At 38.6% G+C, this 43,478-nt stretch carries 34 protein-coding genes and 1 pseudogene; 12 read left to right on the top strand and 23 right to left on the bottom strand.

Going from position 1 to position 43,478, the window contains the following annotated elements:
• The 4 genes from J3U37_RS11715 to rpsL form a co-directional block, all read right to left on the bottom strand.
• On the bottom strand, window positions 1–310 hold a 310-nt coding region (locus tag J3U37_RS11715; protein WP_267337976.1), incomplete at its 3' end, for a GTP-binding protein.
• A 69-nt stretch (window positions 311–379) separates the two neighbouring features.
• Window positions 380–2,482: an elongation factor G gene (gene fusA, locus J3U37_RS11710; protein ID WP_220218323.1), complete on the bottom strand. Its 2,103-nt coding sequence runs from the start codon at window positions 2,480–2,482 to the stop codon at window positions 380–382.
• A gap of 109 nt (window positions 2,483–2,591) precedes the next feature.
• Window positions 2,592–3,062: a 30S ribosomal protein S7 gene (gene rpsG / locus J3U37_RS11705; RefSeq protein ID WP_034883788.1), complete on the bottom strand. Its 471-nt coding sequence runs from the start codon at window positions 3,060–3,062 to the stop codon at window positions 2,592–2,594.
• Window positions 3,063–3,162: 100 nt separating this feature from the next.
• Window positions 3,163–3,537, bottom strand: a complete 375-nt coding sequence (gene rpsL, locus J3U37_RS11700; RefSeq protein ID WP_034883792.1) for a 30S ribosomal protein S12 — start codon at window positions 3,535–3,537, stop codon at window positions 3,163–3,165.
• A gap of 436 nt (window positions 3,538–3,973) precedes the next feature.
• Here rpsL and J3U37_RS11695 point away from each other — a divergent pair, with 436 nt between their 5' ends.
• On the top strand, window positions 3,974–5,167 hold the full coding sequence (locus J3U37_RS11695; protein ID WP_267375048.1) for a XylR family transcriptional regulator: 1,194 nt from the start codon (window positions 3,974–3,976) through the stop codon (window positions 5,165–5,167).
• A 75-nt stretch (window positions 5,168–5,242) separates the two neighbouring features.
• Here the strand turns inward: J3U37_RS11695 and J3U37_RS11690 are convergent, their stop codons facing one another.
• The 10 genes from J3U37_RS11690 to parE form a co-directional block, all read right to left on the bottom strand.
• Complete coding sequence (locus J3U37_RS11690; RefSeq protein ID WP_267375045.1) at window positions 5,243–6,478, bottom strand: MFS transporter; 1,236 nt, start codon at window positions 6,476–6,478, stop codon at window positions 5,243–5,245.
• A gap of 18 nt (window positions 6,479–6,496) precedes the next feature.
• Window positions 6,497–8,143: a family 43 glycosylhydrolase gene (locus J3U37_RS11685; RefSeq protein ID WP_267375043.1), complete on the bottom strand. Its 1,647-nt coding sequence runs from the start codon at window positions 8,141–8,143 to the stop codon at window positions 6,497–6,499.
• Window positions 8,144–8,510: 367 nt separating this feature from the next.
• Window positions 8,511–9,968, bottom strand: coding sequence for a xylulokinase (xylB, locus tag J3U37_RS11680; protein ID WP_267375041.1), 1,458 nt, complete (start codon window positions 9,966–9,968; stop codon window positions 8,511–8,513).
• A 76-nt stretch (window positions 9,969–10,044) separates the two neighbouring features.
• Window positions 10,045–11,364, bottom strand: a complete 1,320-nt coding sequence (gene xylA, locus J3U37_RS11675) for a xylose isomerase (protein ID WP_267375039.1) — start codon at window positions 11,362–11,364, stop codon at window positions 10,045–10,047.
• 331 nt (window positions 11,365–11,695) lie between these two features.
• Window positions 11,696–13,006, bottom strand: coding sequence for an NCS2 family permease (locus J3U37_RS11670; RefSeq protein WP_267375037.1), 1,311 nt, complete (start codon window positions 13,004–13,006; stop codon window positions 11,696–11,698).
• Between the two features lie 506 nt (window positions 13,007–13,512).
• Window positions 13,513–15,081 carry a TerC family protein gene (locus tag J3U37_RS11665; RefSeq protein ID WP_416380013.1) on the bottom strand — a complete coding sequence of 523 codons (1,569 nt, stop codon included), beginning with the start codon at window positions 15,079–15,081 and terminating at the stop codon, window positions 13,513–13,515.
• 658 nt (window positions 15,082–15,739) lie between these two features.
• On the bottom strand, window positions 15,740–17,182 hold the full coding sequence (locus J3U37_RS11660) for a TrkH family potassium uptake protein (protein WP_220219663.1): 1,443 nt from the start codon (window positions 17,180–17,182) through the stop codon (window positions 15,740–15,742).
• Window positions 17,183–17,196: 14 nt separating this feature from the next.
• Window positions 17,197–18,033, bottom strand: a complete 837-nt coding sequence (djlA, locus tag J3U37_RS11655; protein WP_220218316.1) for a co-chaperone DjlA — start codon at window positions 18,031–18,033, stop codon at window positions 17,197–17,199.
• 1 nt (window position 18,034) lies between these two features.
• On the bottom strand, window positions 18,035–20,263 hold the full coding sequence (parC, locus tag J3U37_RS11650) for a DNA topoisomerase IV subunit A (RefSeq protein ID WP_267375031.1): 2,229 nt from the start codon (window positions 20,261–20,263) through the stop codon (window positions 18,035–18,037).
• Between the two features lie 27 nt (window positions 20,264–20,290).
• The gene (gene parE / locus J3U37_RS11645; RefSeq protein ID WP_220218314.1) at window positions 20,291–22,180 is read right to left on the bottom strand and encodes a DNA topoisomerase IV subunit B; all 1,890 of its coding nucleotides are present in this window, start codon (window positions 22,178–22,180) and stop codon (window positions 20,291–20,293) included.
• 235 nt (window positions 22,181–22,415) lie between these two features.
• Between parE and J3U37_RS11640 the strand changes: the two genes are divergently transcribed.
• The 6 genes from J3U37_RS11640 (at window position 22,416) to J3U37_RS11615 (ending at window position 30,140) form a co-directional block, all read left to right on the top strand.
• The gene (locus tag J3U37_RS11640) at window positions 22,416–24,863 is read left to right on the top strand and encodes a DMSO/selenate family reductase complex A subunit (protein ID WP_267375028.1); all 2,448 of its coding nucleotides are present in this window, start codon (window positions 22,416–22,418) and stop codon (window positions 24,861–24,863) included.
• 21 nt (window positions 24,864–24,884) lie between these two features.
• Window positions 24,885–25,499 (top strand): DMSO/selenate family reductase complex B subunit, encoded by a 615-nt coding sequence (locus tag J3U37_RS11635; protein WP_267338058.1) that lies wholly within the window; start codon window positions 24,885–24,887, stop codon window positions 25,497–25,499.
• A 1-nt stretch (window position 25,500) separates the two neighbouring features.
• Window positions 25,501–26,340, top strand: a complete 840-nt coding sequence (locus tag J3U37_RS11630) for a dimethyl sulfoxide reductase anchor subunit family protein (protein ID WP_267375025.1) — start codon at window positions 25,501–25,503, stop codon at window positions 26,338–26,340.
• 35 nt (window positions 26,341–26,375) lie between these two features.
• The gene (locus tag J3U37_RS11625) at window positions 26,376–26,951 is read left to right on the top strand and encodes a TorD/DmsD family molecular chaperone (protein WP_267375022.1); all 576 of its coding nucleotides are present in this window, start codon (window positions 26,376–26,378) and stop codon (window positions 26,949–26,951) included.
• A gap of 167 nt (window positions 26,952–27,118) precedes the next feature.
• Complete coding sequence (gene ubiA, locus J3U37_RS11620; RefSeq protein ID WP_267375019.1) at window positions 27,119–27,949, top strand: 4-hydroxybenzoate octaprenyltransferase; 831 nt, start codon at window positions 27,119–27,121, stop codon at window positions 27,947–27,949.
• Between the two features lie 700 nt (window positions 27,950–28,649).
• Entirely contained in the window at window positions 28,650–30,140 is a 1,491-nt protein-coding gene (locus J3U37_RS11615; protein WP_267375016.1) for a hypothetical protein, read from the top strand.
• A gap of 197 nt (window positions 30,141–30,337) precedes the next feature.
• Here the strand turns inward: J3U37_RS11615 and folP are convergent, their stop codons facing one another.
• From folP to rlmE, 3 genes are all read right to left on the bottom strand, one after another.
• Entirely contained in the window at window positions 30,338–31,174 is an 837-nt protein-coding gene (gene folP / locus J3U37_RS11610) for a dihydropteroate synthase (protein ID WP_267336033.1), read from the bottom strand.
• Between the two features lie 176 nt (window positions 31,175–31,350).
• Entirely contained in the window at window positions 31,351–33,228 is a 1,878-nt protein-coding gene (gene ftsH / locus J3U37_RS11605; protein ID WP_416379771.1) for an ATP-dependent zinc metalloprotease FtsH, read from the bottom strand.
• A gap of 76 nt (window positions 33,229–33,304) precedes the next feature.
• On the bottom strand, window positions 33,305–33,931 hold the full coding sequence (gene rlmE / locus J3U37_RS11600) for a 23S rRNA (uridine(2552)-2'-O)-methyltransferase RlmE (RefSeq protein ID WP_220218305.1): 627 nt from the start codon (window positions 33,929–33,931) through the stop codon (window positions 33,305–33,307).
• A 97-nt stretch (window positions 33,932–34,028) separates the two neighbouring features.
• Here rlmE and yhbY point away from each other — a divergent pair, with 97 nt between their 5' ends.
• Window positions 34,029–34,322, top strand: a complete 294-nt coding sequence (yhbY, locus tag J3U37_RS11595) for a ribosome assembly RNA-binding protein YhbY (RefSeq protein WP_220218304.1) — start codon at window positions 34,029–34,031, stop codon at window positions 34,320–34,322.
• 65 nt (window positions 34,323–34,387) lie between these two features.
• Here the strand turns inward: yhbY and greA are convergent, their stop codons facing one another.
• Window positions 34,388–34,864 (bottom strand): transcription elongation factor GreA, encoded by a 477-nt coding sequence (gene greA / locus J3U37_RS11590; protein ID WP_220218303.1) that lies wholly within the window; start codon window positions 34,862–34,864, stop codon window positions 34,388–34,390.
• A 244-nt stretch (window positions 34,865–35,108) separates the two neighbouring features.
• On the opposite strand from greA, the gene J3U37_RS11585 reads away from it, so the two are divergent.
• From J3U37_RS11585 to hslO, 3 genes are all read left to right on the top strand, one after another.
• A complete protein-coding gene (locus J3U37_RS11585; RefSeq protein ID WP_267329188.1) occupies window positions 35,109–36,716 on the top strand; it encodes a hypothetical protein in 1,608 nt (535 codons plus the stop codon).
• A gap of 101 nt (window positions 36,717–36,817) precedes the next feature.
• Complete coding sequence (gene hslR, locus J3U37_RS11580) at window positions 36,818–37,216, top strand: ribosome-associated heat shock protein Hsp15 (RefSeq protein ID WP_267336035.1); 399 nt, start codon at window positions 36,818–36,820, stop codon at window positions 37,214–37,216.
• Between the two features lies 1 nt (window position 37,217).
• Window positions 37,218–38,081, top strand: a complete 864-nt coding sequence (gene hslO / locus J3U37_RS11575) for an Hsp33 family molecular chaperone HslO (protein WP_267375014.1) — start codon at window positions 37,218–37,220, stop codon at window positions 38,079–38,081.
• Between the two features lie 191 nt (window positions 38,082–38,272).
• Here hslO and tsaA read toward each other — a convergent pair whose 3' ends face one another.
• From tsaA to metN, 4 genes are all read right to left on the bottom strand, one after another.
• On the bottom strand, window positions 38,273–38,983 hold the full coding sequence (gene tsaA, locus J3U37_RS11570; protein WP_416380014.1) for a tRNA (N6-threonylcarbamoyladenosine(37)-N6)-methyltransferase TrmO: 711 nt from the start codon (window positions 38,981–38,983) through the stop codon (window positions 38,273–38,275).
• 127 nt (window positions 38,984–39,110) lie between these two features.
• Entirely contained in the window at window positions 39,111–40,007 is an 897-nt protein-coding gene (metQ, locus tag J3U37_RS11565) for a methionine ABC transporter substrate-binding lipoprotein MetQ (RefSeq protein WP_220218298.1), read from the bottom strand.
• Window positions 40,008–40,021: 14 nt separating this feature from the next.
• Window positions 40,022–40,663 carry a methionine ABC transporter permease gene (locus J3U37_RS11560; RefSeq protein ID WP_366518728.1) on the bottom strand — a complete coding sequence of 214 codons (642 nt, stop codon included), beginning with the start codon at window positions 40,661–40,663 and terminating at the stop codon, window positions 40,022–40,024.
• A gap of 112 nt (window positions 40,664–40,775) precedes the next feature.
• Window positions 40,776–41,807: a methionine ABC transporter ATP-binding protein MetN gene (metN, locus tag J3U37_RS11555; protein ID WP_220218296.1), complete on the bottom strand. Its 1,032-nt coding sequence runs from the start codon at window positions 41,805–41,807 to the stop codon at window positions 40,776–40,778.
• A gap of 115 nt (window positions 41,808–41,922) precedes the next feature.
• Here metN and gmhB point away from each other — a divergent pair, with 115 nt between their 5' ends.
• On the top strand, window positions 41,923–42,459 hold the full coding sequence (gmhB, locus tag J3U37_RS11550; protein WP_220218295.1) for a D-glycero-beta-D-manno-heptose 1,7-bisphosphate 7-phosphatase: 537 nt from the start codon (window positions 41,923–41,925) through the stop codon (window positions 42,457–42,459).
• 104 nt (window positions 42,460–42,563) lie between these two features.
• On the opposite strand, the pseudogene J3U37_RS12215 reads toward gmhB, so the two are convergent.
• A pseudogene (locus tag J3U37_RS12215) lies at window positions 42,564–43,160 on the bottom strand (DUF4184 family protein).
• Window positions 43,161–43,478: the final 318 nt, after the last annotated feature.

Here is a 43,478-nt window from a genome sequence, read left to right as displayed (position 1 = left end):
GGATAGCGCCGTCCATTTGAGCCGCACCAGTGATCATGTTTTTAACATAGTCAGCATGTCCCGGACAGTCAACGTGTGCATAGTGGCGAGTTGGTGTGTCGTATTCAACGTGTGAAGTGTTGATGGTGATACCACGTGCTTTTTCTTCAGGTGCGTTATCGATTTGATCGAATGCACGAGCTTGACCGCCGAATTTTTTAGCAAGTACAGAAGTAATTGCAGCAGTTAAAGTTGTTTTACCGTGGTCAACGTGGCCGATTGTACCAACGTTAACGTGGGGTTTTGTACGTTCAAATTTTTCTTTAGACATCTTAATGTTCCTTTATTAAATCACTTCCCTTTATCTTAAAAGGGAAGTGTTACTTTATTTATGTAAAAATTATTTCGCTTTACGAGCTTCAATAATTGCTGTTGCAATATTTGTTGGTGCTTCATTGTACTTCAAGAACTCCATTGAGTAAGAAGCACGACCTTGTGTTTGAGAACGTAGGTCTGTTGCATAACCAAACATTTCAGAAAGTGGAACTTGTGCTTTAACTGTTTTACCAGTTGCAGTATCTTCCATACCTTCGATCATACCGCGACGACGGTTTAAGTCACCGATAACATCACCCATATAATCTTCAGGGGTTTCAACTTCTACTTTCATAATCGGTTCTAAAAGCACAGGTTTAGCTTTCATAAAGCCTTCTTTAAATGCCATTGAACCGGCAATTTTAAATGCCATTTCTGATGAGTCAACATCATGGTAAGAACCATCAAAGATAGTGACTTCAACATCAACAATTGGGTAACCAGCAAGAACACCGTTTTTCATTTGTTCTTGACAGCCTTTATCAACTGCCGGGATGTATTCTTTAGGAACTACACCACCAACAATTTCATTGTTGAATTTGTAACCTTCGCCACCAGCTTCCAATGGTTTGATTTTTAACCATACATGACCATATTGACCACGACCACCAGACTGACGAACAAATTTACCTTCTTGTTCAACTTCGTTGCGAATTGTTTCACGGTATGCTACTTGTGGTTTACCAACATTTGCTTCTACTTTAAATTCACGTTTCATACGGTCAACGATGATTTCTAAGTGAAGCTCACCCATACCAGAAATAATAGTTTGTCCAGATTCTTCATCAGTGTGAACACGGAATGAAGGATCTTCTTGTGCTAAACGACCTAAAGCAAGACCCATTTTTTCTTGGTCAGCTTTAGTTTTAGGTTCAACTGCAACAGAGATAACTGGTTCAGGGAACTCCATTCTTTCAAGAATGATTGGTGCGCTTTCAGCACAAAGTGTATCACCAGTCGTTACATCTTTAAGACCGATTGCAGCAGCGATGTCGCCGGCACGAACTTCTTTAATTTCTTCACGTTTATTCGCATGCATCTGAACGATACGACCAAAACGCTCTTTTTTGTCTTTAACAGAGTTAAGAACAGTATCACCAGAATTAACCACACCCGAGTAAACACGGAAGAAGGTTAAGTTACCAACAAATGGGTCAGTGGCGATTTTAAACGCTAATGATGAGAATGGTTCATCATCACTAGAGTGACGCTCAGCTGGTTCACCGTCTGCTAGTTCACCTTTAATTGCTGGTACATCAGTTGGTGCTGGTAAATATTCAATTACCGCATCAAGCATAAATTGAACACCTTTGTTTTTAAAGGCACTACCACAAGTTACTAAGATGATTTCATTAGCAAGTACACGTTCACGTAGTGCTAATTTAACTTCTTCTTCAGTTAACTCTTCACCACCAAGGTATTTTTCCATTAACTCTTCGTTAGCTTCTGCAGCAGCTTCCATTAAGTTTGCACGCCATTCTTCGACTTGCTCAACCATGTCTGCTGGTACATCTTCATAAGTAAATGTTACGCCTTGATCAGCATCATTCCAGTTAATTGCTTTACGTTTAAGTAAATCAACAACACCGGTAAATGCTTCTTCAGCACCGATTGGTAGAACTAAAGGAACTGGCACAGCTGCTAAACGGGTTTTGATTTGATCAACTACACGTAAGAAGTTAGCACCCATACGGTCCATTTTGTTTACAAATGCGATACGTGGAACTTTATATTTGTTTGCTTGACGCCATACTGTTTCTGATTGAGGTTGAACACCACCAACTGCACAGTAAACCATTACTGCACCATCTAAAACACGCATAGAACGTTCAACTTCGATTGTGAAGTCAACGTGTCCCGGGGTGTCGATGATATTGATACGGTGTGGTTCAAATTGTTGTCCCATACCTGACCAGAATGCAGTTGTCGCTGCTGAAGTGATAGTAATACCACGTTCTTGTTCTTGTTCCATCCAGTCCATGGTAGCTGCGCCATCATGAACCTCACCAATTTTGTGACTTACACCAGTATAAAACAAAATACGTTCGGTAGTTGTTGTTTTACCTGCGTCAATATGTGCACTGATACCGATATTACGGTAGCGTGCTATAGGGGTTGTACGAGCCATATTAATCCTCTATTTAGAATCGTTTGCTTAATAAAATATCATTTAGGTTGACTGACAGTAGATATGTGCTGTCAGTCTAATTTCAAGCCACTTAATAGCAGTGGAAAGATTACCAACGATAGTGTGCAAACGCTCTATTAGCTTCAGCCATACGATGAACATCTTCGCGTTTTTTCACAGCGGTACCTTTGTTTTCAAAAGCATCCATAAGTTCATTCGCTAGGCGTAAAGCCATTGATTTATCGCCACGTTTACGTGCTGCATCTACAATCCAACGCATTGCAAGTGCATTACGACGAACTGGACGCACTTCAACAGGAACTTGGTATGTAGAACCACCAACGCGACGAGACTTAACTTCTACAGTTGGTCTTACGTTATCTAGTGCAACTTCGAAAGCTGCTAAGTGGTCTTTTCCACTACGCTCAGCTAATTTATCAAGAGCTGAATATACGATTGATTCTGCGATAGATTTTTTACCATCTATCATTAAAATATTTACAAATTTCGCCAGTAAATCTGAACCGAATTTCGGATCAGGTAAAATTTTTCTTTGACCGACAACATGACGACGTGGCATTGGAATACTCCGTTTATATGTTATAAATTTTCAGGTTTACCCAAAACTCAAATGAGTTAAATGGAATTATTATAGTTTGGCCTTACTTAACGGAGTTCCATTAAGCTTTAGGTCGTTTCACACCGTATTTAGAACGGCTTTGTTTGCGATCTTTAACACCTGCGCAGTCTAATGCACCACGAACAGTGTGATAACGAACACCAGGTAAATCTTTAACACGACCACCGCGGATTAAAATCACGCTATGTTCTTGTAAGTTATGACCTTCACCACCGATATAAGAAGTTACTTCAAAACCGTTGGTTAAACGTACACGGCATACTTTACGTAATGCTGAGTTTGGTTTTTTCGGTGTAGTAGTGTAAACACGTGTACAAACACCGCGTTTTTGCGGGCATGCTTCAAGGGCAGGAACGTTACTTTTCGCTTCCTTTAGCGCTCTTGGTTTGCGTACCAGCTGATTAATTGTTGCCATTAATAAGCTCCTGATTAATTAAAATAAATTTAAAAATTGCTTTTTAGATACGTAATTAATAACTGTAGCCCAAAGCCTATGGATATAAGTTTTGGGTCGCAAGATTCTAGACCTCAACAGGCATAATGTCAAGTATTACCACAAGTTCATTATGTTATTTAATTAAACTATTTTTGGTTATCAAGCATCATCTTATTAAACAAAGTTTATCTTTTATTGATAAGTTATTGCTGAGGTTTTATGTATCACTTTTTAACACAATGAGTATTCAATGCCGTAAATTGCCTAAGCAAATATTGAGTAATAATGTAGCTTAAGCATAGGGTAATGGTCATTAAGATAGGAAGAGACAAACGGTAGAAATTTAAGCTAAATTTTTATCAAAAAAAACGGTAATATGATACTGGTTATTGGATAAATGTTGTGCGTAATTGTGATGAATGTAAAAAATGAACCTTATAAAGTTGTATTGTTATTTAATGCTAATAATATTTACGATCGTCAAATCTTAAAAGGTATTGGTGATTTTTTAAAGTCACATCATATTCATTGGAATATTTATATCTCTGAAACGCTGCGTTATGACACGACCACCTCTTTTCGTTTTGACTGCGATGGGATTATTGCTAATTTTGATGATCCGGATATTGCCGATTTGCTTAAACATGTTCAAATTCCAATAATTGGGGTGGGTAGCTCTTATCATGGTACATCGAGCTATCCTAATGTGCCTTATGTTGCTGCTGATAATTTTGCCATTATTGAAAGTGCATTTAATCACTTGTGCGCTAAGGGGATTAGTCAATTTGCCTTTTACGGTTTGCCTTCTAACCGATATTGTCGTTGGGCTGGGGTGCGAGAAGACATTTTTAAGCAAATTTTAGCCCAAAAGGGGTATGAAGGGTTTATTTATCAAGGCATGTCTACTTCGCTTGATAATTGGCAAGAAGGCTTAGATAAGCTCTCTAAATGGTTGCTCTCTTTGCCGATTAATACCGGTATTATTGCCGTCAATGATGCCAGAGCACACCATATTTTACAGGCGTGTGATAGAGCAGGCATAAAAATACCGGAAGAGTTATGTCTAATTGGTATTGATAATGAGGAAGTCATCAATGATTTATCAATGGTATCGTTATCGACCGTTAAGCAAGGTACGGAAGAGATGGGATTTAATGCGGCAAACTTGCTCCAAAAACGCTTTATGAAAGGTAACGTGCCGGTGAGTCCTTTACTTATAGCTCCTAAAAAAGTGATTGCCAGACGTTCGACAGATTATCGATCGATTCAAGATCCCTATGTTATCCAAGCCATTCACTATATTCGTGATCATGCCTGTAAAGGAATTAAAGTGGAGCAAGTAATTTCACAAATGCAGATATCACGCTCTAATTTGGAAATTCGATTTAAATCGTCATTAGGTAAAACCATTCATGCCGTTATTCATGAAGAAAAATTTAATCAGGCTAAATACCTTCTGCTTGAGTCATCCTTATCCATTCAAGCCATTTCTCAGCAATGTGGTTATCCGTCAGTTCAGTATTTCTATTTTCTGTTTAAGAAACGTTATGGTATGACCCCTAAAGATTTTAGACGGCAATTTACCACACTTAAGTCGGCGCCACTTTAACGTCATGAATAATAGGTAACATAAACAAAAAGGAAAAAGCTTAAATAATATTTTTCCTTTTCCTTTTTGATGCGTTTATTTGTCAACTGAACGAATTAAAAGTATGGCAGTGCCGCCAATCATGGCAAACACAAAAGAGACAATAAAAATAGCTGAAAAGCCCCAAAAAAGGATCACATATGCGGTAATAATTGGTGCAATTGCTTGAGTTATTGTGTTACCGAGATTATAGAACCCTAAAAAAAAGGCTACTTGATTCTTATCGGGGATGACTTGTAAATTCAATAAATTGTCGAGTGAATTCCATATTCCCATGCCGATTCCTGCGGAAAATGCATAAATTAACACGCCTATTTGATTTGGGCATAGCAATAAGCTTAATGCACCAATGCCTAATAAGAGGGTAGATAACCCAACCGGTAGTTTGAGCACTTTTAATTTATCGCAGATTGGACCGGCAATAAATCCCATTAAAATGCCAAAAATTAACATAATTAAATTAAGGAGCTGGATGGCATTTTCTGTTTCAGATGGATTGCATTGTATAAAATCGGTCAAAATAAACAGTATGCAACCGATGATAGTAAAGTTACTGATGCCTTGAAAAAGTTTCCCAATTAATGCCAAATAATAGTCTCGCCCGATTTCCCATTTGGGAAAGATATCCAATGTATCTTGGAATTTTTTATCGCTTTTGGATAATTTGTTTTCCCTCGTTTGGTTAAGGTTTGAAGGCTCTTTTACAATCAATACCGACAGTAATACGCCAATGAATGTAATAATACCAAAAACGATAAAGCCAAATCGAAAGTTGCCTAGAAACATCGCAGCAAGTATTGTAAAACCGTTGTTACCTAACGCCATACCTAGTCCGCCATAAGCGCTCGAGGCCGTGCCTTTTCTCTCTTCAGCGGCAAAGTCTATCCAGGCTACCATAGGAGCAACAATAAAGTTTAAAGCAACTTGGCCGAGTAACCAACTACACAACAAAAAAGGAATACTGTTGGCCATTGAAGCTAATATCATGGATAACATAAAGGCGACAGCGCCGGCTACAATCCAAGGTGAGCGATTACCGAATTTGGAGCGTGTTCGATCCGATAAATAGCCTGCAAGCATATTTGACATCGCCGCAGCTATCATACCACTAGAAGAAAATAGCGCTAATAATTGGAACTTACTGTTTTCATCAATTTGTTGAATTAGCGCCGGTAAAAAGAGACTTGATGCGGCAATATAGGGACCTAACCACGATGCCGGGCCGATAATTAGTCCGGGAATAAGTCGAGTTAATGGAATTGTTGTTTTCATAATACTTTACCTAAAATATTAACCATTGTTGATCACGTAGTAATAATCAAAATCGGCATAAGATTGATGTTGGTAGCTATCGACAGCTGCAATAAAATTAAATAAGCCGGTAAATCCACCTATTTCCCCCGGTTCTCCATTGACGCCTTCATCCGATAAATAAAGGACATCTAGCGCTTGCATAATTGGCATCCATGCGTCATCGAGTCGGTAAAGTAGCGCAACCTTGCCATGTTGGTAGGATAATTTTAGTTCCACAACTCCGTTTGGGATAGCAATACGGTGATTGACATATTCGATTCTGGTACCCAGTTTTGCTTGTAGTAGGGTTAAAACCGGGGTCTTGAAATGTTCACTATAAGTTAAATGTAAATAGAGCCAATTATTGGAGTCATAATAAAGACCAACACCGGCGGTTTGTGAGTAGTGTTCCGGGTGGAATTCAACTTTAGTTTGAACGTAATAGTCAAACGAAGTAGCCCGAGTTGCCATAATCGACGGCGTCACTTGAGAAAATAGCGAGTTTCGCCCATATATTCGCAAATGACTATGGCGTTCATGGGTATTCACCCATTGGCTGGATTGATGTTGATAAGGCGTCATAAACGCTAATTGATAGCCATGATCGAACTCGTCAATCACGTCATGACTTATTTCGTCCTCAAGTGGTAAGGTAGAATCAAATTCCATTTTGGCTAAATTAGAGCCGTCTGCCATGACAAGCCAACCGTCATCAGTCCACTGCATTTTTTGGATTGAAGTTTCTCGACCAAGCGGATTGAGTAGTGTGTCTTTTATTGGTCTGGACATCAGATGAGCAATATACCAATCGCCGTTTTGGCTCTCAACAAGTGAGCCGTGTCCCGCTTTTTGCATCAGTGAATTAGGATTGAACATTTCAAAATGGCCGGCATCGGGATCGCCTAATGAAAATAGATGATTAGGTGAGGAGGTGACAATCGGCTCACCGGACGGGTGGGGCTGATAAGGACCATAAATATCTTTAGCTCGACCGATTTCAATACCGTGCGCATAGCCCGTACCACCGGCGGCTATTATCAAATAATAGTTATCAAGCCTTTTATAAATCTGCGGCGCTTCAGCGCAACCTCGAGTTGTAAAACCTTGCGTTAATCGATGCCACGGGCTGACGAGCTTTCCTTCAGCAAGATCGACTTGAGCAATGACAATATGCCCTGGTGCTTGATAACCTTGTCGGGTTTCCCACTCTAAAATAGTTAAATAATGTTTACCGTCATCATCATGAAACAGCGCCGGATCGAATCCGATAGAGGTAAGATAAATTGGCGCTGACCAAGGCCCTTTAATATCCTCAGCGCAAATGGCATAAGTATCAGCATTAAACTCTCGCCCTGCCATGTTTTTCATATGCGAGTATATTAGCCAAAATTTTTTATTTATCGAATCATAAGATAAATGCGGCGCCCAGACACCGGCGGGGGTATTTGTTCCGGATAAATTGACCTCACCATGTTTAAATACATAATCAATGAGTTGCCAATTAGCGAGGTCTTTTGATTGAAAAATTTGAATGATTGGATTCCAATGAAAAGTAGATGAGGCGATATAGTAAGTATCGTTAACACGAATGATTGACGGATCAGGAGACATGCCCGGTATCACCGGATTTTTTATTTTAGGCATTTTTATTTTCTCTTAATATTAGATTATGGATAAAAATACTTATCAAAAAAATAAGTTTTAAGGTTGTTTCGCCCAATATAATTTATCTATACCGATAATGTTATTATCAAATTTGGTTTCAAATTTATGAAATCTTATTAATGAGATATGTGTCACACTCTGAGTAATAAAATTTTCCGATTCAATTAACATAATTAGAAAAAGAGGGGTTAGCCTAACAAGTCATCTATTGGCTAATGCGCGTTATTTTTAGAATGGCAAAGAGAAATAGTGATAAATTGTTTAATATCGTTAAGAAGGCAAAGAAAGCAAAAAGGGCAGGGTAACAGGTGCAGAATACCCTAACAGGGTATTCTGCAAGTCATAATTATGACATCAATGGTTTAAGTTGCTGATAAATATCTCTAAAAGTAGTGCGTTGTTGCTGATAATATTGGTAGAGATTGCTATCGGGCTGATGCGTTTGAACAATTGGCAATGGCGCAAGCAGTTCGCTTATCGCCGTATTGGGATGACAAGCGATTTGCGCCAGTTTTGCTGCCCCTAATGCCGGACCCACTTCGCTACCTTCACAATATTCAATGCGATAACCAGAAACATCGCTCAGCAATTGTCGCCAATAACGGCTGCGGGCTCCGCCACCAATGACCAAAATTTTATCGGGTGTGACGCCAGTTTGATGAACTGCATCGATGCCGTCGGCAAGGGCATAGCTAACCCCCAGTAATACCGCTTTTGCCAGATCGACTTTGTTGTGTTGATAAGTTAAGCCAAAAAATACACCTTTAGCTTCGGGATTATTGTGAGGTGTTCTTTCACCGGATAAATACGGTAAAAAATAGACCGAAGGTTTGTCATCGATCGGTTGCGCTTCAATTAGAGTCAGTAAGGTTGGCACATCTTCAATGTCCAGTAACTGACACGCCCAATCGAGGCAAGAAGCACAGCTCAACATTACCGACATTAAGTGCCAGCGGTTGGGTAAGGCATGGCAAAAACTGTGAATGGCTTGCTCGGGGTTGCTAATAAACTGATCGGTCACGGCAAAATAGACGCCGGAAGTACCCAATGAGAGCATCGCCTGCCCCGATTGATGTAAACCTACCCCAACCGCACCGGCTGCGTTATCACCACCGCCAGCAATCACTGCAATCTGATTAATGCCCCAACGTTTAGCGATTTCATCGGTCACATAACCGGTGATCTGATTGCCTTCAAATAGCGTTGGCATATGGTGTCGTGTTAAGCCACAGGCTTTTAATAGTTCATCATTCCAATCACGCTTTCTTACATCAAGCCACATGGTGCCGGCTGAATCGGACATATCTGAAGCAAATTGATTGGTTATTTTAAAACGCAAATAATCTTTAGGGAGCAATACTTTATCGATCTGAACAAAGATGTCCGGTTCATGCTGTTGTACCCATTTTATTTTAGGGGCGGTAAAACCTGCCATCATTAAATTACCGGTAATTTGGCGGGAAGTGGGCACCTGTTGTTCTAGTTGGTGGCACTGAATATCACAACGTCCGTCATTCCAAAGTATTGCTGGTCTTAAAACTTGTGATTGTTGATTGAGTAATACCGCACCATGCATTTGACCACTTAAACCTATGGCTTTTACCGATTGTAAATTATGTTGCTCACTAAGCTCACGCATTGCCGTATCGGTTGCTTGCCACCATTGTTCTGGATCTTGCTCTGACCATAATGGATGTGGGCGGGACACGGTGAGTGGTTTGGTTAATGTTGTGACAATATGTTGTTGTTCATCCATTAAAATCACTTTGACACCCGAAGTGCCTAAATCAATACCAATATACATACTCTTCTCCATTTTACTGCTGACTACCAAGGTTAACGATACCGTTAACCTGATTAGTTTACAACCAACATTTAGCTTAGCCAAAGATTAATCGATTAACTCGATTTTCTAACTTCTCTTGTTCACCACTGTAAGGTTTTGGTTGTAGATTATTGGCTAAACTATACTGGGCAATGTCTTGTAGCGTCATCTTGCCTTGTAGGATTTGTTGACCTAAGTTTTCGTCCCAAGCGGCATATCGTTGCGTGACTTTTTGCTCAAGAACGTTATCTTCAATTAGTTTGGCTGCGCACTTCAATGATAATGCCATGGTATCGATTGCGCCAATATGCCCGTAAAATACATCATATTTATCAACACTTTGACGACGAATTTTGGCATCAAAGTTAAGTCCACCGGTTTTAAAACCGCCACTTTTGAGAATTTCGTACATGACAAGGCTATTTTCTTCTACACTATTTGGGAATTGATCGGTATCCCAACCTAGTTGCGGATCGCCTCGGTTAGCATCAAGTGAGCCAAAGATATCAAGTGCGATAGCTGAGGCAACCTCATGTTGGAATGAGTGACCAGCTAGTGTTGCATGGTTAGCTTCGATATTAACTTTAATCTCTTTTTCTAAGCCAAATTGTTTTAAAAAGCCATAAATGGTTGTGACATCATAATCATATTGATGTTTGGTAGGCTCTTGCGGTTTTGGCTCAATAAGTAACGCGCCTTTAAAACCGATTTTATATTTGTTTTCAACCACCAGTTGCATAAACTTGCCAAGCTGTTTACGCTCTTTTCTCAGATCAGTATTTAACAGTGTTTCGTATCCTTCACGTCCGCCCCAAAGGACATAATTTTGCCCACCTAATTGATGTGTTGCATTCATGGCGTGGACAACTTGTGTTGCTGCACAGGCAAATACTTGCGGATCCGGATTGGTGGCGGCGCCGGCAGCATATTTAGGATTGGTAAAGCAGTTGGCGGTGCCCCAAAGTAAGTTAACGCCGGTTTGTTGCTGTTTAGCCAGTAAAATGTCAGTCATGATTGCTAAATTATTGATATATTCTTGGATTGAATTGCCTTCGGGTGCGACATCAACATCATGAAAAGCATAAAAAGGCACATTCATTTTATAAAAGAACTCAAAGGCTATATCGGCTTTCGCTTTTGCATTAGCTAATGGATCTGAGCCAGTTTGCCATGGATAGTGAAATGCGCCTGAGCCAAACATATCTGTCCCAGCCCAACAAAAAGTGTGCCAATAACAAATTGATAAGCGTAGATGTTCCGCCATGGTTTTACCCAAAATGATTTGGTTGGGATTATAGTGCCTGAATGCAAAAGGATTGTCTGTTTGTGTGCCTTCGTAGTTGATGCGTTCTATTTTGTCGTAATAATGACTCATAATTTACCTCTAAATTTGGTTAATAAGTGGTTGATTAATCGTTATTTCTTTAAAGCCATTTTTAGATAGACTATCAATGGCTTAAGTGCTGTCATCAATATGCATGAATTTTTAACGCAACAACAATTATTAAATTTTGTACTATTTTTATGTTTTTTGGTTTTTGTGATGTAGATCAAACTCTATTGGTGAATTATTGGAATTGGAGATGAGCTGATGAGTGCAGAGCCTTGTTATGGCATGATGAAGATAATTTAAATAGCGGAAAATAATTGGCAATCAGACAAAAACCACCTCTACCGCTGAGCACGGTAGAAGTAGTATTCAGCCATTAATGGTGATCAATAAAAATAAATTTCAGTGCAAATAACACGGCAAAAATAATGACACATAGGTTTAACTCTTTAAATTTACCGGTGAAGGTTTTTAATACCACATAAGAGATAAAACCGAGCGCCACACCTTCGGTGATAGCAAAGGCAAACGGCATCATTAAAGCGGTGATAAAAGCTGGTGTCGCATCGGTTAAATCTGACCAGTTAACTTTAACCAAACTTGATACCATTAAAATACCGACAAATATCAGGGCGCCAGAAGTAGCGTAACTTGGTACTAAGTGAGCTAATGGCGATAGGAATGTCATCATTAAAAATAAAATGCCGACAACCACAGCGGTTAAACCGGTGCGACCACCAACTGAAATACCTGCAGAGCTTTCAATGTAGGTTAAAACTGAAGAGGTACCAAATAGTCCGCCAAGTGACGAGCTGAAACTATCGATTAATAACGCTTGACGCATTTTAGGGAAACGCCCTTTTTCATCACAAATACCTGCTTTATCGGTGAGTGCCAAAATTGTGCCGGATGAATCAAATAAGCTGACAATCATTATTGAAAAGATAACGCCCATAATGCCCACATTTAGTGAACCGGCCAGATCGACATGACCAACAACACTGGTAACACTAGGTGGTACTGAAGCAATGCCTTGATAGGTGATATTAGGATCAAGCCAAAGTGCCAATAGTGTGACTACAAAGATTGAAATAAGCACGGCAGCATGAAAGTTGCGAGCGGCTAAAATAATAATGATGAAAAAGCCTAATGAACCAAGTAATACTTTTAGCGATAAAATATTACCTAAGGTTAAGAGTGTTGCGGGCGAGCTAACTACAATGCCCATATTTTGAAACCCCATAAACGCAATAAATAGTCCGATACCTGCACTGATACCGACTCGTAAACATTGCGGAATATGCTCAATTAGCCAATGGCGCACTTTAAATAACGATAATGCAAAAAAGACTAACGATCCCCAAAAGATTGCCCCCATACCAACTTGCCATGAGTAGCCCATTGCGCCACAAATACCATAGGCAAAAAATACATTAAGCCCCATAGCCGGTGCTAATGCGATAGGTAAGTTTGCAAATAAGCCCATTAAAATGGTTGCAAACGCAGTAACAACACAAGTTAACACAAATACGGCTGAGGTATCCATGCCGGTTGCCGATAAAATGGAAGGATTGACAAAGATAATATAGACCATAGTAAGGAAGGTGGTGCATCCAGCAATAATTTCGGTACCAATGGTGGTTTTCTTTTTTTTCAATTGAAATATTTTTTCGAATATTGAATTCATAAGTTAAGGCCCAATTTTGGTTATTAAGAATGATTGTTTATCTAATATGTTGCTGTTATTTTTACCCGCATCAGTAACAGATAAAAATAGAAAAGATGTCGCGAGACAGCGCGACATCTTACAATAAACAGATATCTCACTGCGTTATTATTGCTAGTTATTCAGTTTGGTCAAGCGTTATTCTAAAGGTTTGCGATTACCGATTCGAAGATTAGCAACTATGGGACTATCATTTTCGACCTGCTTTCAATTATTTGAAGGTGATGTTTTGATTTTATTTGAAATGGTGTTTTTGGCGATATTTTTATCTTATGTTTCAATATTGAGTGGTAGCTAAATCGATTTGCTGATGTTGGCTTTCTCGGTTAAGCGCACCTAGGGTAACTAGTTTGATGAAGTCATCAATAGTGTTTTGCTACTAGCAAACTTTGTATCTTGTTTTAACGAGGCAGGATAAATTTTGCTTTTTAGCTCACTTTAGTGAGCTAAAAAGGCGGTGAAAGTGATTAACCTAAATCGAGTTTGTTTAAGGTAATTTTCACTTTCAAAATCCGGTGACTTTCGATCTGTGCAATTTCAAAAAGATAATCACCAATTTGCATGGTTTCACCCACTTCGAGTAGATGCTGGGCTTTTTCCATTAATAATCCGGCTAAGGTGTGATATTCACGTTTATCATCAATTGGGATAGGTACAAATCGGACTAGTTCCTCGACCGGGATATAGCCATTGGCAATCCATGTATGGTCTTCAAGGCATTGAATGTCATGTTTGGCATCAATTTCCTCTTCTTCCGTCGGAAAATCACCGGCAATGGTTTCAATGATATCGGTGACCGAGACCACCCCTTGCATTGAACCAAATTCATCGACAACAAAAGCAAAATGGGTTTTCGCCTTTTTAAATTGCTCTAACGCAACCAGTAAAGAGACCGTTTCAGGAAAAATGAGCGGCTGTTTGATCAGTGATGCAATATCAATAGGCTCTTTGTTTTGGATGACGTCTTTTAACAGATCGTTAACTTGTATGATACCCAAAGGCTCATCAATCGAATCGTTATCGGTGACCACCAAACGAGAGTGAGGATTGTCGAAGATCTCTTTTAGTATCACTTCACGGTCATCATTAATGTTGACCATATCGACATTTAATCGTGAGGTCATAATACTACTGACTGAACGTTGAGCTAATCCTAACACACGTTCTACCATGCTAAGCTCTTGATCATTAAAAACCGACTCTTTTTTGTTGTTATCTGAATCATCATCAATCGAGCTGTTATCTGAATCTTCTTCAGTATCACCTTTTAATAAGTGTAAAATCGCTTCGGCAGTCCGTTCCCGCAATGGTTTTTTGTTGAGTGCTTTTTTACGGTTAAAGATTGCCAACTGATTGAAGAACTCTATCATTATTGAGAAGCCAATAGCAGCATATAAATAGCCTTTTGGTATGGCAAAGCCAAATCCTTCTGCCACCAGACTAAAACCAATCATTAATAAAAAGCTTAAACAAAGAATAACAATGGTTGGATGGGAATTAACAAAATAAGCCAGCGGTTTACTGGCAACCATCATGATGCAAATTGCAATACACACCGCAATTATCATAACCGGAATATTTTCAACCATGCCAACGGCGGTAATGACTGAATCGAGCGAGAATACCGCATCAAGTACTACAATTTGTGCCACGACTGTCCAAAAGTGCGAGGTCTTTTTTGACTTACCGTCTTGATGAGAGGCGCCTTCTAACCGCTCATTAAGCTCCATTGTCGCTTTGAACAGTAAAAATATCCCACCGATAAGCATAATCAATTGACGAGCATTAAAACTGATACCGGAGAGTGAAAACAGTGGGGTCGTTAAGGTGACTAACCAACCGGTAAACATTAATAGCACAATTCGCGTAATTAAAGCGAAAGCAAGGCCTGTGACGCGTGCTTTATCTCGTTGGTTGGGAGGAAGTTTCTCGGCAAGGATGGCAATAAAAACAATGTTATCTATACCAAGGACGATTTCAAGTACAACCAGAGTGGATAAACCAATCCAGATTGTAGGATCCATGATCCATTCCATATGTCAGGTGATTACCTCTAATAAACACAGCACATGCTGCCCGATAATTCTGTCTGTAATTGGCTAAATAATCAATAAAATATTTGTAATTTTTAATTATTTTGACAAGAAGTTTCAGAAAACACCCATGTTTTAGTATAAAAACAGCTTATCTATTATTTAAAAAAGAGACCAAATCCAAAGCCATTGCTCAGCATCAATTACACTAAATCGCTCGCTATTTGTTAGTGATAAAAAATCACTATTAAATGAGTTTTCAGCAATGTTGATAATCTTTTGACAAGAAGTTTCAGAAAATGCCTATGTTTAAGTATAAAAAGTTTATCTATTATTTTAAAAGATACCAAACCAAATCTATTACTCAGCATCAATTACACTAAATCGCTCGCTATTTGTTAATGATAAAAATCACTATTAAATTAGTTTTCAATAGTATTGATAATCGTTTGACAAGAAGTTTCAGAAAATGCCTATGTTTAAGTATAAAAACAGTTATTTATTAATTTAAAAGAAACCAAACCAAATCGATTACCAACATCATCTACACTAAATCGCTCGCTATTTGTTAATGATAAAAATCACTATTAAATGAGTTTTCAATAGTATTTATAATCGTTTGACAAGAAGTTTCAGAAAATACCTATGTTTTAGTATAAAATTAACTTCGCCAGAAGGTTGGGGTAAATAAAACCAGGAGTGTGAAGATCTCCAGTCGGCCAAATAACATATCCACCACCATTACCCATTTCACAGGATCGCTGACATTGGCAAAATTATCGCTAACGCTACCAAGACCGACACCTAAATTATTGAGAGATGAAGCGACAATATAAAATGAGTCCGTTGCATCAATACCGGTTGCCATAATAATAAAAAGGCTGACTAAAAATACCAGCGCATAGGCAGAAAAGAATCCCCAAACCGATTCAATAATGCGTTCAGGTACTACCCGATTATTGAGTTTTAAGGTGTAAATGGCATTAGGGTGAATAAGGCGTTTTAGTTCTCGCGATCCTTGCATAAATAACAGCAGCACCCGTACCACTTTTAAACCACCACCGGTTGAACCGGCACAACCGCCAATAAATGAAGCACAAAGTAAAAATAGCGGTAATGAGGAAGGCCAGGTATTGATATCATCGACAGAAAAGCCAGCGGTTGCGGAGATAGACACCACTTGCAAGACAATTTTATCAATGCTCAGTCGATGTGGCTTATAGAAAAAGATAACAAAAGCGCAGATAGCAATGAGTATCAGCAAAATAAAAAGAAACGTTCTGAACTCCTGATCACGCCAGTAAACCTTGAGTGAAAACCCATTAAAGGCGGCAAAGTGGAGAGCGAAGTTACAGCCGGATAAAATAAGGAAAATAGTAACGATATAGTTAATTGTCGCACTATTAAAGTAAGCAAGGTTATCATCGTGGGTGGAAAATCCGCCCATAGAAATGGTTGAAAAGCTATGGGATATGGCGTCAAAAACATTCATGCCGGCAAACCATAAGCTTACGGCGCATAATGTGGTTAGTAGGATATAAATAGACCACAGCGTTTTGGCTGTTTCGGCAATACGTGGGCGCATTTTACTGTCTTTTTGTGGTCCGGGAATTTCAGCACGATATAGCTGCATGCCACCAACCCCTAATAATGGTAATATGGCAACAGCTAACACGATAATACCCATACCACCGAGCCACTGGAGTAATTGCCGATAAAACAGTAGTGCTTTAGGTAAGTGATCGAGTTTGACAATGGTTGTTGCGCCAGTTGTGGTTAAACCGGAGAACGATTCAAAAAACGCAGTACTTAAATTGAGATTGATATGATTGTCAAAAATAAAAGGGAAAGCGCCAATCGTCCCTAACACTAACCAAAACAGGACAACAACAAAAAAACCTTCTCGGGTATTGAGCTCATGGCGATGATTACGATTAGGCCACCATAATAGGCAACCGAGTATCAAAGCTGCAAAAAATGAACGAACAAAAATCGCACCAGCGCCGTCACGATAAATTAATGCCACTAGAGCCGGCAGTAACATAAAGACTGACAGTAGTGCAATAAGTAGACCGATAATTCGAATAATTGAGCGCCAATGCATCATTGTTTTAATCTCTATTTAAATCCACGAGATGCTTTTATCAGATCATAAGCAGCTTGAATTTCTTGAGCTCGCTTTTTGGCTGCTTCAAGCATCGCTTTGGGTAAACCTTTTGAGACTAATTTATCCGGGTGATGTTCGTTCATTAATTTACGATACGCTCTTTTAATTACGGCTATTTCGGCATTCGGTTCAATGCCTAACGTTTTATAAGCGTTTTGTAAATCGGACTGCGCCGAACGTCCCTGATAACCACCATAATTATTGCTTTGTTGATATTGATTTTGCTGATCATAATAATTTTCTTGACGAAAATGATAACTGCCCATCATCATTTGAATATACATTGCCATTTGTCGGCGTGGAATGTTGAATTCATCAGCAACAATAAATAAGATTTGTGACTCTTTTTCGTCTAAAGTGCCGTCGTTCAAGGCTGCTTGTATCAGTTGTTCACAAAAGATATTAAGTACATTTCGTCGATAACGGTATTGCGTATATAATTCCCGTAAGCGTGATCTAAGTGGGTAATCACTTGCTTTGCCTCGATTGAATGACTCTTGCGCCAGTTGACGGCTGTTATTATCAAGCTGCAATCTGTCCATAAATTGGCGAGCAAGGTTGATGTCATCTTGGGTGACTACACCTTTAGATTTACTTAAATGACCCAATACTTCAAATACAACTGTCAAGTATAGGGTTGGATTGGCTTGGGTTCTTTGTTCAGTCAATTTATTACAGAATGCTTGATATAGCATTGGGCCAACAAAAAAACCGAACACATAGCCCCAACCTGATTTGAGTATACTGCTTAATATAACACCAGTAATAATAGCCCAAATTAAAGACATATTATTCGTTCACCTCTATTTTATCTATCTTTTGCAGTCCGCGAGGAAGAGACGTCCCTTTACGTGCTCGCTCTGCTCTAAATTTTTCTAAATCAGCCGGATAAAGTGTCAGTTTGCGTTTACCAACATATAGGGTTATCGACGTTTCCGGCGTAATTAACTGCAAATAAGCTAGGCTATCGTCAGCCCCGGACAGGGAGATTATTTTATTTCCTTTGCCTTTCGCCAGTTCCGGCAGATCTTTTACCGGGAATATTAGCATCCGACCAGCTTTAGAAATCGATAACAATAAGCTATCTTCATTGGTGATCTCAACTGGATCAAGCACATTTGCGTTATTTGATAGGTTGATAATCGCTTTACCGTTTCGGTTACGGGTTACTAAATCACTAAACCGACAAATAAACCCATAGCCGGCACTTGAGGCCAGTAAGAATTTCTGATTATCATTGGCTGACATAAGTACTTTTTCAACGGTAGCACCTGCCGGCAATGCCAGTTTACCGGTAAGTGGCTCGCCTTGACCTCGTGCCGATGGCAAGGTGTTTGGCTCTACAGCGTAACTACGGCCGGTTGAGTCAATAAACACAACCGGTTGATTACTCTTACCTTTGGCTGCAGCCTTAAAGCTGTCGCCGGCTTTATAACTTAACCCGACAGGATCGATATCGTGGCCTTTTGCCGCTCTTACCCAACCCATTTCAGATAAGACAATGGTAACCGGTTCTGACGGTGTTAATTCTTGTTCGGTAATTGCTTTAGCTTCGCTACGTTCAACAATTGGCGAACGGCGATCATCGCCATATTTTTCCGCATCTTGTTGTAACTCTTTTTTGATAAGGTTACTGAGTTTTCTTGGCGAAGATAACAGTGCTTGCAGTTGATCACGCTCTTTTGCCAGCTCACTTTGTTCACCTTTGATGCGCATCTCTTCTAACTTGGCTAAATGGCGAAGTTTTAACTCTAAGATCGCTTCAGACTGGATTTCACTTAAATCGAAACGGCGCATCAGTTCGGCTTTGGGATCATCCTGATAGCGAATAATTTCAATCACTTCATCAATATTTAAAAATGCAATAAGTAGACCGTCTAAAATATGCAGGCGCTTTAACACCTTGTCTAAACGATAGTTTAAACGTCTGGTTACGGTATTGCGGCGATAGGCTAACCATTCGGTTAAGATCTCAACTAAACCTTTAACCGACGGGCGATTGTCTAGCCCAATCATGTTCATATTGACCCGGTAGCTTTTTTCCAGATCGGTGGTGGCAAATAGGTGGTTCATTACCTGTTCTAAATCAACACGATTTGAACGGGGCACAATGACCAGTCGAGTTGGGTTTTCATGATCCGATTCATCCCGTAAATCTTCAATTAACGGTAATTTTTTGGCTCGCATTTGCGCAGCTATCTGCTCAAGAATTTTGGCACCGGATACTTGATGTGGTAAATCGGTAATGACGATGTCGCCGTCTTCTTTTTTCCACACCGCTCGCATTCGAATGGAGCCCCGACCTGTTTTATAGATTTTTTCAATATCTTGTGGTGGGGTAATGATTTCCGCTTCAGTTGGGAAGTCCGGCCCTTGTATGTGAGCCATTACTTCAGTTAAAGTCGCATTTGGATTATCTGCTAACATAATAGCAGCGTTTGCCACTTCACGGATATTATGTGGTGGTATGTCCGTTGCCATACCGACGGCAATACCGGTGGTGCCATTTAATAAGATATTGGGTAATCTTGCCGGTAACATTTTCGGCTCTTGTAACGTTCCGTCAAAGTTAGGCGTATAATCAACAGTACCTTGCCCAAGCTCGCCTAATAGTAATTCAGCATATTTCGATAGGCGGGATTCGGTATACCGCATGGCGGCAAAGGATTTTGGATCGTCCGGCGCCCCCCAGTTACCTTGACCGTCTACTAATGGATAACGGTAGGAAAATGGCTGTGCCATAAGTACCATTGCTTCATAACAGGCGCTATCCCCATGTGGGTGATATTTACCTAATACGTCACCGACTGTACGAGCAGATTTTTTAAATTTAGCCTGAGCATTCAGCCCCAATTCAGACATGGCATAAACAATACGGCGTTGCACAGGTTTTAAACCGTCACCGATAAACGGCAGTGCACGATCCATAATGACATACATTGAGTAGTTTAAATATGCGCTCTCTGTAAAAGTACGTAGCGACTGAACTTCTACTCCGTCATGAGTTATCTCACTCATTATTGTTCCTCTAAATCATTCTTTATGTTAGACATCAAGTTGGACTTGATCACCTTTTTCTTGCAACCATTCACGACGATCTTCTGAACGCTTTTTAGCAAGTAACATATCCATTAACGCCATCGTTTCTTCTGAATTATCCAATGATAATTGTACTAAACGGCGAGTATTGGGATCCATGGTGGTTTCACGTAATTGCAGTGGATTCATTTCACCAAGACCTTTAAAACGTTGGACATTCGGTTTGCCTTTTTTCCGTTTTAGTTGATCTAAAATCCCTTCTTTTTCTTCTTCATCTAAGGCGTAATGCACTTCTTTACCCAGATCGATTCGATATAGTGGTGGCATAGCAACAAAGACATGCCCATGTTCAACCATGGCTTTAAAATGACGCACAAATAGCGCACAAAGAAGTGTAGCGATATGTAAACCGTCAGAATCGGCATCGGCTAATATACAAATTTTACCATATCGTAATTGGCTTAAATCATCACTATCCGGGTCAATGCCTATGGCAACAGAGATATCGTGGATCTCTTGTGAGCCTAATACTTCGTCTGATGAGACTTCCCAAGTATTTAAAATTTTACCTTTTAACGGCATTATTGCTTGATATTCCCGATCGCGTGCTTGTTTAGCTGAACCGCCCGCAGAATCTCCTTCCACTAAAAACAGTTCTGTTCGGCTCAAATCTTGTGATGAGCAGTCGGCAAGTTTGCCCGGAAGCGCCGGACCACTGGTCAATTTTTTACGGATAACTTTTTTTGAGGCTCTAAGCCGTTTTTGTGCGCTTGAAATCACCATTTCAGCCAGTAATTCAGCGACTTGTACATGTTGATTTAGCCAAAGGCTAAAGGCATCTTTAACAATGGCTGAAACAAAAGCCGCACTTTGTCGTGATGATAAACGTTCTTTGGTTTGTCCGGCAAACTGGGGCTCTTGCATTTTTACTGATAATACATAAGCACAACGTTCCCAAATATCATCGGCAGTGAGTTTTAAGCCTCGTGGTAACAAGTTGCGAAATTCACAAAATTCTCGCATTGCATCAAGTAGTCCTTGACGTAGACCATTAACATGGGTACCACCTTGCACCGTTGGGATTAAGTTAACATAGCTTTCCGTTAACAGCTCGCCTCCTTCCGGTAACCAAAGTAGTGCCCATTCAACTGCTTCGGTGTCGCCAGTATGGCTTCCGGTGAACGGCTCTTGAGGTAGTAGTGTGTAACCACTCACGGACTCCATGAGATAATCTTTTAAGCCATCTTGATAACACCAGCGTTGTTCGGTGTTGTTGATTTTATCTTTAAAGATAATCTCCAGTCCTGGGCAAAGCACCGCTTTAGCTTTAAGCAGATGAGATAAACGAGGCACCGAAAATCTTGGTGAATCAAAATATTTTTCGTCTGGCCAAAAATGGACTTTAGTACCGGTATTACGGCGACCACAAGTACCAATGACGTGCAAATCTTCCACTTTATCGCCATTTTCAAAAGCGATTTGGTACACTTGTCCGTCACGGTTAACCGTTACTTCAACGCGTTTTGATAAGGCATTAACCACCGAGATACCCACACCGTGAAGTCCACCGGAAAATTGGTAATTTTTATTCGAAAATTTACCACCAGCGTGCAAACGGCAGAGTAATAACTCAATTGCCGGCACACCCTCTTCGGGGTGAATATCAACTGGCATGCCACGTCCATCATCAATCACTTCCAATGAATTATCTTCATAAAGCGTGACTTTAACTTGACGAGCATGGCCTGCTATTGCTTCATCGACACTGTTATCAATAACTTCTTGCCCTAAATGATTTGGGCGAGCAGTGTCAGTATACATACCCGGACGATGACGAACGGGATCGAGTCCTTTAAGGACTTCAATATCAACGGCGTTATAAGTGGATTGTGACATAATTTTTCTAATTATTCGATTAAATGGGCTTATTATACCAATGTTTCATTAAGATGTATGAATTTAAATTTATAATGAATGACAAATCAGCTGTAATGATCATCCATTAATTGATAATAATTCTTATTTCATTAATTTATTTTAAGTTAATGGCAATTTTTATGGTTTTTTAAGTTTAATTATTGTAACGATAGTATTATCATAACCCTATCCCAATAAGAAATAAGGGAACCAAATGAGCAAGTCAGAACATAAGATAACACGTCGTGATTTTTTACAAAAATCAATCGCTATTGGTAGCGTAGCTGCACTAACTAATACGATTCAATCGCCTTTCGCTTATGCCGAACCAAAGTTGGATGGTAACAGTAACACGCCTAATCCCACCAATAAAGAAAAAATTTTTTACAGTGCCTGTTTAGTCAATTGTGGTAGTCGCTGCCCACTAAAAGTTCATGTTAAAAACGATATTATTACTAAAATCTCATCTGAAGACGGTATTAATGACCCTATCTTCGGTCAACATCAAATTCGCCCATGTTTGCGGGGGCGAGCGGTACGCTGGCGAACTTACGATCCGGAGCGTTTAAAATACCCTATGGTGCGAATAGGTAAGCGTGGTGAAGGTAAATTTAAACGTATTAGCTGGGATGAAGCAATAAATTTATTGGCGGATAAACTTAAATACACCATTAATCGTTATGGCAATGAAGCTATCTATTGTCAATATGGAACAGGTACCACTGGCGCAAATATCGCCGGACGCAGTGCTTGTAGACGGTTTTTAAGTACTATCGGTGGTTATCTAAATTATCATGGCGATTACTCAAGTGGACAGATAACTGCTATTAAGCCTTATATTTATGGCAATGCTAAAGAGTCACTTATCGATCAAATTAAACATTCAGATTTGGTTGTTATGTTTGGACATAATGTTGCAGAAACGCGAATGTCAGGCGGTGGGCAAGTAACGGAACTGTTTCATGCGTTAGCACAAAGTAAAGCCAGAGTGATTATTATCGATCCTCGGCGTAGCGAAAGTGTAGTTGGCTATAATGCCGAGTGGATCCCGATTATTCCCGGTACCGATGCGGCGTTAGTTGCCGCAATTGGCTATGCTTTACTGGAAGAAGATAAAATTGATGAGGCAATGCTTAATCAATATTGTGTGGGTTGGAATGCTGACTCATTGCCGGATAGCGCACCCCCTTTTAGTGATTATAAATCTTATATTTTAGGTTTAGGTGATGATAGAACACCGAAAACGCCGGAGTGGGCAGCAAAAAAAACCGGTATTCCCGCTAAACAAATTCGTAAACTTGCCTTAGATATTGTTAACGCTAAAGCAGCATGGATTTCGCAAGGCTGGGGAGCACAACGTTGGCAAAATGGTGAGCATACTACAAGAGCAATTATGATATTGCCTATTATCACTGGTCAATTTGGTAAACCGGGCACCAATATTGGTACTTGGGGCGGAAGCGTGACTTATCCGGTTCCGGGTCTGAATTTATTAAATCCGATTAAAACCAGTATTCCATTTTTTTTATGGACTAAAGCGATCGAATCACCGCAGAGCATGACCGCGAAGAATGCTTATATACTCGGTAAAGATAAATTGGATGTCGGTATCAAGTTTATCTGGAGTTATGCCAGTAATGTAATTGGTAATCAGCATGCCGATCTCAATCGAACACACCAAATTTTACAAGATGAATCTCAATGCGAATTTATCTTAGTGTGGGATACTCATATGACCGCATCAGCACGCTATGCCGATCTGTTATTACCGGATGTGTCATCAGTGGAAAGTAACGATTTAATTAATAATTCTTATGCATCCGGTGCTTACCATTATGTTATTCGTATGCAACGGGCTATTAAGCCACTTTGGGAAAATCGATCGTCTTATGATGTGTTAACTGAGTTATCAGAAAAAATGGGCGTGAAAGATAAATTTACTGAAGGGCGAACGCAAGATGAATGGATAGCGTATAGCTATGAAAGAATGCGCAAGCAAAATCCTGATTTACCGCCTTTTGCTGACACTGACGGTAAGGGTATTGTCGATCGTAAATTAGCGGATAGCGATGCGCAAATTGCCTTAAAAGCATTCCGGGATGATCCGATTAATCAGCCATTAAATACCCCGTCTGGCAAAATTGAAATTTATTCAGAAGCGCTGGCAAAAATAGCGAGTGAATGGGAGATTGAGCCGGACGATAAACTCTACCCAATTCCTGCTTATTTGCCTGCTATTGAAGGGAGTGAGGATCAACAAAAACGCGATAAATATCCGCTGCAAATGATTGGATTTCATATTAAAGGGCATTGTCACTCCTCTTATAGTAATCTTCCCCAACTACGAGAAGCTGTTGCCAGTAGTGTTTGGATTAATCCAATTGATGCTGAGCAAAGACAAATTAAGCATGGGCAATTAGTTGAAGTATTTAATGATCGTGGTCGGCTTTATATTCCGGCTAAAGTCACGCCTCGTATATTACCGGGCGTGATCGCTATACCTCAAGGGCTATGGGCAAAAACTAATGCTGCTGGTGTGGATATTGGTGGTTGTATTAATCGTTTAACCTCATTGCGCCCGTCAGTGTTAGCGAAGTCAAATTCGCAGCATACTAATTTGGTTGAAATCAAACCATTATCAACTATGCCAGCGGCATCATAATTAAAAAGGGAGATGATTAAAATGCAATATGGATTCTTTATTGATTCTTCCAAATGTACCGGGTGTAAAACCTGTCAGTTGAGCTGTAAAGACGAAAAAGATAATGCGCTGGGCGTGCATTTTCGCCGAGTTTATGAGTATGGTGGTGGATCGTGGCAACAAGTGGACGGGATTTGGCAAAATGATACTTTTACTTACTATTTGTCAATCTCATGTAATCATTGTGAGCAACCAACTTGCGTGCAAGGTTGTCCAACTGGTGCGATGCATAAACGCCAACAAGACGGCTTAGTGGTTGTTAATCAAGATGTGTGTATTGGTTGCCGCTATTGCGAAATGCGCTGTCCATATGGTGCGCCACAGTTTGATCATCAAAAGCGGGTTATGTCAAAATGCGATGGTTGTTATGAGCGTGTAGCCGAAGGCTTAAAGCCTGTGTGCGTCGAATCTTGTCCGCAACGTGCTTTAGATTTTGACGAGATAGGGAAATTACGTGAGCGTCATGGTGATGAACGTAATATTGCCCCTTTGCCTAATGCAGAGTTGACTAAACCGAATATTGTTATCAAACCACATGCTTTGGCTAAAAGCTCAGGCGATACACAAGGAAAAGTGCTCAATCCGGAGGAGGTATAATATGCATGAATTACCATTGGTTTTTTTTACGGTATTTGGGCAATTATCTGCCGGAATGGTGCTGTTAAGCAGCTTATCTTGCTTAATGAATTGTTCACAAGCTAATCCCATTATTCGTCAAAAAATTAATCTGTTAGCACTGGTTTTTATGGCTATTGGTATGCTGCTTGCCTCATTCCATTTAGGGCATCCTTTGCGGGCGTTAAATGTGATCTATGGGATTGGACGTTCGCCGATGAGTAATGAGATTTTCACTTTTGGTGTGGTATTTGGCGTTACATTCGCCTCAGTATTAATCCACTACTTTTCTCTCAATCCGGATAGCCAAAAACTGAAATTGATTAAACCGCTTTGTTTAAAGATTAATCGCCTTCCCTATATCAACCAGCTGATAGCCATCATCTTAATCCTACTGAGTTTAGTTTTTGTGTGGACGATTGTTCTAACTTACATGCTATCCACAGTGAAAACATGGGATACCAACTATACCGCAATTCAAATGTATACAGCGATGTTGGCGTTGGGTGGAATTGCTAGCGCAATGCTTGGGTTATATCGTTTAGGTAACGCAGCTTTTCTCATTGGTAGTGTATTGATTATATTATTAAAAATTCCTTATTATAATTTAATGACGACCATAAGCCCGGAGCTGGCTTGTGCGCAAGCAAGTTGGATGATTGCCGAGTGCATGTTAATCATAGTGGCACTACTATTGGTTGCTTTTAACATTTACCGTTCCAAACATAATGCAATAATTTATCTTACTGCTTTTGCTTGTGTGTTTATTGCTGAAGTTTGTGGTCGTATTGCCTTTTATAATTTATGGATGATACCGCTATAATTAACAATATAACTGACCGACAACAAGTAACGTCAATGAATAAAGAGAAAAGATTCGATAATCTCACTTGTGCGACCCTGGCAAAAGTACTGGGTGCTTTTTTCTATTATCCACCTAATAGCCAAACCGTTGAGCCGCTGCTTGAGGCTCTATTGCATATTGACCAACTGGCGGATTGGCAAAATCCAGAACTTATTAGCCAGCAATGCCAGATATTGGCAACCCAAATCAGCCATATCGATCTGGATTATCAATTCTCGTTATTGTTTGAAGGGCAAGGCAAAATGCCCGCCCCACCTTGGGGGTCAGTCTATTTGGATCAAGAAAAACTATTAATGGGGGAATCGCAAGAGCGCTATCGTCAATTTTTACAGCAGCATGGTTTAACGCTTAATACCGGTATGAATGAGCCGGAAGATCAGTTTGGTTTAATGCTAATCGCTTATGCGATATTGCTGGAAAAGCAAAAAACGCAAGCGGCGAATCAACTGATAGAGGAACACTTAGTGACTTGGTCATCAGCTTATCTGGATCAATTAAAACATAATCAAGTTAGCCAATTTTATCGGGCGTTAGCCGTGGTGGCAGAGCAGTATTTACTTTTGTTGTAACGCTTTATTACCATAATTAATCGCTTTGGATATGACACGATATTAGGCAAATTGATTTGATTGCTTACACATCCAGCAGCGCCAAATAGAAACGGTATTTATCCGCATTGCAGCTTTAACAAGATCAGGTATAATCCGCCCATAATAATTGAGGAAAGATATACGTTATGTTAGCTTATATACAACTGATGCGATTAGATAAACCTATCGGCATTTTACTGCTACTTTGGCCGACTTTGTCGGCAATATGGCTTGCTGATCCTCATCCTTCGGTTGGGCTTGTCGTTATTTTTGTGCTAGGTGTCATTGTTATGCGATCAGCCGGTTGTGTGATAAATGATTATGCGGATCGCCATTTTGATGCGCATGTCGAGCGAACGCAAGATCGCCCATTGGCACGTGGTGCCCTGACAGCCAAAAACGCCTTATATACTCTTTTGATATTGTTGTTAATTGCGGCCGGTCTATTGATCACATTAAATCGGCTGTCATGGCTTATTGCCGGCTTTGCCTTGTTAACCGCCATGATCTATCCGTTTATGAAACGTTATACTCACTTTCCGCAAATTATTCTGGCAATCGCATTTAGCTGGAGTATTCCAATGGTTTATGCGGCAACTATTGCTGAGTTTCCGTTAACTTGCTGGCTACTATGTTTAGCAAATATTTGTTGGACTATTGCTTATGATACTCAGTATGCCATGGTCGATCGAAGCGATGATATGAAAATAGGCATTAAATCAACAGCTATTTTATTTGGTCATTATGATACCTTAATCATTGGTTTATTACAGATAGTTGCGGTTTTTTGCATGGTGATACTTGGTTTAACTAACGATTTTAATTCAGTCTATTTTACCATTTTATTGATTGCTTCATTGCTGTTTATCTATCAACAATGGTTAATTAAAGACCGTGATAGAGCGAAATGCTTTAGAGCCTTTATGAATAATAATTATGTTGGATTTTTTGTGTATTTGGCAATATTGATAAAGTAAATTTGGAATATGCCTAGTCATCAAAAGCCAGCTAATTTTAAAAATCTTGTTAGTTTAATGATAAACAAATCTACTTGTTAATTTTCTAGCCTAATCTGCTTTAACCGATTGATATAAAATGGTGCTTTGCTGAAAAATCATCGTTTTTATACTCAAACGTATACATTTTCTGAAACTTTTTGACAAAGCTGTGGTGCTTACCCAATTTCTTATTCTCCTATTTGCTTAAGTGATGACTGTACGCTAATCGCCCGTCATGGCTGAGGCAGTTTGCCTAAGGCGATGGCCTTAAGTGAAATGTCACAGAGATTCACTATTAGCGATAAGTCACCGGTGTGCGACGAAGAAGTCCGCATTGGTATATATGACAACAACAGGGAAAGCATCAAAACTTCTCCACATCCCATCCGGTTTGCCTACTGTAACAACTCCAGAATGAGTAATAAGCTAAGCCATGAAACTGTGTAAATAAGCCAGAAAAACAGCGCTTAAAAAGGCCCAAAAAATCAGTAACTATATGGAAATATTCAATGATTTTGCTTTTCTTGTTTACCTTTCTTAACAAATTTTTCAGCTAAAAAGTTCGGTAATTTTTTTAAAACATTATATCATTAAAATTGTAACGGTTTAGCTGTAATAAAAGCAGGCTGTTATATAAAAAGGAATAAAAACAATAAATTACACGAATATAGGGATTGCTATGCAATATCATAATGAAAACTCGAAGACGCCTTTCTTAAGTTCTCTTAATCGTCGCCTTAATCAGAACAATAACTTAAGCTTAAATTCACCGACAAATTTTAACTCAAATAACGCTAATAAGCCGCATTTTTTCAAAAAAACATTAACATGCCTATTAATGTTACCTTTAATGTATGCATTTAATGCACAGGCATTAACATCAAACACCACAGCTCAAGCAATCAATGGTTCAGCACCTTATTTAACTTTTGATAATGGTCAAACTAAGAGTGATAACACCGGAGCGTTATTATGGTTGCGTTTTAATGATGGTAACCAAGAAGTCAAATATGATGCTCCTCCTAAGAATGGTGATAATCCCGTGGTTATAGATATTCCAGCGACAGTGAACACCTTTGAAGATATTCAAACAGTCGTGCCAGCTAATACCCCTAGTATTGATAATGTTCAATCAATTGATTTTAGCACAATACTACAAGATCCGAATAATTATGCCAGAGATGATGACGGTGATGTGGTTGTTTCAGCAACGGGTAAAATAGAGATGACTATTTTAGACTCGACAGAGCAGAAGGTTAAACGGACAGATGCTATTGATACCTGTTTGGCACCTTATACTATCAATCTGAAAATAGATGACAGTGAGATTAAAACACAATATGGTATACCTGATTCGACAACCTATAGTAAGCTTGAAGATAACTATTACTTAGGTGTTGATTCTAATACTATTTATACTTGCTTTGTACAACCACTAACAATTTTCTTTGATAACAAATCGGGAGTGTCTGGGCAGTGGGATGACGATAAAGAAGTATTTTACATGCAAAACTTCAATCAACCTGAGTCAAACTTCCCGACAACGGGGTCGGATGGCCTTTACTTCAAGTTAATTGTTGCCGGACTTAAAAATTATAAACAACTTAGTTATACAAAAGATCCAAGCAATTCAAATGTTGATATATCGTTTGGAGAGACGAAAAAGAAGATTCCGACAGTAATATTAAAGGGACCAACCTCTAATTCTGCACCATCGAAGCTTCGTTTTGTTCCAACAACATTTACCATTTATGCTGACACAGCAAAAACCAAGCCTATTTATAGCTTTAAATTACAACATTGGTTTATTCCTCACACGGATATACATGGCGCTTCGTATATAGAAAATAATTATGATAATGCAGTAAATTATTGTTCCACTTTATCGGGTTATCGAATGCCAGATGTATCTGATCTGACTAATGCTAATGGTTGGGGAATAAATGGTCATCCAAATGCCTCTTCGGCCTCATTAAGGCAAATAAACGGAGGATTGATTTCAGAATGGGGCGGCGGGCTTAGAAAATACACTGAACAATGGGATCTATTTTCCATTTGGACTAGTACTCCGAGCATTTTGCCGGGACAATATTATACTGTAGCTTCGAATAATGGTGCTATTTTTCACACTAAAATGGAATTTACTCAAACCGCCTGTGTAATGCCTTAATCGTCATTAACTATTATCAATTAAAGTGTGATTGAGGTAAAAACAAAACTATAACTGGGGCTCAATATTGAGCCCTTAATTATATAATTATTAATCTAATATTCTTCTTTAACCTGCTTTAAAAAGCTTTTTCTACAATTATCCAGAGTTGGTTGATGTGCAATGGTTAGATGAGCTGCTTTTTTCAGATATTAATTTCAACCTTGTTCAGCTAATGTTGCTTGCACAATCCGTAGGGCATCAAATGTCTGTTTAACATCATGTACCCGTATAATGTGTGCCCCTTTCATCGCCGCAATGACAGCGCAAGATACACTACCAAGCATTCGTTCTTGCGGCGGAACATTTAATACTTGCCCAATCATAGATTTACGAGACATACCAACTAATAGCGGTAAATTGAAATGATGAAATTTTTCCAAAGTTGCCAGTAATCGGTAGTTGTGTGATAGTGTTTTACCAAAGCCAAAACCTGGATCGAGTATGATTTTTTCACGATTTATACCAGCTTTAATGCAGCGATTAATATGTTGGTCAAAAAAAGTGTCTACTTCTTGATAGATATCTTGATTGTAGTGTGGCGCATTTTGCATGGTTTGAGGATCGCCTTGCATATGCATAATACAAACAGGCAGTCCGGTTTTTGCGGCAGCGGACATCGCACCGGGCTCGGTTAGTGCTCGAATATCGTTAATTAAGTGGGCGCCGGCTTTCGCCGATTCAGTCATTACCTCAGGTTTAGAGGTATCTACCGAAATCCATACATCAAAATAACGGGCAATTTTTTCAACTAAAGGTATTACCCGTTCTAACTCCTCTTCAACCGATACTTCAGCTGCGCCAGGTCGAGTTGATTCTCCTCCGACATCAATAAATGTGGCACCGGCTTGAATCATACTATCAACTCGACGCATTGCATCATCGAGGTTGTTGTATTTACCGCCGTCGGAAAATGAATCTGGCGTCATGTTCACAATGCCCATAACTTGTGGAAAAGAGAGATCCATAACTTGATTTTGAAAATGAATTTCCATAAGGGTAGTCCTATTTGATAAACAGTTTTTAAATGAATGCATTAGCTATTTAGTTACGGTTAAATTTTAGCTTAGCCGTAAAGGTTATATTTACCACTGAGTCTAATTATGATGAGATTATATCTTCATTTTGTCGATAAAAAACGCGCCGAAGCGCGTTATTTGTTTATATCATTTTAATCGTCTGATTGAGGCGGAATATCTGTTCCCTCATTTGGAATCTCTTGTGCTGCTTTTTCGTCACTCTCTGTCCAGTCATCCGGTGCATTGATAGGTCGACGTGCAATTAAGTCCGCCACTTGATTTGCACCAATGGTTTCATATTTCATTAGCGCATCTTTCATTGCATGAAGCACATCCATATTTTCCGTCAAAATTTTACGTGCTCGTTCAAAATTGCGGTCAATAATCGCTTTAACTTCTTCATCGATAATGCGAGCAGTTTCATCTGAGATATCTTTAGGACGGCCATAAGCTGAATTATCATCCATTTCATAAAATAGTGGTCCTAGACGTTCAGAAAAGCCCCATTGGGTAACCATAGCTCTGGCGTATTGCGTGGCAACCTTAATATCATTCGAGGCGCCGGTTGATACTTTTTCAGCACCATAGATCAGTTCTTCCGCCAGTCTTCCACCATACAGGGTCGCAATATCGCCTTCTAGTTTTTCACGGCTTTCACTCACTCTGTCACCTTCAGGTAAGAAGAAGGTGACGCCTAAAGCACGTCCGCGAGGAATGATTGTGACTTTATGAATTGGATCATGATCAGGCATTAAATAACCAACAATAGCATGACCGGCTTCATGATAAGCAGTTGATATCAATTGTTCTTGGGTCATCGTCAATGAGCGTCGTTCAGTGCCCATGTTGATTTTATCTTTAGCTTCTTCAAACTCGTCCATTGTCACTAATCGTTTGTTACGACGAGCCGCAAATAACGCCGCTTCATTGACTAAGTTTGCTAATTCAGCACCAGAGTAACCCGGTGTGCCACGTGCTAAGACTGACAAATTAACATCAGAGCCCAAAGGTACTTTACGGACATGAACAGCAAGAATCTGCTCACGACCTTTCATATCTGGTAGGCCAATTTGTACTTGGCGGTCAAAACGGCCGGGGCGCAGTAATGCCGGATCTAAAATATCAACCCGGTTAGTGGCCGCAATAATGATTATTCCGCTATTCGCTTCAAAACCATCCATTTCAACTAGCATTTGGTTCAAGGTTTGTTCACGTTCATCATGCCCGCCCATTGAACCAGCGCCTCGTTTACGACCAACGGCATCAATTTCGTCAATAAAGATGATACACGGTGAATGTTTTCGAGCTTGTTCAAATAGATCACGTACTCGTGAGGCACCCACACCGACAAACATTTCAACAAAGTCAGAGCCGGAAATACTGAAAAATGGAACGTTAGCTTCACCAGCAATCGCTTTTGCCAGTAGGGTTTTACCTGTACCCGGTGGTCCAACCATTAAAATCCCTTTTGGAATACGTCCACCCAATTTTTGGTATTTACCCGGATCGCGTAAGAAATCAACCACCTCGGTAACTTCTTGTTTCGCCTCTTCGCTACCGGCGACATCGGTAAATTTTGTTTTGACTTGATCAGGGGTTAGCATTCGAGCTTTACTTTTACCGACCGACATTGGCCCGCCTTTACCACCACCTTGCATTTGGCGCATAATAAAGATCCAAAAGCCAATGAGTAAAATGATAGGGAACCAAGAAACTAAAATCGCACCTAATAAGCTCGGTTTTTCATCAGCAGTACCATAGACAGGTACTTTATGACTTAATAAATCATCAATGAGTTTTTCATCAAAATAAGGGATATAAGTTACGTAATTGCTATTATCGTTTCTGGTAGCAACTATTTCTCGTCCGTTAATATGCACTTCTTTGAGCTTGCCATCGGCGATATCTGAGTTAAATTTATAATAATCGATTTGAGGGCCGCTAGATACTGAGCTGAATTGATTAAATACCGCAATCAATACTACCGCAATTATTCCCCATATCAGTAGATTCTTTACCATGTCGTTCAAAAGAAAAACCCCTCATAAAAATTAACAGTTACGACTAAAATTAACCAAGTATGGTACTACAAAATTATACAACTGGCTACTTCATACCCATAGCAACAATATAAACTTCTCTTGACCTTGCGCGTGAAGCTTCCGGTTTGCGTATTTTGACCGTTTTAAAAAGTGATCTTACTGCTTTAAGATACTCTTCAAATCCTTCGCCTTGAAAGACTTTCACAATAAAATTGCCATTCGGTGCCAGAACATCTCGGCACATATCTAATGCCAGTTCAACTAAGTACATGGCTCTAGGAATGTCAACCGCCGGTTGTCCACTCATATTAGGCGCCATGTCGGACATAACCACTTGCACTTTGTCTTCTCCAACACGCTCTAGGAGCGCATTGAGCACAGCTTCATCTCGAAAGTCACCTTGCAGGAAATCTACCCCAACAATAGGATCCATTGGGAGCAAATCACAAGCGATGATCCGACCTTTATTGCCGATAAGTGATGCGACATATTGTGACCAACCCCCAGGCGCCGCGCCTAAATCGACAACGGTAATACCGGGTTTAAATAGTTTGTCACTTTTTTGAATTTCTTCTAATTTGAACCAAGCTCGCGATCTTAGACCTTTTTTTTGTGCTTGTTGCACAAAGCGATCTTTAAAATGTTCATTAAGCCAACGCGTCGAGCTAGCTGAGCGTTTTTTGTTACTCACAGCGAATAAATCCTTAACGTAAAGAGTTCACTTCATTGATTAGTCATATATATAAGGGTAGAATAGCAAAATTACAACTTAATGTGATAAAAAATTAATGAATTTATCGAATAAACAAAAACAGTACCTAAAGGGTGAAGCTCATCACTTAAAACCAATTGTGATGATTGGTGCTAATGGGTTTACTGAAGGCGTTTTAGCTGAAATTGAAAATGCCTTGAACTTTCATGAGCTAATTAAAATTAAAGTGTCTGCTGAAGATCGCGAAACAAAAAAACTTATTTGTGATGCGATTATTCGTGAAACTAAAGCGATACCTGTTCAGCAGGTTGGCTCTATTTTTACGGTGTTTAGACCGAGTGAAGAGAAAAAAATCTCTTTACCAAAATAATCAATGAAAAACAGGGCATATTGCCCTGTTTTTTTATCGAGAGTGATTATTGATGCAAATTGACATTAAATATAGTCAACTTTAATGATATCAAACTCAACATCACCACCAGGCGTTTTAATTTGAACAGTATCGCCGTCTTCTTTACCAATTAAACCACGGGCAATTGGTGAGTTAACTGAAATTAAATTTTGTTTGTAATCGGCTTCATCATCACCAACAATACGGTAGGTTGTTTCTTCGTCAGTATCTACATTTACAACGGTGACAGTGGCACCAAAAATAATTCTTCCGGTATTTTTTACTTTGGTAATATCAATGATTTGTGCTTGCGATAATTTACTTTCAATTTCCTGAATGCGACCTTCACAAAATCCTTGTTGTTCTCTTGCGGCATGGTATTCGGCGTTTTCTTTCAAATCTCCGTGCGCTCTTGCTTCAGCTATAGCTGCTGTAATTTGAGGTCTTTTGACATTCTTCAGTTCTTCAAGTTCGGCACGTAACAATTCGGCTCCCTTTACCGTCATTGGGATTTGTTTCATCTCTGTTTTTTCCTATTTATCTATCGTAAATAAAAAAAGAATAACAATCCTTCATCTTAATCAAAAGAGAGGGCGTAATTAATTTAATTTGTTATTCTAACGTCATAATTTTGGCTTGTTATATATTAACTGGAAAATCGGTTTAACAACAGATCATTTATATCAAAATCGAGTGCTATTTTAGTTAAAATCGGTTATCGTAATGTAATATCTAATTATTTATTGTTACTATTTAGTTTTTGTTATGCGAACGATTCGATTATTACTGATTACTTTTTTAACAATTGTCTGGATTTTAATTTTGCTGGCTTACTTTGCTGTACAGACTAATTACGGCGCTAAATTTATCAGCCAACAATTATCAAAATTAAGCTCATATTCTATTTCAATCGGTAAAGTTAATCATTCTTTAGCTAACTTTTATGAAATATCTGTTGAAGATCTGACGATCAAAGATGAAAATCAACATGTTACTAAAATTGCTAAATTGATAATTGGATTTGATAAAAACGATTTGTGGCAGCTAAAGCATTTCAATTATATTGTTGTGGTCAATGGTGAGTTAGACGGTAGCAAAATTGAACAAGCTTCTATTTCAGCTAATGTCCTTAAATTGGTTGATTCGACCGTCAACGTTTCACTTAATGACGGAAAAGATTCGTTAACTTTTCGGCAAATAAATGGTGGCATTAAACCATTTAATGTATCTGATCAACAATCGTATCAATTTGAATTATCATCACAGCAAGTTTCGTTTAATCATTTTCTAGTCGATAAAGTGTTGCTTCAAGGTTTTCAACGTGAAGGTACCATTTATATAACAAATTTAGGTGGTAACATTAATGACGGGTTTTTTGTCAGTAAATTAAAAATACTAGCGGATAAGAGTTTGGATGTTGAGCAATTGAAACTTAATAACATTCACGTTCAATCTAAAGATAATCAATATTTTGCGCAATATCTGGATAAATTACCCAAAACGACTTTTCGTCAACTTTCAATGTTGAATAGTAGTATCCAATTGCCTGACTATACAATTGAAAAAGGCAATATTGAAACAACCAATATTATTTATGACAAGCAGTGGCACTTTAATCAAAGTGCGTTAGTTTTTAATGCCGATAATATCGTATGGAATGAGAAACCGTTTTCTTCTGTTTTGCTGCAATTAATGCTTAAAAATGAGCATGATATAGCCATTGAAAAAGCTATCGGTATTTGGAATCAAGGGCGATTAAGTTTAAATGGAGATTGGAAAGATAATAATTTGCATATAGATAAATTATTAGTGACCGAAATTGATTTTAAGCTACCTAAGAAAATTGAACAGATTGTACTGCCTGAATCGTTAAAACAGATTGATATTGATCGATTATCGATTTTGAAAGGTGGAATAATTAATACCAATCCTGACTATCCGTTTAATTTTGTCGATTTTCAAGCCTCCGGTAGCAAATTGCGTTTGGTTGAAAATAGAAAGTTAGGGCTGTTTAATGGCCAATTATTTGTTAAAGCCAATAATGGAACAGTTAATAAAATTGGAATGATTTATCCTGATTTTTCCGTTAAATTTAATGATCAGCATCAAGCCTTATTGGCGTTTACTGCATTAGTTAATGGTGGCATGCTTGAATCGAATGCAATTGTCAATCCTTCGCTAGATAAATTAGAATCATTACATCTTAAGGCCTATGGGGTAAGTAGTATCTTTCTTGAAAAGTGGAAGTTAGTGAAACAGCTTCCTAATGCTTCACATTATACTCTTGATTTACATGGCGAGATTGCTCCTTATAGCCTATCCGGTACATTTTTCGCAAATGGCAATCGTTATAACATCGAGCCTCAGCATTGATATTTCTAAAAACAACCTTATATAATTCGCTAAGATGTTCTAAGCTTTATTTTTTAACTGCGATAAAATGAGCTTGATTAGAAAAGTGAAATGAGGAAGTCATGGAAAGTGTAAGATTAGATAAGTGGCTTTGGGCTGCCAGATTTTATAAAACACGTTCACTTGCACGTGAAATGGTCGACGGTGGTAAAGTCCATTATAATGGTCAACGGACTAAGCCTAGTAAAATAGTCGAAATTGGTGCAATGTTGACACTTCGCCAAGGTTCTGACCAAAAAACAATTCAAATCTTAGCTATTAGTGAGCAGCGCAGGCCAGCGGCAGAGGCTCAATTACTCTATCAAGAAACGCAAGAAAGTATCGCAAAACGTGAAATGGTGGCGCAAGCACGTAAGCTTAATGCATTGACAATGCCGCATCCGGATAGAAGACCGGATAAAAAAGAGCGGCGTAATTTGATTCGATTCAAAAATGAAAGACAACAAGGCGACAACTATTAATATGGATACTCTAAATCGATTTTTATTTGATAATCACCCAATTCGGGGTGAAATTACCCGTCTTGAACAGACATATGAAGCTATTTTAGAAAATCATACTTATCCTGTAGCAGTACAAAATTTACTGGGTGAGTTATTGGTTGCAACCAGTTTATTAACTGCGACTTTAAAATTTGAAGGGGATATCGCTGTGCAGTTGCAAGGTGATGGCCCATTATCACTAGCGGTTGTAAATGGTAATCATCAACAGCAATTACGTGGCGTAGCACGGGTTAACGGTGATATTTCTGATAATGCAACGCTTAAAGATATGGTTGGTAATGGTTATATTGTCATTACTATTACGCCTAAAAATGGCGAGCGTTATCAAGGTATTGTTGGGCTTGAAAAAGATACCTTAATTGGTTGTATTGAAAATTATTTTATGCAATCCGAACAGTTACCTACCCGATTGTTTGTCAAAACTGGGGTATGTAATAATAAGCCAATGGCGGCCGGCATTTTATTACAGGTACTTCCGGCAAACGAAGGTACTGACGAATCTTTCGAGCACCTTTGTGCGTTAACTGAAACGATCACACGTGACGAACTATTCCAACTTTCAACTGACGAGATTTTATATCGCCTTTATAATCAAGAAGAAGTTCGACTGTTTGAAGCGCATCCTATTATTTTCAAATGTAGCTGTTCGCGCGAGCGTTGTGAAGATAGTTTAATGACGCTACCCGCTCATGAAGTTGATGAAATTTTAAAAGAAGAGGGCGGTAAAATCGATATTCATTGTGATTATTGTGGCAAACATTATCTGATTGATGCAATTGATATTGCTGAGATGAGAAGAAAACAGAATTTGAATTATCACTAATCTACATATAAAAATACCACTAAGATCGTGAAGAATTTTAGTGGTAAAGTGAAATATAGGGAATTAAACCCATACGTAATTTACCAGAATGACTTAAATTTTCAATTAATTTTATATACAATCGATAACAATTTTGTAAATCCTCTTTACAAAAGTCAGCCATTTAATTAGTTAGCTTTTTATACAACTCTTCAATCTATTATCGTTATTTGGTCAACTATCGCGTGTTGATTAATAATTCTTCCTTTGATATTAAAATGATATAAAGTCAAGCCAAACTCTTGTTCCGTTTTATCTTTGCGCTTATAAGCAGGTCTTGGGTCTTGTGATATTACTTGAGAGATTAACGTTGCCAACTGAGGATAATCTTGTTTTTGTCGCTCTAAAAATTGCTGTACAAACGGTGAAAATGTAACGGTTAATACGGTTTCGGGCACTGTCTGGGCATAGCTACCTTTGGCTTGTGGATAACTATCACAATAAGGGATATAAGGTTTGATATCGATAATTGGTGTGCCGTCGACTAAATCAAGGCTGCCCAGTTTTAAAATGACTTGTTTTTGAACAACGGTAATATCTTTTAATTCTACCGCAGAAAGACCAATATGATTAGGTCTAAATGGCGAACGAGTGGCAAATACGCCTAAAGTTTTATTACCGCCTAAGCGTGGAGGGCGCACCGTTAAGCGCCATTTTTCAGGTTCGATGTGGTGGAACAGAAATAACAGCCACAAATGTGAAAACTGCTCTAAACCTTTCACACTATTAGGATCGTTATAAGGTGCTAATAAATGCAGCTCCCCTTGACCTGCGGAAACGAGATTAGGTTGCCTTGGTACAGCAAATTTTTCGCTGTAAGGTGAACGTATTATGCCAATAGGGTTAATTTGCCGATTCATTATCTTTTATGATGTATTGAGCCATTTGAAGGTAATTATTATATCACTCGATAGATAAATTTAATTCAGATGTTTACCGCCGACATAAAGTCGGCGGAATAGTGATCAATAGCTGTTTGTGAGTGGATTATTACCAACCACGAATTGCCCCGCCATTAAAGATTTCATCAGCTTTTTTAGCAACGGCATCAGTTTGATAAGCTTTAACAAAGTTTTTAACGTTTTCATTATCTTTATCAGCTTCACGCGATACGATAATGTTCACATATGGAGACTCTTTATCTTCTACAAAAACCCCATCTTTGCTTGGCGTTAAATTTGCTTGTCCGGCAAAAGCATTATTAATGATTGCCAAATCTACCTGAGCATCGTCTAAAGAGCGAGGTAGCATTGGTGCTTCAAGTTCAACAATCTTATAGTCATAAGGATTGCTGGTAATATCAAGTACAGTTGGTAATAACCCTTTTGCTTTATCAACTGTTATTAACCCTTCGTGTTGCAATAATAGTAATGCACGACCTAAGTTTGTTGGATCATTTGGAATAGCAATGGTTGACTTAGCTGGAATAAAAAAGGTTTCACCACGAGGTGATTTAACTTTTACCCCTTCGCCAGTTTCGGCAGAAGCGTCAATTGGTTTAAGTTTATGAGTATAACTTGCAATTGGATATACAAAAGAGTTACCAACAACAGCAAGTTTATATCCACGTTCTTTAATTTGCTCATCTAGATATGGTTTATGTTGGAAAGCATTAACATCAATTAAACCGTCATTTAAAGCTTGATTTGGTGTAACGTAGTCATTAAAAATAACTAACTCAACATCAATATTATAAAGATCTTTAGCCTGCTTCTTAACTACTTCTGCCACCTCCTGTTCTGGCCCTGAAATCACTCCAACTTTAAGTGAGCTTACTTTGGTTGGTTCAGCTGGTTTGTTTTCGGTTGTTGATTGTTTGTTATCACAACCTGTTAAAAAAAATGCACTCACCAAGGTGGTGACTAGTGCTAGCTGTTTAATTGACATAATTTTCTCCAAAATTAATGATGAGTAACACGTTTAACAATACTATTGCCAATAAACTGAATAATAAAGACAATAATGATTAAGATAACCAAAACCGTATTCATTATAGCAGGCTTATAACCGTTGTAACCATATTGAATTGCCAGTTGTCCAAGACCGCCAGCACCGACCGCACCAGCCATCGCAATATAGCCAGTCAAGGTGATGAGTGTAATGGTCATACTATTAACAATAACCGGCAGTGATTCGGGTAATAGCACCTTATAAATTATTTGTAATGGTGTGGCGCCCATTGAACGAGCGGCTTCAATAAGTCCTTTGGGTACGTCAAGCAAGGCATTTTCAATCATACGAGCAATTAATGGTGATACGCCAATACTTAATGGCACTACTGCTGCTTGTTTCCCAATAAAAGTTCCCATTAAAAAGGTCGTAAAAGGTATTATCCAAACAATTAATATAATAAAAGGAATAGAGCGAAAAATATTGGTAATAAATGAAATAACACTATTGGCGGCATAACAATCTAAAATTTGCCCTTTACGAGTGGTGTAAAGCAATATTCCTATTGGTAAGCCAATCACTGTACCCCAAAAGCCTGATAAAATGACCATATAAAGTGTCTCATCAGTGGCTTGTGCCATTTTAAATAGCATCGCTTCATTAAAGCCATTAAATGATGAGCAAAATGCGACAAAATTTGCCCAAAAGTCGGAGCCGGCTAAAAATCGAAATAATGATTCAAATGGTTTAAATGATGGAATAAAATTAAACATAGCCCAGCACCTCTACTTTGGTGTTATTTTTTTCTAAAAATTGTATTGCTGATAACGTACTATTAGGTTTGCCTTTCATTTCAGCTAGCATCAACCCGAATTTGACACCACCGGCATAATCCATTTGCGCACTGATAATGTTACTATCAATATCAAATTCTTTGGCAATTTGCGAAAGTAAAGGTAAATCAACCGACACGCCACTAAATTCTAAACGTACTAACGGATTGAGTCCTTCTTTATGTTCTGGCGTAAGGCGAATTAAGTAATCATCTGGTATGGTCAAATGTAACGTCGATTGAATAAATTGTCGGGCAATTTCGGTTTTAGCATGCGAAAACATTTCACCGACTGAAGATTGCTCGACTAATTCACCATTACTGATCACAGCAACTTGATCGCAAATCTGTTTTACCACGTCCATTTCATGGGTAATTAATAAAATGGTTAATCCCAATTTTTGATTAATGTCTTTGAGTAATGCCAAAATCGAACGAGTAGTTTCAGGATCGAGCGCACTGGTGGCTTCATCACACAATAATACTTTAGGGTCACTAGCCAATGCTCTTGCAATAGCTACACGTTGTTTTTGTCCGCCGGATAAATTTGCCGGGTAGACATTTGCTTTTTCGGTCAAACCAACTAACGCTATTAGTTCATTGACTTTTTGTTTAATCTTCGCTTTCGGTGTCTTATTTAACTCAAGCGGAAAAGCGATATTATCAAATACCGTCCGAGAAGATAAAAGGTTAAAATGTTGAAAAATCATACTGATTTTGCGACGTACTTCAATTAGCTGTCGGTTAGATAAATCGGTGATATCTTGATTATCAAAGAAAATTCTACCACTTGTTGGTTTTTCTAATAGATTAACGCAGCGAATAAGTGTACTCTTTCCGGCGCCGGATTTACCAATAACACCATAAATCTTGCCTTGCGGAACATGGATTGTTATATTTTTTAAGGCATGAATTACCGTTTTATTCTGTTCAAATACTTTCGAAATATTTTGTAGTTTTATCATAATATATAAAGATAAAGTTTGGATAATTGAATATTAAGACGTCTAGACATCTAAGTCAATCGATAATATGCTATGCAAATTTGAGCGATATGTAAGCAAAGGAATACAAATAAATATGAAACCAGCTATTTTTTTAGATCGAGATGGTACGATTAATATCGATTACAATTATGTACATACTATTGATAAATTTCATTTTATTGATGGCGTAATTGAAGCAATGCAAGAACTCAAAAAAATGGGCTTTTTGTTAGTTATTACCACTAACCAATCAGGTATTGCAAGAAATAAATTTACTGAAGAGCAATTTCATACCTTAACAGAGTGGATGGATTGGTCATTACAAGACCGAGGTGTCGACTTAGACGGTATCTATTATTGCCCGCACGATCCTTTAGTTGATCATTGTGAATGTCGCAAACCGAGTCCGGGTATGATCCAAACAGCGGCGAAAGAGTTAAAAATTGATATTGCTAACTCTTATATGGTGGGTGACCGAGTATCGGATTTATTGTCGGGTAAAAAGGCAGGCGTTAAAAAAACAGTTTTGGTGAAAACCGGTGATGCCATTACAGAAGAAGCGTTAGCGCAAGCTGATTGGGTAATTGATAGCTTGGCGGATCTACCCAATAAAATAAAAGCTGAATCATAATTTTCTAATAATACTAGCCTAATACGGCATTTAAAATTAATGCCGTATCATTCTCACGATAAGCCCTGATAATATTAGCCCCGAAAATAGAGCATTAATAAAGTTCACCATACTTTGACCAAAGGTATGAATAGTATTGGTGAAAAAAGAGAAAAACAACTTAAAAAAATCAAAAATACTAACCCCCAATATAGAAAGCTCATTTTATTTGTCTTATCAACCAAGATCGGTAATCTGAGAATAAAGAAGCATATTAAACTCAATCCTACCAAAATACTTCCATGTTGGAGTAATTGGTAGGTAGGAATATTTGTATTTTTTAATGATAGTGTCTGTTGTAAAAAAGGCAGGTGTTGTACAAAAAAGCCAGTCAAGTGAGTAAAACTATCCCAACCTAAATGAGACAGTGCGCCAATTAATGCAGAAGTTATGACAATAAACCAGTGATGGTAGCAATATTCACTCCAATTAAAATTTAGGTAATGAGCAAATCGTTTATAAAGCAATAATTAATGTTATGGGTAGATCAAAATAAAAGATGCCTAATTAAGGTGTGGCTCATATCACTTTTTATTTTCATCCTAAGAAAAATATTCAAAGCCAGGTGACATACTACCTATAATTAAAGTTGTCATAGAAAAAAATTTAGGCTTTTTGTAAAAAGGAAAAACAATTGCTGGATGTGCAAAAGTAAAAGGCATATAAAAAACCCCAGTTAAAGAGTTAGACGGAAATAGAAAACTATAATTATATGATCACTAATAAATAAAGAAAGTTTGTAAAATTTGTATAGGATTAGTTTATTTTCACAGCGTCATGTGTAAAAAAAACACAATCGGAAATAAATTTGCAATAATCGCTTGCATGATTTTTCTAAGGCTCTATAATGCGCATCCACTGACACGGCGTCAGCGAAAGCAGACGGGAAAAGTGATTAGTGAGCAAGATCAAATTTTTTAAAAAAAGATCTTGACGAATAAAAAGGTGTAGCGTAGTATACGCAGCCCTTGAGACAGCAA

Source organism: Gilliamella sp. B3172 (assembly GCF_026536465.1).
GTDB lineage: Bacteria > Pseudomonadota > Gammaproteobacteria > Enterobacterales > Orbaceae > Gilliamella.
This window is presented reverse-complemented; position numbering and strand designations above follow the sequence as displayed.

Excerpts from the sequence above, each read along its gene's own strand:
- J3U37_RS11630 (WP_267375025.1), top strand. The coding sequence starts at position 25,501 with ATGCATGAATTACCATTGGTTTTTTTTACGGTATTTGGGCAATTATCT.
- metN (WP_220218296.1), bottom strand. The coding sequence starts at position 41,807 with ATGATAAAACTACAAAATATTTCGAAAGTATTTGAACAGAATAAAACG.
- J3U37_RS11560 (WP_366518728.1), bottom strand. The coding sequence starts at position 40,663 with ATGCTATTTAAAATGGCACAAGCCACTGATGAGACACTTTATATGGTC.
- J3U37_RS11640 (WP_267375028.1), top strand. The coding sequence starts at position 22,416 with ATGAGCAAGTCAGAACATAAGATAACACGTCGTGATTTTTTACAAAAA.
- J3U37_RS11625 (WP_267375022.1), top strand. The coding sequence starts at position 26,376 with ATGAATAAAGAGAAAAGATTCGATAATCTCACTTGTGCGACCCTGGCA.
- J3U37_RS11690 (WP_267375045.1), bottom strand. The coding sequence starts at position 6,478 with ATGAAAACAACAATTCCATTAACTCGACTTATTCCCGGACTAATTATC.
- djlA (WP_220218316.1), bottom strand. The coding sequence starts at position 18,033 with ATGTCTTTAATTTGGGCTATTATTACTGGTGTTATATTAAGCAGTATA.
- J3U37_RS11670 (WP_267375037.1), bottom strand. The coding sequence starts at position 13,006 with ATGAATTCAATATTCGAAAAAATATTTCAATTGAAAAAAAAGAAAACC.
- fusA (WP_220218323.1), bottom strand. The coding sequence starts at position 2,482 with ATGGCTCGTACAACCCCTATAGCACGCTACCGTAATATCGGTATCAGT.
- xylA (WP_267375039.1), bottom strand. The coding sequence starts at position 11,364 with ATGAGTCATTATTACGACAAAATAGAACGCATCAACTACGAAGGCACA.
- J3U37_RS11585 (WP_267329188.1), top strand. The coding sequence starts at position 35,109 with ATGCGAACGATTCGATTATTACTGATTACTTTTTTAACAATTGTCTGG.
- hslR (WP_267336035.1), top strand. The coding sequence starts at position 36,818 with ATGGAAAGTGTAAGATTAGATAAGTGGCTTTGGGCTGCCAGATTTTAT.
- J3U37_RS11685 (WP_267375043.1), bottom strand. The coding sequence starts at position 8,143 with ATGCCTAAAATAAAAAATCCGGTGATACCGGGCATGTCTCCTGATCCG.
- greA (WP_220218303.1), bottom strand. The coding sequence starts at position 34,864 with ATGAAACAAATCCCAATGACGGTAAAGGGAGCCGAATTGTTACGTGCC.
- parE (WP_220218314.1), bottom strand. The coding sequence starts at position 22,180 with ATGTCACAATCCACTTATAACGCCGTTGATATTGAAGTCCTTAAAGGA.
- J3U37_RS11665 (WP_416380013.1), bottom strand. The coding sequence starts at position 15,081 with ATGGAATGGATCATGGATCCTACAATCTGGATTGGTTTATCCACTCTG.
- xylB (WP_267375041.1), bottom strand. The coding sequence starts at position 9,968 with ATGTATATTGGTATTGATTTAGGCACTTCGGGTGTCAAAGTGATTTTA.
- J3U37_RS11635 (WP_267338058.1), top strand. The coding sequence starts at position 24,885 with ATGCAATATGGATTCTTTATTGATTCTTCCAAATGTACCGGGTGTAAA.
- yhbY (WP_220218304.1), top strand. The coding sequence starts at position 34,029 with ATGAATTTATCGAATAAACAAAAACAGTACCTAAAGGGTGAAGCTCAT.
- metQ (WP_220218298.1), bottom strand. The coding sequence starts at position 40,007 with ATGTCAATTAAACAGCTAGCACTAGTCACCACCTTGGTGAGTGCATTT.
- gmhB (WP_220218295.1), top strand. The coding sequence starts at position 41,923 with ATGAAACCAGCTATTTTTTTAGATCGAGATGGTACGATTAATATCGAT.
- J3U37_RS11615 (WP_267375016.1), top strand. The coding sequence starts at position 28,650 with ATGCAATATCATAATGAAAACTCGAAGACGCCTTTCTTAAGTTCTCTT.
- rpsL (WP_034883792.1), bottom strand. The coding sequence starts at position 3,537 with ATGGCAACAATTAATCAGCTGGTACGCAAACCAAGAGCGCTAAAGGAA.
- hslO (WP_267375014.1), top strand. The coding sequence starts at position 37,218 with ATGGATACTCTAAATCGATTTTTATTTGATAATCACCCAATTCGGGGT.
- folP (WP_267336033.1), bottom strand. The coding sequence starts at position 31,174 with ATGGAAATTCATTTTCAAAATCAAGTTATGGATCTCTCTTTTCCACAA.
- J3U37_RS11660 (WP_220219663.1), bottom strand. The coding sequence starts at position 17,182 with ATGCATTGGCGCTCAATTATTCGAATTATCGGTCTACTTATTGCACTA.
- J3U37_RS11695 (WP_267375048.1), top strand. The coding sequence starts at position 3,974 with ATGAATGTAAAAAATGAACCTTATAAAGTTGTATTGTTATTTAATGCT.
- parC (WP_267375031.1), bottom strand. The coding sequence starts at position 20,263 with ATGAGTGAGATAACTCATGACGGAGTAGAAGTTCAGTCGCTACGTACT.
- ubiA (WP_267375019.1), top strand. The coding sequence starts at position 27,119 with ATGTTAGCTTATATACAACTGATGCGATTAGATAAACCTATCGGCATT.
- rpsG (WP_034883788.1), bottom strand. The coding sequence starts at position 3,062 with ATGCCACGTCGTCATGTTGTCGGTCAAAGAAAAATTTTACCTGATCCG.